This is a genomic window from Streptococcus sp. X13SY08 (assembly GCF_001182825.2).
Classification (GTDB): domain Bacteria; phylum Bacillota; class Bacilli; order Lactobacillales; family Streptococcaceae; genus Streptococcus.
This window is the reverse complement of record NZ_LFYO02000003.1, coordinates 230,686-288,356: the sequence shown is the minus strand read 5'-3', so window position 1 is coordinate 288,356 and position 57,671 is coordinate 230,686. Positions and strand designations below refer to the sequence as shown.

Sequence of the window (57,671 nt, the reverse complement as noted above, 5' to 3'; positions counted from 1 at the left end):
CGGTGGAATGATTCGTGATACCATGGTTGGAGATGTTCCCGCCGCTTTACGTGATCCGTCCTCTATCTATCTGTCTATCGCTGTAGCTTTTATCATGTATTTTGTGGTGCGTATAAAGAGAAATGAAACACCACGCGAAAAACAGATGCTCCACTTTTTAACAACTACTAATCTTATTTTTGATTCAATCGGTCTTGCTATCTTTGCCCTTATTGGCGCTAGTACGGGAGTTAGTCTCCATCTCAATTTTATGACGACTGGTATCCTAGCCGCTTTGACAGGAGCTGGCGGAGGTATTTTGCGCGACATACTTGTCAATGAAACACCCATCGTCTTAAAGGAAGATGTCTATGCTGTTCTAGCCTTCATCGCAGGAATTTCCTATCATTTTCTGGTGATTGATTTCGATTTCCCGCGTATTCGAGTCTATATTGCACTCTTCATGATTTTCCTCCTAATTCGCTTATTTGTCATCAAATATAAGATCAACCTTCCAAATATGGAAAAGAAAGAAAAACAAAAAAAGAAGGAAATTCTCTCATAGGATCTCCTTTTTTTCTTATCATTTTTTCTCCAAATTACGCAACATTTGGTCAATCTTATTCCCGTACTCAATCGACTCATCTTTCACAAAAATTAAGTCTGGGATTTTGTACATGGTCAGATTCTTACCCAATTCACGTTTAATAGTCCCTGTTGCTTTTTCAAGACCTGTTTGGGCTTTTTGATTGTCTGAAGCTAGGGTTGAATGGATGGTATAGTACACTTTTGCTGCTGATAAATCACCAAGCATTTGCACGTCCGTGATGGTCACGTCTTGCACGCGCGGATCACGCACTTTTTTCTGCAAAATCTCGTTAACTTCACGCTTGATTTCCATACCAACACGGTCCACACGATGGTTTGCCATAATTAAGTACCAAGAGCGAACAAGAGGCGAACTAAAAATAGGAGACCATCTGACATCCTGATGTCAACAATGGGCTGTCTTTTCCATGCCCCTCCCGTTCGGGTTCCTTTCCTTTCTTACTATTTAATAGAAAAGCTAGGCTGCAAGCCCAGCTTTTTAGTTGTTGTTCTCTCGGTAGATAAAACCAAGAGTTTTTAACTGAGAGTTCTACGACGCTACTTGAAAGAGTTCAATTTTAACTCTTGCTAGAAACTAGCGGACTTCACAATAGGCTATACGAAGAGTTGAATGTTTACGCCAAAGGCATAGTTCAAGCCAGACAAGGCGCAGTAACGATGAGTAAAGGAAGGTCTATTTTCTCACAATTTCTTCCATGATGTAAGCTTCGATGGTATCGTCCACTTTGAGATCGTTGTAATTTTCAATCATAAGACCACCCTCTTGGGCATTACCAACCTCTTTCACATCGTCTTTATAGTGTTTTAAACTTGCTAATTTGCCGTCAAAGACAACAACGCCTTCTCGGATGACACGAACGCTCGAATCGCGAGTAACTTTACCGTTGATAACCATGAAGCCACCGATCGTACCAACTTTAGAAACTTTGAAGGTTTCACGGATAATGGCTTCCCCAAGAATCTTTTCTTGATATTCAGGGTCCAATTTACCCTTCATGGCTTCTTCGACTTCCTCGATTACCTTGTAGATAATGCTATGGAGACGGATTTCAACCTCGTCACTGTCTGCTTGCTGACGAGCAATTGGAGTAGGGCGAACATTGAAACCGATGATAACAGCGTTCGAAGCTTCTGCAAGAGTCACATCAGACTCATTGATAGCACCGACAGCCGAATGGACAACATTGACGCGAACGCCTTCGACATCAATCTTGAGAAGTGAAGACGCAAGGGCTTCAACAGAACCTTGTACATCTGCCTTGATGATAACATTAACAGTCTTAACTTCACCAGCTTTAAGGGTATCAAAGAGATTTTCGAGGCTAACACGCTGAGTCGCTTGACGCTGCTTCATAAGAGCACGTTTAGCACGCTCTTCACCCGCTGCACGTGCAGCTTTCTCATCTTCATAGACCGCGAAGTGGTCACCTGCCATTGGTGCTTCATTCAAGCCAGTAATAGAAACTGGAGCTGATGGACCCGCAGTTTTCACACGACGGCCAAGATCATTAACCATGGCACGAACACGACCAAAAGTATTGCCGACAACGATACCAAGTGGGCTTCAATCACTGTACCGATTGCTCGAACCGTTGGGTCAGCCTTCAATTCTTGGATTTCAGCAACCAAGAGAACTGTCTCAAGAAGTTCATCAATGTTCTGTCCAAATTTCGCAGAGATTTCAACGAATTCTGAATCACCACCCCAAGCAGTTGAAATAACACCATGCTCTGCCAATTCACCGATTACGCGTTCTGGGTTAGCCCCTGGTTTATCAATTTTGTTGATGGCAACAATAATTGGAACTTCAGCTGCTTTTGAATGGTTAATCGCTTCGATAGTTTGAGGCATAACACCATCATCTGCTGCTACAATCAAAATCGTAATATCTGTAACAGAAGCACCACGCGCACGCATAGATGTAAAGGCCGCATGTCCTGGGGTATCCAAGAAGGTAATTTTCTTACCATCTGCATCAATTTGGTAGGCACCGATATGCTGAGTGATACCACCTGCTTCGCCTGTCGCAACACGAGAATTACGAAGGGTATCCAGAAGTGTTGTCTTACCGTGGTCAACGTGTCCCATGATGGTAACAACTGGTGGACGTTCTACCATTTTATCTTCATTGAGATAGCCTTCTTCGACAAAGAAGCGCTCGATATCCGCATTATCCACTTCCACTTTTTCATGTGCTTCAATACCATAATCTGCCATAAGCAGTTCAATGGTATCTCCATCTAAGGATTGGTTTTGCGTTGCCATTACACCCATCATAAAGAGTTTTTTAACAATTTCAGCAGGTTCACGTTTGATTCGTTTTGCAATTTCTGCAACGGTCATACCTGAAGTGTACTCAAACTCAGTTGGCAATTCATGGAATTTACGCTCTGTGACAGGCTTCGCCACAGGTGTATTTTTTCCTTTATCTGGTCTTGCTTTTTTGCGACGTGTATCTGGTGCAGCCGATGATGTTGCAGAAGCTGTAGCAGCAGGTTTTACAGTTGGTTTTGCTTCTACTTTTGTCTCTTCAAACTTGATTTCTTTTGGTTTTGTAACGGCTTGCTTCTTAGCTTCTTGAGCTTGACGGAAGCGCTCTTCGCTACTACGTGCATATTCTGCGTTTTGCTCTGCCTTTAGAGCTGCTGCGCGTGCCTTGAAATCAATCTTAGCTGCAGGTCTTGCTTGTTGTTGGGAAACTTGTCCGTTATTATCGCTACGACCTTGTTCCTTACGACCGCTGCGATTATCTTGCCGACGATCATTATTGCGATTTTGACCTTGTCCATTGTTTCCATTGCGACGGTCGAAAGAACGATTATCTCGACGATTATTCTGGTTACGGTTACGATCATTATTTCGGCGGTTATCATTGCCACCTTGGGCACGTTTAGCAGCTTGCTCTTTAGCACGCGCTTCACGTTCTGCCTTAAAGTTTCGACTTTGCGGACGAACCGGCTTAGTTGCGGCAGTTTTTGCTTCTGTTGATGCACTTGTCTGCGCAACTTCTACTTTATTTTCTTGCGGTTTTACTCCTACAGTTTTGTCAGCAACCACTTCTTTTTTAGGTGCAGGTGCAGCCTCAGCTTTTGGAGCAGCCTTTTTTGAAAAACTCGCCGCAATTTTTTTGCACTATCGTCATCTACGCTTGACGCATGGCTTTTTACATCAAAACCAAGCTCTTGCGCTTTAGCGACAACATCCTTACTAGCGACCCCCAATTCACGGGCAATCTCATTCAATCTCTTCCCAGCGTTGAAAACGCGGTAACAACTTCTACTTGATAGGTTTTGCTTTTATCACAAATCTTCTTATTGAGATTGGAAGCAGCATCACTGGCTAAAAATACCAATTTTGCTTGACCTTTTTGAATGGCTTCTACCACCAAATCTTCACCAGACACCAGACGTCCAGCTCGTTGTGCCAATCCTAATAAGTTACAGATTTTTTGTGTCTTATTCGAGTCCAAGTTCTCTCCTTTTGACTTTATGATCCACATAAGCAATCAACTCGTCATAAAAGCCTTGATCCACTTCCATACTAAAGGCACGATGAAATGCTTTTTTCTTCTTGGCATCCAAAGCTTCTTGGTTGTCCAACTTGATATAAGCACCACGACCGTTAGCTTTTCCTGTCGGATCAATAAAAACTTGTCCTTCTTTATTTTTTTTTTTCTTGTCTTTACCATGACGTCCTCCCAACTAATCTTGGTCGTTTTCTACTACTTCTTCTACTTGTTCTTCTTCGCTACCGTACAGTTCTGCTTCCATCGCTTCATACTCAGAAGCTGACTTGATATCGATTCGGAAACCTGTCAAATGTGCTGCTAAACGAACGTTTTGCCCACGACGACCAATTGCCAATGATAATTTATTATCAGGAACAACGACTGTCGCGTGGAATTTGCTGGTAATTTTTTTGATATTGCTACCACCACGACCAACGATTGTACCAATGGCATCCACATTTGGATTGTGACTGCGCACAGCAACCTTAGTACGGTCACCTGCTTCACGGGATACACTCATGATTTCAACTGTTCCATCGTAGACTTCAGGAATTTCTTGTTCCATGAGACGTTTGATCATTTCTGGATGGCTACGGCTAACAAAGACGTTGACACCGCGTCCGTTATCCTCTACTTTGTAGACATAAACTTCAATGCGGTCATGTGATTGGAATACCTCACCTGAAATTTGGTCTTGCTTAGACAACTGCGCTTCAATAGAACCGAGGTTCACATAGATAAAACGATTGTCAAAACGCTCTACTGTACCAGACATGATTTCATTTTCATGCTCTTTATAGGTGTTGAAAGTGATAGCACGGGTCTGCTTACGCATTTTTTCCATGATGGTTTGCTTAGCTGACTGAGCTGCCACGCGTCCAAATTCGCCTGGTGCTTCTTCAAATTTAATCTTATCGCCCAATTCATAGGCTGATGAAATTGAAAGAGCATCTTTCAAAGAAATCTCCAAGCGGCTATCGAATACCTCATCAACAACTTCACGTACAGTATAAACACGAAAATCCCCATTTTTCCCATCAAATTCAATGGCTGCTGATTCAGACTGTCCATAACGACGTTTGTATGCAGAACGAAGAGATTCAGTGACCGCTTCGATAATGTCTTCTTTTTTAATACCCTTGTCTTCCTCCAAAATACGGAAGGCTTCTAGCATTTCTTTACTCATTGTTGTTTCCTTTTGCTCTCAAAAGGTCCTTTCTTCTTAAATTTTTACTGCAAGGCGTGCTTTCGCAACTGTTGTATAAGGGATTACGACTTCTTTTTTACGCGTTTTATCCATATACTCAATGGTCAATTCATCATTTTCAAAAGAAAGGAGATTTCCTTCAAAAATCTTATTCTTATCAATCGCTTGATACAGTTTGACATGGATATATTTCCCAACAGCCGCGGCTACAGCTTCTTTGTTCTTCAAGGGACGCTCTAAACCAGAACTGGTCACCTCCAGCATATAAGCTTCTGGAAATGGATCTGGTTTGATGGTATCAAGTAAAGGACTGATCACCTCGGACAATTCAACCGTATCATTGAGGGAAATCCCTCCTTCCGCCTTTATCGCTCCTTGAATGGTTTCTGTGACCAATTCGACAATATTCGCCATTCAAACCTCCTGTCCTTGAAAAATAGGGAAAGGGCTGGACAACTCCAACCCCCTTTTCATTATTTTTTATTATTGTAACATAATTCGGTTAAACTGTAAAGAAAAATGTATAATTGACTATAAATGCAATTTTGTTGAATAAAAAAACAAAAGTCCGAACAAAAATATTATTTTTGTGCATCAATTCTCTTGCATTTTTCTCTTTATTGGTTTAAACTATTAGAAGATTGGTAGGTGATTTTTTGAAACGATCAGAAACCCGAATGAAAATTGTGAGAACTCTCGCAACTATGTTAAAGGAACAGCCATTAAAAGACATCAGCGTCTCTGACATTATAGAGTTAGCGAACATTAGCCGTGGAACTTTCTATTATCACTTCAACAGCAAAGAAGATCTAGTTATTAGCATTATCAACACAGCATTAAACAAAATAACTGATATTTTGAGCCAAGATTTAGATTTTGGTCAGCCGATTCTAACTGAAGTTTTAGAGTATATTTATGAGAATAAAGCTATAGCCGGCGTTCTTCTTGACCATCTTCCGAATGTGAATCAGATCACGGAAAAATACATTTCCGACACCATTAAAAAATCCAACATTGTTGATTTAGAAAAACAACTTGTGGAAGGTTATCAGATTCCTGTGCACTATGCTTTCAATCTCTATATCCTTACTATCAAAAGTATCATTTTTGAATGGATACGAAGCGACTTCCAAGAAGCGCCCGCTGAATTAGCGGATATCATTCATCGTGCAGTTCGCATATAAAAAATAAGTTTGGGATAAAAATGGTCCCAAACTTATTTTTTATATTTTTTTGAAAGTCTAGTGAGAAAAGGGGGCCAGAATAGACCTTTTTTAGTCGAATACCTAAAAAAGAAAGTGGAGACGAAATGTCATTCCTTTAAAATGACTGATTTTCGTTCCACTCTCGTTTTTTATCTAAAATTTTGCTTCAACGCGGTAGATTGGCTGTCCTTTTTTTGAAAACTTCTCTTCATATTCTGTCATCACATTGCCTTCAAAGTTGCTAGCATGAAGATCCAACCAAACTTGCTTCAGCGCCATTCCGTATTGGGAGAAGCTGGCCAAGCTATATTCAAACAAACCACGGTTATCCGTCTTGAAATGAATTTCTCCATGCTCGGGTAAAATTTCCTTGTAGGTATCTAAGAAAGTTTTGTAAGTCAAACGGCGTTTCTCATGTTTATTTTTTGGCCATGTATCTGAAAAATTCAGATACATCATGTCTACTTCGCCAGGGGCAAAATAGTTGGTCAAACTTGAACCATCTACCCGCAAGAGACGTACATTTGGCGCTTGACTTTCTACTACCTTATCCAAAGCATAACTCAAGACAGATAATTGGATATCAATCCCAATACAGTTGATATTTGGATTTTGCAAAGCCATGCCAGTAATAAAGGCACCCTTACCAGATCCCACTTCAATATGAATGGGGTGATCGTTACCAAATACTTGATGCCATTTTCCCTTGGCGTCTTCTGGATTTAAGATGACGAGATGAGCATGGTTTTCAATATGCTCTTCTGCACCTTTACGTTTTCTAACTCTCATAGTGATTTATAAAATGTCTCTCTAAATTGACGAAGGGCGTAAATTTCCTTATTAGCCGCTTCGAGATTATAACTTTCTGCATGTTTGAGGATTTGATTGAGATAGCCCAATTGACCATACCAATAGACCTTATCCAAGACTGTACGGTTGTATTTGTAGCCATATTCCTTGAGCCACTCTTGCCACGATACACGTGGAATATAATGAGTCAACAGATAGGCTACATCCATCATACGGTCTGTCAAACAAGCAGTTTCCCAGTCCGTCAAATAGACCAGACCACTTGTTGTCTCAATCCAGTTTGTATGATGCAAATCACCATGAACAAAAGTCGCAACTTCTTGACGGAATTCTGGTGTTGTTGCAAGCAAATCCTGACAAACGGACTGTAGATAGGAATTCTGACGCAAACGGTTAGGCGCTTCTTTCTGCCATTGTTGAATCAAATCTCGCGGTTCTTTGTAAGTGTAATTCAACTGTAAAGCTTGGTTGACCAAGATACGTGAAAAGTGCATACGGACCAAGATTTGGCGTACTTGCTTCCCTGCCATACCCTGGAGTTTCAACGTATGACCATTGAGCCATTCTTGTTCAACACGATTGCCAACACCCACCTCGCGATTGGTCGACAATACGGGTGGCGTAATTTGCTCACGCGCAAGCACAGATACAATAGGAGGCATTTCATACTTGACAAAAACAGCCGTCCCATCTGAACGGAGCCCTTTGAATGCTTTCCCACTGTTGCCTGAAATTGATTGTAATTGCAGGCCACTATTTTCAAATTGCATGCCCGTCCTCCTTCTAAAAATACCTTACCATTTTACTAGTTTTCAGTCACTTAGTCAATCAATTTTTTGGATTTCATGGGTAAATACAACTGATTGAGGAAAATGCCTAAACCAAGCAAGAACAAAAGATACGCTTTGTCCGTCACGAAGAAAATTCCTAACAAAATTTGCAGAGCAATTCCTGCATAGGAGATCATCCGAATCACTCGTTCAAAGCCAGATTTCTTAAGGCTCTCCTGAACGGGATACAATTGACTCAGATATTGATAGTCATACACGCTATAGAGAGATAGGAGTTGAAACAGCAAAAGGTAGTCAAATACTACTGCCATCCCAACAGATAACCAAGCCTCCTTGATGACTATCAAGAACACCATGCTAAGTCCTAATAAGCGCAAGGTCAAGTGGAAAAAATCACCCGACCGCAAGAATGCTCGAAAATACAGATAGGACCACGTATACTTGTAATCTTTTTTTACCAAACCAAGTAATCCATCTAGATATTTCCGGCGTTTTACACTAGTTGAAATTCCTTTGACATTGGTAAAGAGAGAAAAAAATTGCAAGATGACTTGTTGACGTTGAGTTTCCTGATTAATTGCCCAATCCCATCTGAGTCCCGCAGGGCCTTGGAATTGCTTGAATCGATGCTGAAAAAGCCAATATTTTATTCCTGAAAGAAGAAGGATAAATATTCCAAAAACAAGTGGGGACAGACCTAATTTGAGATAGAGCGGATAAACAAGCAATTGCCCCAATACTTGAAGACTTCCCCATAACAGGAAGGATTTTTGGTTGGCTGAATGAATTTCTGCTAAGACCTCTTGCTCTTTAGGTAAAAGAAATGTCTGATCAGCGGCTTCCAAATAAGTCGCTATCTTTCCTGCAAACAGCAAGAGCAAAGTCAAACCTGCAAGAGGTAGAACAACCAACCATGGATTGTCTGGAAAATTTACCAAGACAGCCCGATATTGCGACAAAAGAAATCCCAAAAACACCATCAAAATCAAGACAAAGTGGCCATTCAAGACATAGCGCAAGTATTTGATGCAGCGTCTATGAAACAAAGTCCGACGCTGTTGAAACAGTTCTTTCATGCACCGACTCCCTCTTGGGTCAAGCCCAAATAAATGTCGTTGAAACTCGCATCTTCTTTACCAAATTGTTGGCGCAGAGCTGTCAAATCTCCTGCAGCTAAAACTTGTCCGTGATGAAGAACAATAAAGCTATCACACATTTTTTCCGCTGAATCTAGGACGTGGGTTGACATAAGAATAGAGGTTCCCTTTTGCTTTTCCTCAGCAAGTAAATCAATCAAATCCTGAATGGCGACAGGATCTAAACCTAAGAAAGGCTCATCCACAATCAAGAGGCTTGGCTCCACCATAAAAGCACAGATAATCATGACTTTTTGCTTCATCCCTTTCGAAAATTGAACAGGAAACCAGTCCAATTTTTCATTCAATCGAAAAAGTTTGAGGAGTCGTTCAGCACCCGCAAAGGCTACTTTCCACTCTAAATCATAAGCCATAGCCACAACTTCCAAGTGTTCTTTCAAGGTTAGTTCCTCATATAGACTCGGTGTTTCTGGAATAAAGCCAATTTTTTTACGATAACTTTCTGAATTGGTCAAGAGACTATCTCCATCAATCAAAATTTGACCTTGATAAGGCGTCAAGAGACCAATAATTTCTTTAATGGTCGTGGATTTACCTGCACCGTTGAGACCGATCAAACCGACCAACTGACCATCCCCAACCTGAAAATTGACATCTTTGAGAACAGGGATATTGGCGTAGCCTCCTGTCACTCCATTTACTTCTAACATACATTTCTCCAACATTTTGGTATACTAGTATTATAACAAATTTTCCTTAAAGGAGGCCTCCCCAAGATGAGTGATTGTATTTTTTGTCAAATAATTCAAGGTCAAATTCCTGCTTCAAAAGTCTATGAAGACGAACAAGTTTTAGCTTTTCTTGACATTACACAAGTTACAAAAGGACACACCCTTGTTGTGCCCAAAAAACATGCGCGCAATATCCTCGACATGAACGAAGAAACCGCTAGCGCTTTATTTGCCAAAGTTCCTGCTATTGCTCGTCGACTCAAGGATCAATTAGGTGCAAAAGGAATTAACGTCATCAATAACAATGAAGAGGCGGCAGGTCAAACCGTTTTCCACACCCATATTCATCTTCTACCTCGTTACGACCAGAACGACGAACTACAGATTGGCTTTACCGCTCATGAACCTGATTTCCCAGCCTTAGCACAATTATCAGAACAACTCCATTTCACCAACTAAGCAAGGAGAAATAATATGAAATTAAAACACCTTATCCTAGCAGGCGGAGTTGCTGCTCTCTCCTACTGGGTAACCAAAAATCGAAAAGAAATCATTTCAGAAGCTAAAGAAACAGCTGCTTTAACGAAGCAGACCAAAAAGGATTATCAGGCTGTTCAAGAAAATATTGAACGACTAAAGGCCTATCAAGAGCCTGTCACTGAGCTCCTCAAAGATTTCCAATACAAACTCCGCACCTATAAACAAAGCATAGCCGGAAATCTTTCAGAAATCGAAAAATTTCAAGAAAGGTACAGCACCGATCAAGATGAAAAATAGTAAAAGAGAGGCCAAGCCTCTCTTTTTATTGTGTATAAGTGTTTTTTTCTGTCGTAGTTGGCTGATTTGCTTCATCAGCTGTTGATAGTGATACCTCTGCATCTGAAGTTTCAGGTGCTAAAGTTGCTTCTGTTCTCTGACCGGTATACACATCCGTTACTGAGATACTGCTTGGTTGATTAAATAAGAGCTCAAAAGTTTTCACATTGGTTGTCAACTCTGTACTAGTTGGCAAACCAAGAGAGGACTTAATCACATTTTGCATTTCCAAAAGATGGTCATTGGTTGGAATTTGGTAAGAAAGACCGTCCACCATTTCACCCTCACCATCCAATTGATAGGTTTCAATCGTATTTAAGGAATCGCGGTAGCCTAGTAAACTCGGAAAAGTGCCGGTTGAAATCTCAATATCTGTTTGCATATTATTTGCCATCGCATCTAAAATCTTCTGATACTGAGTAATTCCATCAAGATTTAATAACTTATGTAGCAAGGCTTGAATCACTTCACGCTGACGTTTTTGTCGCCCCAAATCTCCCTCTGGATCATCATAGCGCATGCGAGCATAAACCAAGGCTTGGTTCCCATTAACCAGATGCTCTCCCGGATCAACAGTAGCAGTATAGGCAGGCTCCTGAGCTCCGATAGAAATAGTAAAACCAAGCGTATTATTGACCTTGATTCCTCCAAGAGCATCTACCAGCTCCATCATCCCATCCATGTTGATTTGCACATAACGATCAATTTTAACATCCATCATTTTTTCAATGGTCGCAATCGCCATAGGGGCTTGTCCGTAAGCGTAGGAGTGATTGAGTTTTTCAGTCGTTCCAGCAGATGTGCCATCTGGATTCGCCAATTCAACCATAATATCACGCGTCAGACTCATCATGGTTGTTTTCTTGGTTTTGGGGTTGACTGTGACCAAAATCATGGAATCACTTCTACCACCTTCCCAGTCACCACCGCGTGTCGCCTGATCCATATCTACTCCCATCAACAAAATAGTCAATGGTTTTGTCGCTTCAATCACTTTGTCCTCTTCCCGACCAAGTGATTTAAACGTTTTAGAAGCTGCTTGATTTGAGTAATTGAGCAAGGTTCCACCATACAAAGCAACCGCTCCTAAAGTCAATACAACCAAGGCTGCCATCATCCAAGCAATTTTTTTACCAATTGTCATCTTCATCTATGAGCAGACCCATATCATAAAGGTCTAGCCACTCTCCTTTTATTGTTCGTGCACCACGTTTCTTTGTGCCCTCAATAGCAAAGTCAACTGAATGATAGAGATTAACCGCCCGTTCATTTTGAACCTGAACAGTTAACTCTAAACGTTTTAAAACTTGATTTCGTCTCGCCCACTCCACGGTCTCTTCCAGCAGTATACGACCAAGTCCATGCCCCCAGTAAGCTTTTTTAACGGCAATGAAAACATCTCCTATATGCGACAAAGTGTAGGTTCTCGCAGTTCGGACATTGATAAGGCCAATAATGTCTCCATTCATTTTTGCTACAAAGCAAAGCTGATCTAAACGACAAAGACTGTCGTCTAAAAAGACGGCCATTTGTTGATGATTCAGAGGAAAATCATCTTCTTCTAACACAATGGCATCCGTCTCATGGGCAACATCCTTCATAAATTCAATGATGGATTGCGCATCCTCTGGTTCCGCTTCTTCAAAGAAAATTTCATGTTCAACCACCGAGGATCGCCTCCTTTAAAGCATGGCTCCGTGGCCCATGGTCCTCGAATTCTAAAGCTCTGCCATCATCCACTTTTTCCAAACGAATGAGCAAGTAATCACCCAGAATAGAGGCATCTAGTAGTTCCCCCCATTCAATGATTGTCACGCCATTCCCATAAAGAAAGTCGTCTAAATCAATAGAATCGGGATCATTCCCTATACGATAGACATCTAAGTGATAAAGAGGCAAACGTCCTTCGTACTCACGGACGATGGTGTAGGTTGGACTTTTAATCATTTGACGGATATCCAGCCCTTTGGCAATTCCCTTGGTTAAAGTAGTTTTCCCTGCACCTAAATCTCCAGATAAGACCAGAACATGGCCAGCTTCAAGAAGTTGTCCAATGCGATTTCCGATGGAAATTAATTCGGCTTCATTTTGACTATACATGGTCAACATTATAGCACAGAAGGATACATTTGTCATTTTTTGACAGAAAAGAACCCCATCTGGAAAACGGATGGGGTCAAATAGTTACAAATTACCAGTTATATTGGGCTACATTTTCTTTGGTTACCAAGTAAATTGGAGAAACGGTTTCTTTTTCCACTTCTTTTCCTTGATAATGATCAATGGCTGCTTGGATAGCAATTTCACCCATTTTAGCTGGTTGTTGAGCGATTGTGGCAGTTATATCGCCCTTTTCAATTGCATCATGAGCATCTGGTTGCCCATCAATACCAACAATTAAAACATTTTGCAAGCCAGCAGATTTAACAGCTTGAGATGCCCCAAGTGCCATTTCATCATTTTGAGCAAAAATCACTTGCACATCTTTGTTAGCTTGAATCATATTTTGTGTCGTATTAAGGGCTTGGGCACGGTCAAAGTTTGCAGATTGGCTAGATAAAACATCTAGTTTTTCTTTTGCGACGCTGTTGAAACCTTCTCCGCGGTCGACAGTTGCTGAGGCACCAGGTACGCCTGACAACTCAACGGCTTTTGCTTTTTCACCCAATTGTTTTACAACAAAATCTGCAGCCATTTTACCTGCTTCCACGTTATCAGATGCTACAGTTGTCAATACTTCTCCACCGTTACTACCGCGGTCAATCAAAATAGCTGGAATATTGGCAGTATTGGCTGCTTTGATAGCCGGAACAATGGCATCTGAGTCAACTGGGTTAATCAAAATAGCATCAACATTTTGACTGATGAAATTTTGCACATCATTCGCTTGGCGTGCTGCATCATCTTGAGCGTCAGCAACTTTCAAACTAACTCCTGTTTCTTTTACATAGCCATCCAAACCATCTTTCATGGCCACAAAATAAGGATTATTGGTCGTTGAAATAGATACACCCAAGTTCAATTCTTTGGCTTCTTTTTTCGTTACTTCACCAGAAGATTTTCCAGCACCATTGCCCAGACCAGTTGCTCCACAAGCTGTTAGGACAAGAATAAATGAGACGATGAGGGCAAAAAAGCCGATTTTTTTGTAGATTTCATGTTAAAACTCCTTTATGATTTTGCTACTTTAAAACGATCAAGTAGAACTGCAATTAAAATGACAATCCCTTTGACAACTTGTTGCCAGAAGGCTGATACACCGATAATATTCAAACCATTATTCAGAACACCGACAATCAATGCCCCAATCAAGGTTCCTAGAATGCGACCTTTACCGCCTGATAAAGAGGTTCCACCTAAGACAACAGCCGCAATCGCATCCATCTCATAGCTTGCACCTGCTGTAGGTTGTGCCGAACTCAATCGAGAAGTGATAATCAATCCAGAGATGGCTGCCATCATTCCCGAAATGGTGTAAATAATGATTTTAACTTTGTTCAACTTGACACCTGAGATGTACGCTGCTTTTTCATTGCCTCCTAGCGCGTAGACAGATTTCCCAAAGGCTGTTTTATGAAGTAAGACGTATAAGATAACAAACACTAAGAACATTAAGATAACTGGGAAAGGAATCCCAACAATATAACCTTGTCCCAAGAATTGGAATAAGAAACTATCACTCAATCCATGTGTCATAGGGTTTCCATTTGTATAGACCAGTGTCGCCCCTCTAAAGATTGTCATGGTCGCCAAGGTAACAATGAAAGGCGCTAACTTGCCATAAGCCACCAGCAACCCATTCAACATTCCAAAAATGCCACCTAGTAGAACCGCGGCTAAAATCGCGATTGGAACTGGAAAACCACCTGCAATCAAACCTGCTGACAAGGCACTGGATAAAGCCAAGACAGAACCAACGGACAAGTCAATTCCACCAGTTAAGATAACAAAAGTCATCCCAAAGGCGATAAATCCATTTGCTGTCACTTGGAGCAAAAGATTGAGTGGGTTATTAGTGGTTAAAAAATTAGGATTCATGATGGTGATAATGATCATCAATCCAATCAAAGCCATCAGAGTCGTCAACTCCGACATATATTTCATCACTTGTTTCACTGTTATTTTCCTCCTGTTGCCAACTGCATGACTTTTTCTTGTGTCGCTTCTCTACGGCTTAATTCTCCGTTAATTTTTCCTTCGTGCATGACCAAAATCCGATCACTCACTCCCAAAACCTCAGGTAAGTCTGAAGACACCATGATAATCGGAACTCCACGTTCTGCCAATTCATTCATCAATTGATAGATTTCACGTTTGGCACCAACGTCAACACCGCGTGTCGGTTCATCAAGAATCAGCACTTTCGGAGCAATTCCAATCCATTTGGATAAGATAACTTCTTGCTGATTGCCTCCCGATAAATTGCCCACGGGCATAGTAGGTGTTCCCGATTTGATCCGCAAGCGTTCAATCAAACTTTGCACAAAATCTGTACTCGTTTTCTCGTCGAAGAAACCTTTTGGACTAAAATCCTTGATGCTAGGCAAGGTCATATTATCCTTGAGAGAAAAATCTAAAATGAGTCCCTCTTCTTTTCGGTCTTCTGTTAAGAATCCAATCCCCTTTGCGATAGCTTGCGTAGGTTCTTGAATCTGCAGAGTTTCTCCATTTAACTTCATTTCTCCTGCAAAAAGTGGATCAATACCAAAAATCGCCCGCATGACTTCTGTTCGACCTGCTCCCATCAATCCTGAAAAACCAAGAATTTCTCCGCTTCGAACCTGGAATGAAACATCTTGAAATGCCTTGCCTGTCAGATTGCTTGCTTCAAATACAACTTCCCCAAGAGTCGCTGTTTTTTCTGGATAATAGTCGTCAATCTCACGCCCAACCATTTTCTTAACCAATTCATCAGGATTGGTTTGAGCAGTTTCTTTGGTATCCACTACAATTCCATCACGCATGACTGTCACAAGATCTGTAATCTGGAAAATTTCCTCCATGCGGTGAGAAATATAAACTATCCCGACACCCTCAGCCTTCAAACTACGAATAATAGCAAATAAGCTTTCCGTTTCACGATCTGTCAGGGCAGCCGTCGGTTCATCCATGATAAGAAGGGAAACATCTGACAGTAAACTTTTGGCAATTTCAATCATTTGCTGTTGCCCAACAGATAAGTCTCCAATAATGGTGTTGAGTGGAATGGTGACTCCCAGACGTTGGAAAGCCTCTTTTGCTTTTGTTCGCATGGCAGTCTGGTCCAGAAGCCCCAATTTTGTTTTGATTTCTCGTCCCAAAAATAAATTTTCCAGAACGGTCATATCTGGCCAAGTATTCATTTCTTGGTGAATAAAGCTAATCCCAAAGCGCTCTGCTTCTTGCGGATTTGAAAAGGTAGTTTCCTTACCATCAATAAATATGGTCCCTGAAGTCGCTGGGAACAAACCTGTCAAAATGTTCATCAGGGTCGATTTCCCTGCACCATTTTCCCCCATAAGAGCATGAATTTCACTAGAACGAAGTACTAGATCAATACTCTCCAAGACTCGGTTATTTCCAAATGATTTAGAAATGCCCGTCATTTCAATTTTCATTGACTACTTCCTTTCTAGATGGTCACACCAGATTGTAGAATAATGTTGGAATAAGGCGTATTTTCACCTGTACGAATGACCGCCTTGACCTCATGATTCGCTCTTTTCAAGTCCTCATGAGAGACATAGATCACTTCCACTTGATTTCCCAATTTATCTAAAATTGCTTGCCATTGATCTGGATTAACTGTCTTAATTTCTTCTGCTAAAATGACTTTTTCTACCACGATATGTTCCAGATACATGTCCAGAACATCTTGAAAAGTTGGTTGACCAGAGACTACGGCTAAATCAATTTTTTCTACTCCCGATGGAACGGGTAAGCCCAAATCCCCTATACAGACTCTGTCAGTATGTCCCAAATCTGCTGCTAATTTTGCAATGTTACTATTCAAAATGCAAGTTTTTTTCATATTTTGGATGCTCCTTCATTTCCTTAAGATATGGCATGCCACCTTGGGCACCAAATTTTTGAACCGATAGTTGGGACGCAATTGTTGCAAAAGCTAACGCCTCTTTAATCTTCAATCCTTTTGAAATAGCGTAGGCCAAACCTGCATTAAAGGTATCTCCAGCACCTGTCGTATCTACCGCTTGAGCTGGAATAGCCGGAATTTCCTGCAATTCTTCTTCATCGTGGAAAATAGAACCTTTGGTTCCAAGTGTCACAATCAATTTATTCGAGTAAGATGCCACCACATCTTTCAAGCTTTTATCAGGGAATAATTCTTGACACTCATGCTCATTAGGAGTGATGAAATCAACAAAGTCAAGCATCTCCAAATCAGTAGAACGAGCAGGGGCAGGATTATAGAGAACCTTCACTCCCTTTTCTTTGCAAAAACGAGCAATGGAAAGATTGACTTCGTGTGGAACTTCATTTTGCAAGACAACCATATCTGCGTACCGTTCCCACATGGTCCGCAATCACTTGATTTTTCTTCAAATTTTCTAATAAAATCGGACCAAAAGAGTCATTCCCGACCGCTCCCAGCATGGAAACTTGATCTTCTTCTGTCTGCAGACGCCCTAGAGCTACTGCCTGATTGGCTCCTTTACCACCAGGAACCATGGAAAAACGCTCTCCAAAAACCGTCTCCCCTTGCTCTGCAACTCGGTTTGTCTCCATGACCAAATCCATGGAGACACTTCCTACTACAACAATCTTATTGATAGGAAGATTGGTGAATGGTTGACAAAGATGGATAAATAAATTGACTCATCAAGATATCATCATAGCCAATCACCTGAACATCCTCAGGAATTCGCTTTCCTCGTGACAATAATTCATGAATATAAGCGATGGCATGAATATCCGAAGGTGCAATAATACTGTCAACCTCAGGAAACTCTTCTAAGTAGACACGCGCTTCTTTTTGAATCCGTTCAAAATCAAAACTATCGCTATCACAAATAGAAAAGTTCCTGTCTTGTTTCATCAGATAAGAGCGACTGGCTTCAAAACGCTGGTTGATATTTTCAGCTCCATCAAGAGGACCTCGAATCAATAAAATATTTTTGGCACCTGCCTGACAAATCGCTTCCGCAGCCAAACGGCCACCAGCTTTATTATCAGAAAAGACGCCATATTGCGTTTCTTGACCAACACGGTCAACAACGACCACAGGAATTGTAATTTCAGGGTGTTGCAGAGTAAAATCATGCGTTGTGATAATGCCCGCTGCATTACTCTGTAGTAAAACATGCAGATACTCTTCTTCCAGCACAGCACTATCGGAGAGACTCCCCAACATCACTCGGTAGCCCTGTTCTTTTAAAAATTCTTGCGCACCTCGCGCCAATCGTGGAAAAAGGGATTGGAAATATCTGGAAGTAAGAGACCTACTAATTGATTTTTCTTTGTTTTCAAGGATTGAGCCAGCACATTTGGATTATAATGCAGTTTTTCAATGGCTGATTTGATTTTTTGCCGTGCTTCGTCACCCACATAGCCTTTTTGAGAAATATATCTTGAAACAGTGGACTTTGATACGCCAGCTTCTTGGGCTACTTGCTTAATGGTTGCCATTTCAATCTCCTTCTCAATTTTTTTGGAACCGTTCTCACATTTTAAATTGTAACCGTTTTCCTTTTTCTTGTCAAGGATTTTTTTCAAAAAAATTCACCAGATCAACTGATGAATTTCGATAGCACGATAGTTTGATTATAAGATTGCCAAAATGACAAAGTTTAAGATAAAGAGTGCTGTTGCTCCCCAGAGAATAGGATGAAGGTCTTTTGCTTGACCTTTTACTACTTTTACCAAACAGTAGAAGATAAAGGCCGCTGCAATACCGTATGAGATGGAATAGCAAAGAGCCATGAAGAAGGCTGCAAAGAAAGCTGGAAGCGCATCTTCGAAGTTGCTCCAATCCACATCAAGGAAAGAAGAAACCATCATCACACCGACGATAATCAAAGCAGGTGCTGTTGCTGCTGCAGGGACAATTCCGATAATAGGCAAAAGAATAATGGAAAGTAAGAAGGTAACTGCCGTTGACACTGCTGTCAAACCAGTACGTCCGCCTTCAGCAATACCTGCTGCAGACTCTACATAAGTGGTTGTATTGGATGTACCAAAGAGGGCACCGATTGAGGTACCGATAGCATCCGCAAAGAGGGCACGGTCCATTTTTGAAGAGAATCCAGAAGAATTTTCAAGAGCTTTTTCATCTTCAGCAGAGAAGATACCTGTCTTACGACCAGTTCCAATGAAGGTACCAAGTGTGTCAAATGTATCTGACAATGAGAATGCAAAAATCGTCATGGGAACAAGTGGCAAGCGGCTTGAATCACTAAAGAGTGAGCCCATTCCACCAAAAGCAGCGAAGAAAGTTGTACCAAGTTCGCCAAAGGCTGAACCGATATTATTTGAAAAACTAATTGTTGAAAGATCTACAACCCCCATTGGAATACCAAGAAGAGTCGTTGCAACGATCCCAATCAAGATAGCACCACGGACATTTTTAATAACCAAAATAGCTGTGAGAAATAGTCCGATGATGGCCAAAAGTACTGCTGGATCAGTAAAGGTAGAAATAGCAGCTACCACACCACCATTTGCAGCAATAGATTGAACACCTTGCGATAAATCAGCCACATCTGGACTAGCACCATTAATGGCTACGATATTGCCAGCTGATAATGAAAAATCAATGATATTGGCATTTTTAAAACCGAGATAGGCAACAAAAACTCCGATACCACCACCAATAGCATGTTGAAGGCTAATGGGAATGGCTTTGATAATGCTCTTGCGAACTTTTGTGACAGTGATAAAAATATTGAACAAACCACAGATAAAGACCATGGCTAGCGCTTCTTGCCAAGTAAAACCAAGCCCAAAGACCACTGTGTAGGTAAAGAAGGCATTCAAGCCCATCCCCGGTGCCAAAGCATAAGGTACATTTGCGAACAAGCCCATGATAAGGGTTGAAATAACTGCAGAAATGATGGTCGCCAAGAAAACAGCTTGTGTCGGCATGCCTGCTGCACCCAAGATGGCAGGGTTAACAAATAAAATATAACTCATGGCGAAGAAAGTCGTCAAACCTGCCATGATTTCAGTTGACACGGTTGTTCCGTGTTCTTTTAGCTTGAAAAATTGTTCCATTTTTCTAAAAATCTCCTTATTTTACGAACTATATTAAAATCATAAACCAAAATTATTCTTTTTTCAATGATTTCATTTAAGAAAATGCTTCATTTTATAAAAAATAAAAGTAAATTCCGAATTTTATGATTAAAAACCGAATATTGTCGTGAAAAATACACAAACATGCCTATTTCTCCTTCATTTTTGATTATCATCCTAGATTTTGGTATACTTTTTGAATATATTCAAAGTGAAAATAAAAAAAGAAAGATATTTGTACGTATATATAATATGAAGAAAAAAATTATTTCTTTAGATTTGGACGGTACCCTGCTAAACTCAGATAGCCAATTAAGTCACTATACCATCCAAACGATTAAACGAGTAAGAGAAGCCGGTCACATCGTTCTTATTGCAACTGGAAGACCATATCGAATGGCAGACAGCTATTATAAGGAATTGCAATTGGATACTCCTATGATTAATTTTAATGGTTCTTTAGTCCATATCCCTCATAAAAAATGGCAATGGGAGCAATCCAGTCTCATTGATAAGCAGTATCTAATTGAATTTTTGAAACAAGAACGTCGATTTCAGGCAGATTTTATTGCAGGTGAATACAAGAAAAAATTCTTTGTGACCCAGCAACATTTGGATAAAATTGACCCGAAACTATTCGGAGTAGAGGAAATTCTCCCAGAAACCCTCATTCAACCCAATCTCATCACAGAAAATCCCCATTCAATCCTCATGCAGACACATGCCCAAGATAAGTACGCATTAGCTGCTGAAATGACGGACTACTTCAACGACGAAATCGAGATCAACACCTGGGGTGGGCCACTCAACATTCTCGAAACATGCGCCAAAGGAGTGACCAAAGCTGCCGGATTGACTTACCTTCTAGATCAACTGCAGGCAGATCCGCAAGATTTAATTGCCTTCGGAGACGAGCATAACGATATTGAAATGCTACAATTGGCAGGAATTGGCTATGCTATGAAAAACGCTAGTAACACCCTCATTCCGTATGCTGACCGCATGACCGAGTTTAATAACGACGAGGACGGTGTCGCTCGTGAACTGGAAAAACTTCTTCTATAGATGACAAAAGCTCGAGCAACCGAGCTTTTTTACTTAGACTCCATTCATTATTGCCCATTACCAATTCTGTTTATCCACTTGTTAAATACCTATCTATTTACAAAAACAAATCAATCACAACTATGGGGGCAAGAGCTCTCTAACAGGCGAAGCGCTCTCCACTACCATTTGCTATACAATAGAATATAGGTCAAGCTAAATCCAGACAAGGCCATGTTCGAAGCAATCATTCCTAAATAGGGAGTAATTGTCACCTTATCACTTCTTCAATCACAAACTGTGAATAATAAACCTAGAAACACAAGTATTCTAACACAACTTTACTCAGCTTTCTTATGCTTTCTCCGTTTCGTTATTTGCCTTTCGAATGTTGCTATAATAATTTTAGAAATTTAAAGGCAACTTGAGAGTTTCATGAAAATTTTTGAAAGACTGAACGCCTTGTTCTCCTCCTTTCATGGTTTTTATCTGATGCAACAAAAAAGGACTTGACAGAAGATGTGAAAGCGGTTATAATAGCATTAGTCATTAAACTGCCTATAATATCGTGGGTTGGCCGACAAAAAAATTTAGGAGGATCAATAATGAGTATTGGAATCATTATTGCAAGCCATGGCGAATTTGCAGCTGGTATTCATCAATCTGGCTCTATGATTTTTGGCGAACAAGAAAAAGTACAAGTTGTTACTTTTATGCCAAGCGAAGGTCCAGATGATTTACATGCCAAGTTCATATCTGCCATTGACGCATTTGATGCAGATGACGAAATCTTGGTCTTGGCCGATCTTTGGAGTGGATCACCATTTAACCAAGCAAGTCGCGTTGCTGGAGAAAATCCAGATCGTAAATTCGTTATCTTGACAGGTCTTAACTTGCCAATGTTGATCCAGGCTTATACAGAACGCATGATGGATGCTTCTGCTGGCGTGGAACAAGTTGCGGCAAATATTTTGAAAGAAGCACGTGACGGTGTCAAGGTTCTTCCAGAAGAATTAGAACCTCAAGTTGAAGCACCTGCTGCTGTTGCGAGCGAAGCACCAAAAAGTGCTATTCCAGAAGGAACAGTCATTGGCGATGGCAAGTTGAAAATCAATCTTGCTCGTATCGATACTCGTCTCTTACATGGTCAGGTTGCTACTGGTTGGACACCTGCTTCTAAGGCAGATCGTATCATCGTTGTTTCAGACAAAGTTTCTCAAGACGAGCTTCGTAAAAGCTTGATTAAACAAGCTGCATCAGGTAACGTTAAAGCGAATGTTATTCCAATCAAGAAATTGATTGAAATTTCAAAAGACCCACGTTTTGGTGGTACACACGCGCTCATTCTTTTCGAAACACCTCAAGAAGCTCTTGAAGCTATCGAAGGTGGCATAAAAATTCCAGAATTGAACGTTGGTTCAATGGCGCATTCAACTGGTAAAACAATGGTTAACAATGTATTGTCAATGGACAAAGAAGACGTTGCAACCTTTGAAAAATTGCGTGACTTGGGTGTTAAATTCGATGTCCGCAAAGTACCAAACGACTCTAAAAAAGACTTGTTTGAATTGATTAAAAAAGCAAACGTTAAATAAATCTGTTAATCTATTAAACATTTTATTTAAAAGCTTTACAATTCTACTGTCTCCATTCATTCAAGTCACAACTTGAAAACTTTAACAAACGAAAGGAATGTTGATTTATCATGGATATTTCACTTATTTCAGCGATTTTGGTTGTTGTTGTTGCCTTCCTCGCAGGTATGGAAGGAATCCTCGACCAATTCCAATTCCACCAACCATTGATTGCATGTACATTAATCGGTCTTGTAACTGGTAACTTGGCTGCAGGTGTAGCTCTTGGTGGTACTCTTCAACTCGTTGCCCTTGGTTGGGCAAATATCGGTGCCGCTGTTGCTCCGGATACTGCCCTTGCTTCTGTAGCAGCTGCGATCATCTTGATCAAAGGTGGCGACTTCTCACTTCAAGCCATCTCTGTTGCCCAAGGTCTTGCTATCCCTCTTGCAGTTGCTGGTCTTTTCTTGACTATGATTGTTCGTACAATTTCCGTTGGTTTGGTTCACGGTGCGGATGCTGCTGCTGAACGTGGCGACTTTGGTTTCCTGCTGCAGCCTTTCTTGCTATCCCAGCAGATGCAGTGCGTTCAGCCCTTGAACTCATGCCAGACTGGCTCCAAGGTGGTATGCAAGTCGGCGGTGGTATGGTTGTTGCCGTAGGTTTCGCTATGGTTATCAACATGATGGCAACTCGCGAAGTATGGCCATTCTTTGCCCTTGGTTTCGCACTTGCTGCTGTTACACAATTGACACTTATCGCTATGGGTACAATCGGTGTTGCAATGGCTCTTATCTACCTTAACCTTTCTAAAAAAGGTGGCAATGGTGGAGCTGTGAGCGCATCAAATGACCCAATCGGCGACATCTTAGATGATTACTAAGAAGAAGGGAGAAATTAACGTGTCAGAAAAAATTCAACTTTCATTAGCAGAACGCCGCAAAGTTTGGTTGCGTTCAACCCTTCTTCAAGCATCTTGGAACTATGAGCGTATGCAAAACTTGGGGTGGGCATACACACTTGTTCCAGCTTTGAAACGCCTTTACACTACTAAAGAAGACCGTGCAGCAGCTCTTACTCGTCACATGGAATTCTTCAACACTCACCCATACGTAGCTGCTCCTATCGTCGGTGTAACACTTGCCCTCGAAGAAGAGCGTGCAAATGGTACTGACATTGACGATGCTGCTATCCAAGGGGTAAAAATCGGTATGATGGGGCCTCTTGCTGGTATTGGTGACCCAGTCTTCTGGTTTACTGTTCGTCCTATCCTCGGTGCCCTTGGTGCTTCACTTGCACTTGGTGGTAGCGTCATTGGACCAATCCTCTTCTTTGTAGCATGGAATGCAATTCGTATGGCCTTCTTATGGTATACACAAGAGCTTGGTTATAAATCAGGTAAAGAAATCACTAAAGACATGTCTGGTGGTATCCTCCAAGATATCACTAAAGGTGCTTCTATCCTTGGTATGTTCATCTTGGCTGTCTTAGCTGAACGTTGGGTTTCTATCAAGTTTGCCTTCAACGTATCTGAAGTGCCACTTGATGAGAAAGCTTACATCCACTGGGATAAATTAGCTGATGGCAGCGAAGGTATTCGTCAAGCCTTTGAACAAGTTGGACAAGGTTTGTCACAAACACCAACTAAAGTTACAACCTTCCAACAAAACTTGGATGGATTGATTCCAGGCTTCATGAACTTACTTCTTGTATTCATCTGTATGTGGTTATTGAAGAAAAAAGTTTCTCCAATCACAATCATCATCGGATTGTTTGCAGTTGGTATCCTTGCTCGCGTATTTGGTATCATGTAATCCAAAATATTACACATATGGGTTTCCTTCGGGAAGCCCTTTATGGTATACTGAAACAGATTAGAAAAGGAGAACTCATGGCGCAATCACTCAATAGTACAGTTGAATTACATACTACCGGCGTTTCTTACATGGATTTGGGCGGAAAAGTTGGTAAATTTTTGATTGGGGAAAAGGCTCTCGAATTTTATCCGGATGCCAACGTAGAGCGCTTCGTTCAAATTCCATGGGCGGATGTAGAGAAGATTGGAGCCAATGTTTCGGGTAAGAAAATTAGCCGTCACTTTGAAGTCTATACAGCTCAAGGAAAATTTCTATTTGCATCAAAAGATTCAGGCAGTATTTTAAAAATCGCTCGTCATTATATTGGCAATGAAAAAGTAGTGCAACTACCAACTTTACTGCAAACCATTGGTCGTGGCATCCAAAATCTATTTGCCAAAAAAAAATAAATAGGGTATAATATTTCCAACGGATAAGTAGGATTGTTTCCTTTTTCAGAAAGTCTGCGGTGGCTGCGAGCAGATATTGGGACAATGTGAAATTCTACCGTTAGAAAAAATTACATAAACAATCAAGCACTTTTTGTGGAAGCTGGATGGAACCGCGGTAACTCGCTCCAGCATGACAAAAAGTGTTTTTATTTTCAGGAGGTAAACGTCTATGATTCAAATCATTGTCCATGCTTTTGCGAATCGTTCAGAAGGAGTCGTTGAAGTTCTCTACGCCTCGACAGATTCTGAGTCTATAGCTGAAAAAATGACTGATTTCAAAAAGGAATTCCCCGGAGATTATTTAGCAATCTACGACCTACCACTTGATACTAATCTTGCTCAATTATCGTACTATCCATCGGTTGCTATTTCGCTTGACGACTTTACCGACTGACCCACACTTTTTTGGAGGGCATACAACATGTTAGATTTAAAACGTATCCGTACAGATTTTGACACCGTTGCTGAGAAATTAGCGACTCGTGGCGTTGCTGCTGAAACCTTGACAGAAATTAAAGAACTAGACCAAAAGCGTCGTGAACTTTTGGTCAAGTCAGAAGAATTAAAGGCAGAGCGCAACCTCTCTTCTGCTGCCATTGCACAAGCTAAGCGAAATAAGGAAGATGCCAGCCAGCAAATCGCTGCTATGCAGGAAGTTTCCGCTGCTATTAAAGCTATCGATGCTGACTTGACTCAAATCGACGAACAATTGCAAGCTATTATTCAAATCTTGCCAAATACGCCTCACGATAGTGTACCAGTAGGTGCTGATGAGGAAGAAAATGTGGAAGTTCGTCGTTGGGGAACTCCTCGCGAATTTGACTTTGATATCAAGGCTCATTGGGATCTTGGTGAAGACTTGGACATCCTAGACTGGGAACGTGGTGCTAAGGTCACTGGCGCTCTGAGCATGCTAGCGAGGGCTACCAAGAAGTCATTCCTCCTTACATGGTCAATCATGACTCTATGTTTGGTACAGGGCAATATCCAAAATTCAAGGAAGATACTTTTGAATTAGCTGACAGCCCTTACGTCCTCATCCCAACAGCTGAGGTACCTTTGACCAACTACTACCGAAATGAAATCCTTGATGGTAAGGATTTGCCAATCTACTTCACAGCCATGAGCCCATCTTTCCGTTCTGAAGCTGGTTCTGCTGGTCGCGATACACGCGGACTCATTCGTCTTCACCAATTCCATAAGGTTGAAATGGTTAAATTTGCCAAACCAGAAGAATCTTATGATGAACTGGAAAAAATGACAACCAATGCGGAAAACATCTTGCAAAAATTAGGTTTGCCATATCGTGTTCTTGCCCTCTGTACAGGCGACATGGGCTTCTCAGCTGCTAAAACCTATGACTTGGAAGTGTGGATTCCAGCGCAAAATGCCTACCGTGAAATCTCAAGCTGTTCCAATACGGAAGATTTCCAAGCTCGCCGCGCACAAATTCGCTACCGCGATGAAGCAGATGGTAAGGTCAAATTGCTTCACACCCTCAATGGTTCAGGACTTGCAGTGGGGCGTACAGTCGCTGCTATTCTTGAAAACCACCAAAACGAAGATGGTTCTGTTACCATTCCAGAAGTTCTTCGTCCATACATGGGTGGTGCAGAAGTCATTGCCCCTAAATAAGACAAAAAATCGTCAGGAGATCAACTCGTGACGATTTCTTTTTGCATATATATCAAACCCATTCCAGGTTGAATGGTCTCCAATTCTCCTGTTTTTACATAGCCTAAGCTGCTATAGAATGCAACCAAGGATTCTTCTTGGAAAATAGTAGCTAATGTCCATTTTGTAACAGATGGGTAAGATTTTTCAAACATCCTAATAGCTGCTTTGGCATAGCCATTCCCTTGATAATTCGGTAAAACAGCAATGACTCCAAGCCAAGCCTCTTCTGCTTTCTCATTTGTTTGCACACGGAGATAGCCTATTTTTTCTTGTTCTAGCTCAATCCACCAATAGTGACTAAGCGGTCGCTCCAGCTTTTCATTGATACGCTCTACACTTTCCAAATAAGGTGAACCCTCATCTCTATATTTTTCATAGAGCGAATGAAAAGCTAGTTTCTGCATCTCCAGTAGCTGCTCCACATCTGTCCGCTCTGCTATTTTCAAAATAAGCATACACACCTCCTAGGCTAAATTACTCTTGATAATCACCGCCCGCTACACCATAATATTCCTCTAAGGTTTGTCCCGAAGCATAAATATCTGCCGCCTCTTGGCCGATATAGCGAACATGCCAACTTTCTGCTATGTAGCCCGTGCTACTCTCTTTCCCAGCCAAATAGCGGACCACAAAGCCATATTCATGTGCATGCTGCGCTAACCAGTTGGCTGCTTGTGGCTCTGTTAACAATTGTCCATTGCTATCTAAGAGATCAAATGCCAACCCCGTCTGGTGCTCACTGTAACTAGGTCGAGCAGAATAGGTATCCACGTTCGCTTGAGAGTCGGACGCCACATAGCCATTATAAGTCGCTGCCTGAGTCTCGTAGGAACGGAATCCGCTATAGGAATTACTAACTGCAAATCCCTGTGCCTGCATCGTTGCTATCAAAGATTGAAAAGCTACCAAAGCAGTTGGGTCTTCGCCGGGAGCATAGAAGGCCGCAACCGGATGCTTTTTATTGACGATGATCACAGGACCATATTTCCCCTGAACACTATAGTAGGTGCCATTGTCGGTAATCTCTGCATTTTTATTCTCAACCGTCGGTTCTGAGGAAGAAACAACTTCCTCGGAAATCACCTCATCCTGACTATCTTCACTTGCTGGAGACTCTTTTACAGTGGACTGACTAGAAGTAACTAACTGACTCGTAACTTTTTTCCGACCCACTGAGCTTTCTTTGGAAAAGATCATCGTAGCAATTATCCAAAAACTGCTAAAACTAGTACAAACACTAGCACATGCATGTCCGTTTTCTTTTTTACGTCTCATCCCCTTCCTATTCCTTTCCTCATTGTAGCGTGATTTATTTTTCCTGTCAAAATAAAACAAGAGTTGGAACAAATAGTCCCTCCTCTTGTTTTATTTGAAGGAGATAAGAATTTGACACAGGAGTTAAGAGGACAAATCGGCGTTTATAACAAAAGTGGTGAGTGATCTCCCTTCATTGCCAAGCTCAAAAGTTCTGTGCAGAGGTGGAATAAACCTTTTTAGGTTGAACATCTAGTAATAAAAAAAGTGGTGACAAAATCGCATTTCTTCGAAACGAACGATTTTTGTCCCACTCTCTTAATATTTACGAAAGCGCTGATAGCGATTTTCTAAGAGTTGGTCTAATGGCAAAGCTTGTAAGTTTGCTAACTCTGCTATAAGCATCTCTTTGATTTCCATGGCTACTTCTTTTGCCAATTTTCCTCGCTCAGGAATCACTTGGTCGACCACATCCATCTTGAGCAGTTCATAAGAAGTAGTTTTCATCAGTTCTGCTGCTTCCATAGCGCGCGAGCTATCTTTCCAAAGAATAGAGGCAAAACCTTCCGGACTAAGGACAGCGTAAATGGAATGTTCCAACATCCAGACCTTGTCCGCTACCGCCAGAGCCAAGGCTCCACCTGAACCCCCTTCACCGATAATAATAGCAATGATTGGCACTTTCAGGTCACTCATTTCCATAAGATTTCGAGCGATAGCTTCTCCCTGACCACGCTCCTCAGCTCCTACACCAGGATAGGCCCCTGCTGTGTTGATAAAAGTGATAACTGGACGGTTAAATTTTTCTGCTTGTTTCATGAGGCGTAGAGCCTTACGATATCCCTCTGGACTGGGCTGACCAAAATTACGACTGAGATTATCCTGTAAATTTTTACCCTTTTGAATCCCAATCAAGGTAACAGGCATGTCATTTAAAAAACCAACACCACCCACAATCGCGCCATCATCTCGGAAATTGCGATCTCCATGAAATTCTATAAAATCATCCAAGATAGTATCGGCATAATCCAAACTAGTCCAACGAGCTTGATCACGCGCCTGACGAATAGTTGCTGCTACATCTGTCATTTGATACCTCCGTGTAAGCGCACCAAGTTTCCGATGACGTCACGCAAATCTGTGCGTTTGACAATGGCATCTACGAAACCATGTTCTAAAAGAAACTCAGCTTTTTGAAAATCATCTGGCAAGGTTTCTCGCACAGTTGATTCAATAACGCGTCGTCCTGCAAAGCCTACCAAAGACTGGGGCTCAGCCAAAATGACATCCCCTTCCATGGCAAAGGAAGCCGTCACGCCACCTGTGGTTGGATCCGTTAAAATCGTCAAGTAAAAGAGTCCCGCCTCTGAATAACGCTTGACGCTAGCAGAAATTTTAGCCATCTGCATCAGACTCATAATCCCTTCTTGCATACGGGCTCCCCCAGATGCGGTAAAAAGGATGACCGGCAACTTGTGCTGCGTCGCTTTTTCAAATAATCGTGTGATTTTCTCACCAACCACTGTCCCCATGGAAGCCATGATAAAATTCGCATCCATGATTCCCAGAGCGACTTTTTGTCCATGAATGGTCGCAATACCTGTCAAAACAGCTTCGTCTAAGCCAGTCTTTTGGCGTGTCTGCGCTAGCTTTTCTCCATATCCCGGGAAATTCAAAGGATTTTTCGTCTCAATTCCAGCGAAATATTCTTCAAAAGAGCCTGCGTCTACAATCAAATTCAAGCGCTCAAGAGCTGAAATCCGAAAAGTGTAGGCGCAAAATGGGCAGGTCTTGTCTACTCCCAAATCCTTTTGATAGATGGTCTTCTTACAAGCTGGACACTTGGCAAAGAGTTCATCAGGAACCTCAGGCTTCGTTTGAGGCGCGTCTTGAACCTGTGAACGGTTTGGATTGATGCGGATATACTTATCCTTTCTCGAAAACAAAGCCATTTCCTTCTCCTTTTTCTATTGTTACTTCAATTTTTCTTGATAATGAGGCAGAAATTCTTCCATCAGATAAGCGGTGTCATAATCCCCAGCTACCACACGGGCATCTGAAATCAATTCCCACTGGAAATCACTATTGGTCAGAACCCCTTCAATTTCTAGTTCGTAAAGAGCACGTTGCATTTTCATGAGCGCCTCAAAGCGATTTTCCCCATGAACAATGACTTTGGCAATCATGGAATCGTAATAAGGTGGGATGGTATAGCCCTCGTACATGGCTGAATCTACCCGTACACCGACACCACCGCTTGGCAAACGAAGACTGTTAATCTTACCCGGACTTGGCGCAAAGTTAAAGTTTGGATTTTCTGCATTGATACGGCACTCGATAGCATGACCTGTGATGGTAATTTGATCTTGATTAACCATTAACTTTTCACCAGATGCAATCCGAATCTGCTCTTTGACAATGTCGATTCCAGTCACAAACTCCGTCACGGGATGCTCCACTTGGACACGGGTATTCATTTCCATGAAATAGAATTCGCCTTTAGCTTCATCTAGTAGGAACTCAATGGTCCCTGCATTTTCATAAGAAACAGCTTCTGCTGCCCGCACTGCCGCTTGACCAATTTGCTGGCGCAAGGTTTGACCAATAGCGATAGAGGGTGCTTCTTCCAGTACTTTTTGATTATTTCTCTGAAGCGAGCAATCCCGTTCACCCAGATGGATCACATGTCCAAATTGATCTGCCAAGATCTGTACTTCAATATGACGTGCAGGATAGACAACACGCTCCATATACATGGCACCATTACCAAAAGCAGCCTTGGCTTCTTGAGAAGCCGATTCAAATGCTGCAACCAAATCTTCAGCCTTTTCGACCTTACGAATCCCTTTACCGCCACCGCCAGCCGAAGCTTTAAGCATAACCGGATAACCAATTTTTTCCGCAATTTCAAGCGCCTCATCCGCAGTGTATACTTCACCATCAGAACCCGGAATAACAGGAACTTGTGCCTTTATCATCTCAGCCCGAGCGTTGATTTTGTCCCCCATGGTATCCATCACTATCCCAGAAGGTCCTATAAATTTGATTCCTACTTCTTCACATAAGGTCGCAAATTTGGAGTTTTCACTCAAAAATCCAAAGCCTGGGTGAATGGCTTCTGCTCCTGTCAAAACAGCCGCCGAAATAATATTATTCATATTAAGGTAGGAATCACTCGAGCGAGCAGGACCAACACAAACAGCTTCGTCAACCAACATAGTATGAAGCGCTTCCTTGTCCGCCTCTGAATAGATGGCGACCGTCGCAATCCCCAATTCTCGCGCTGCTCGAACAATCCGCACCGCAATTTCGCCACGATTAGCGATTAAAATTTTTGAAAACACAGTCGTCCTCCCTCTTGCACTGCTTAGTTGCCAATGGCAAAGGTCAAGGTCCCACTGGCAGCCAACTTGCCATCCACTTCTGCTTTAGCTTCTACCACCGCAATAGTCCCACGGCGTTTGACAAAAGTCGCTGTCATAACGAGCTGATCCCCTGGTAGCACTTGCTTTTTAAATTTGACCTTATCCATACCTGCATAAAAGACCAACTTGCCCTGATTTTCTTCTTTGGATAATTCCAAAACACCTGCGGTTTGCGCAAGTGCCTCCATGATGAGGACACCCGGCATAACAGGATAATCAGGAAAATGACCGTTGAAAAAGGGCTCGTTAATGGTCACATTTTTAAGAGCAACTATGGTATCTTCACTAACTTCCAAGACCCGATCCACCAATAGCATGGGATAGCGATGCGGTAAAACCTCTTTAATTTTTACAATATCAATCATTGAATACGCACCAATCCTTGTCCAAATTCAACCACCGCTTCATTTGACACCAAAATTTCAGTGATGACACCGTCCTGTGGTGCAGGAACTTCATTCATAACTTTCATGGCTTCGATAATGAGTAAGGTTTGTCCTTTTTTGACGCTATCTCCGACAGCTACAAAAGCTGGTTTATCAGGAGATGGTGACAAGTAAGCCACACCCACAAGAGGGCTGTCCACAATATTTCCTTGAGCAGGTGCCTCTGTATTCACAACTTCTTCTACTTCTGGTACAGAGCTTTCTGTCACAACTGGACTTACTTGCGCCGTTGCAGCAAGAGGAGCTGCCGCCTCTGTTGAAGTATTAGATACTACTGGAGTTAGTCCTGCTCCATTTTTACTAAAGGCCAACTCATCATTACCATTTTTATAAGAAAATTCACGCAGACTCGACCCATCAAACTGGCTCATCAAGTCCTTAATCTCTGAGATATTCATGTATCTTACCCTTCCCAACGCTTGAAGGCAATGACCGAATTATGCCCACCAAAACCAAACGTATTTGAAATGGCATAGTTAATTTCCAGTGGACGACCTTGTCCATAGATAACATCTGCTTCAATATCCTCAGACAATTCTGTCGTGCCAGCTGTCATTGGTGCATAGGAATGTTTCATAGATTCCACCACCGCTACAGCTTCAATCGCTCCTGCTGCACCTAGCAAATGGCCTGTAAATGATTTTGTAGATGAAACTGGTGTTTTCGTACCAAAGACAGAGACGATGGCTTGGCTTTCACCCTTTTCATTGGCAGGAGTAGAAGTTCCATGAGCATTGATATAATCCACATCTGTCGGCTGAATACCTGCTTCTGAGAGAGCTAATTGCATAGCTTTAATCGCTCCTAACCCTTCTGGATGTGGAGAGGTCATGTGGTGAGCATCGCAAGTATTTCCATATCCTACAACCTCCGCTAAGATGGTCGCCCCACGCTTTTTAGCATGCTCTAAACTTTCTAAAACGATAACCGCAGAGCCTTCCCCCATGACAAAACCGTTACGATCTTTATCAAATGGAATAGAAGCACGTGCAGGGTCTTGCGTTGTTGACATAGCTGTCAAAGCTTGGAAACCACCGATAGCAAATGGTGTGATCGCTGCTTCTGCACCACCTGCCAACATCACATCTTGGAAGCCAAACTTAATCTCACGGAAAGCTTCTCCCAAAGCATCATTCGATGATGCACAGGCTGTGATGACACATTTACAAACACCATGAGCTCCTACTTGCATAGCAATATTTCCAGCTGCCATATTTGGCAAAGCCTTAGGCAAAGCCATAGGACGAATACGCTTCGCTCCTTTTTCGTTCATGCGCTCTACTTGTTGCTCGATTTCTGAAATACCACCGATACCAGTTGACAAGATAACACCGAAACGGTCACAGTCCAGTGATTCTGTATCTAGATTGGCATTAGCCACCGCTTCTTGTGCCGCGTAGAGAGCATACAATGAATAATCATCATAGCGATTTTTATCTTTTTTAACGAAATATTTGTCAAAAGGAAATCCCTTGATTTCCGCAGCATTCCGTACATTATAGTCGCTAGCATCAAATTTCGTAATTGGGCCAATCCCGATTTGCCCATTTTCCAAACTTGACCAAAATTCTTCCGGTGTATTGCCTATTGGAGATGTTACTCCATAACCTGTAATTACAACTCGTTTTGTAGACATCCTATCCTCTTTTCTTTCAACTATGTGGATCACTAAATCATGGTCAAACCGCCATCAAGAGTGATGACTTGACCAGTTAGGTATTCTTGGCTAGCTAGAAATGCTGCCACATCTGCTACCTCATGAGCTTGTCCAAAGCGTTTCATAGGGATTTGTCCTGTCATGGCATCCTTGATTTTATCTGCCAAGCCAGCTGTCATATCTGACTCAATAAAACCTGGTGCAATTACATTGACACGAACATTACGCGCTGCCACTTCCCGGGCGATTGATTTGCTAAAGCCAATGACACCAGCTTTTGAGGCTGCATAGTTTGCCTGACCCGCATTTCCAATCAAACCAACAACGCTAGAAACATTGATAATCGCACCTGCACGTGCCTTGGTCATAGGTTTTAAGACAGCTTGTGTCATGTTAAACGTTCCTGTCAAATTGATTTTCAGAATAGACTCAAAGTCTTCCTCGGTCATTCGCAGTGCCATGCCATCTTTAGTGACACCTGCATTGTTGACTAAAATATCAATTGATCCCAACTCATCAATAGCTTGGTCTACCATACGCTTAGCATCTTGACTACTAGAAATATCTCCGGAAATGGCCAAAACTTTCACATCGTAATCTGCAAATTGATCCAAGAGCTCTTGAGAAATAGCAGAGCGACCATTCAAAACGACATTAGCCCCCATGCTCGCAAATTTATGAGCAATAGCCAGGCCGATTCCTCGTGTTGAACCAGTTACAAATACATTTTTTGCTGAAATTTCCATTTTTCCTCCTACTGAACTGTCTTTAACAAGGTTTCCAAACTTGCCACATTTTCTACTGTGATGACAGGTATATTTTTATCAATTTTTTTCATAAAGCCGCTAAGAATCTTCCCTGGGCCGATTTCAATGACGCGTGTCATTCCCAACTCTTTCATCGTTTCGATTGATTCATAAAAACGGACAGGTTCCATGACTTGACGGGCTAAGAGCTCTTTGACACGACAACTTTCCATGAGCTGAGCCTCTGTGTTACCAATAACTGGTAGAGAAAAATTGTTAAAATCAAGCGTCTCAAGTTCTTTAGCTAATTGTTCACTTGCTGGCTTTAAGAGCGCTGTGTGGAAAGGTCCTGATACATTGAGTGGAACCAGACGTTTAGCGCCTGCCGCCCTTAGCTTTTCGATTGCCATGTCCACCGCAGCGACATCCCCACCGATGACAATCTGAGTTGGTGTGTTGTAATTAGCTGGCGCCACGTAGCCGTGGACAGAAGCTGCTTGACAGGCTTCTTCAATGAGAGCAACGTCTGTATTGAGAACAGCTACCATTTTTCCTGAACCAGCAGGGGCTGCTGTCTCCATGAATTGTCCTCGTTTAGCAACCAGATCAAGCGCTTCTTCGAATGTTAGCGCTCCTGCTGCAACAAGAGCTGAGTATTCCCCTAATGAAAGACCAGCTACCATATCAGGTGTAAAGCCATGCTGCTGCAACAAACGACGTCATGGTCAATCAGCTGTCGAATATCGTAGCCCAAGACCTCCTTAGCACGGTCAAATGTTTCTCGCACAACTGGGTACATATCGTACAAATCATGTGCCATGCCTAGAGTTTGAGCTCCCTGACCTGCAAATAAAAAGGCTGTTTTCATAGTCTCTCCTTATTTCGTCAGGTTTGCCCATCGCGCAGCTTCTTCATTGATGACACGAGCTGCCCCATAATAGATATCTTTCAAGATCTCTTCACAGGTTTCTTCTTTGGAAACCAATCCAGCAATTTGCCCTGCCATGACAGATCCGTTGACCACATCTCCATCTACTACAGCATTGCGTAGAGCTCCTGCACCCAATTCTTCGATAGATTCAGCAGAAATCTTTCCTGCCAAGAAATCCTTCTCTGCTTGAGCATAGGTCGTGGCTAATTTATTTTTAATGGCACGAACTGGATGACCGACTACAGAGGCGGAAACCGTTGTATCAATGTCTTTAGCTTTGAGAATTTTTTCTTTGAAGGCAGGATGTGCATTGGACTCTTTGGCAACTACAAAACGGGTTCCCACTTGCACGGCTTCTGCTCCAAGCATGAAGCTCGCTGCAGCACCATGCCCATCTGCAACCCCCCCTGCCGCAATGACAGGAATATTGACGGCTTCAACTACCTGACGTACTAAGGTCATAGTGGTCAATTTTCCAATGTGACCTCCCGCTTCCATACCTTCTGCAACAATTGCATCTGCGCCCAATTTTTCCATGCGCTTAGCCAGTGCTACACTTGGGATAACAGGGATAACAGTAATTCCTGCTTCGTGGAAACGGTCCATGTATTTCCCAGGATTTCCCGCACCAGTCGTTACGACCTTAACTCCTTCTTCGATGACTAAATCCACAATATCATCTGCAAAGGGTGATAGAAGCATGATATTGACCCCAAAAGGTTTATCCGTAATGGATCGAACTTTATCAATATTGGCTTTAACTACTTCTTTAGGAGCATTTCCGCCACCAATAATGCCCAGACCACCCGCATTTGAAACCGCACCTGCTAAATCACCATCCGCAACCCACGCCATACCACCTTGAAAAATTGGATATTGGATATTGAGCAATTCTGTAATCTTTGTTTTCATCTTAACCTCTTCATTTATTGCTTAAGTAAGCATTTGAACTTCAAACAATTACCTAAACAAGAGGGAGGGGACTCCCTCCACAAACATCTTTTGGTTTGATAGTTCAATCTTTTGAATATCAAAGTATCATTCTCAATAAAAACCCGAGTCCAAGCCTCAGGCTCTTACATACTTATTTTGTTTGTTCTTCAACGTAGGCAACTAAGTCATCAACTGTTTGCAAACCGTCTTCTGGTTCAATTTGAATGTCGAAGGCATCCTCGATTTCTGAAATCACTTGGAAAAGATCCAATGAGTCTGCATCCAAATCTTCAAAAGTTGTTGTCAATTGTACTTCTTCAGCTTCCTTACCGAGTTCTTCTACGATGATAGATTGTACTTTTTCAAATACTGCCATGTTGTTGTCTCCTTTTTAAAAGTAAATATTTTTAATAACCACGCGAGCGTAGCCTATTAACTAAAGTTGAATAATGAGTGTTCCCCAAGTAAGACCTCCGCCAAACCCACTCAAGAGAATAGTTTGACCACCATCTAACTGAATGAGTCCATCTTCTACGCACTCAGAGAGCAAGATAGGAATGGTCGCCGCACTCGTATTGCCATAGTTAGCAACATTTGTCGGAAATTTCTGGTTTGAAACACCCAATTTTTTTGCCATTTTCTCCAAAATACGGACATTTGCTTGATGCAATAAGAAATAATCTACATCCTCTACTTCCATGGCTTCTTTTTCGAGAAGTCCTATTATAGACTTGGTTACATCCCGAATGGCAAAGTCAAAGATTGCTCTTCCGTCCATCCGTAAATAGAGGTTATGATCCGATGTTTCCGAATAAGGAGATTGTAGTCCCGTTTTCCCCGATTGCAAACCATGTCCACGCGCACCATCTGTTCCTAAACTTTCCGCCAGAAAATGGGGTTGGTCATCTGCCTCAAGCAAAACACCGCCTGCGCCATCGCCAAAGAGGACTGCTGTTGAGCGATTTTCCCAATCAATAATTTTTGAAAGAACCTCCGCACCGATGACCATCCCTTTTCGATAGGCACCCGATGCAATCAATTTTTCTGCCATTGACAAGGCAAACACAAAACCTGAGCAAGCAGCAGATAAATCGTAAGCAAATGCATGCTTCGCACCAATCGCTGCTTGCACTCGCGCTGCTGTCGACGGCATAGTCGAGTCTGGCGTGATAGTAGCCACGATAATGAAATCAATTTGATCAGCAGATAAGGCTGCTTTTTCAAGCAAATTCTCAGCTACTCGACTGGCTAAATCACTAGTCTGCTGGTCCTTTGCAATACGTCGTCTCCGGATACCCGTTCGTGAAGCGATCCAGTCATCACTCGTATCCATAATTTTGCTCAAGTCATCGTTTGTGACAACCTGTGGTGGAAGATAGTGTGCGACCTGACTAATTTTAGCGTAGGTAGTCATTTGAGTCCCTCCAAGAAATGATAAAGATTTTCCAAACCTTTTTTCATGACTTGGTACTCTGTCTCATCCATCCCCTCTGTGATTTCTTTGACCATAGTCTGGTGGAAACGTTGGTGTAATCGATAGACCAAGCGACCTTTTCTCGTCAAATAAAGGTGAACTACTCGACGATCCTTGGTAGAACGTACGCGTTCAATATAACCTTTCCGTTCCAAGTTATTTAAACTTGTGGTTACAGTTCCCAAGGTCACCATCAGTACTCGTGAAATATCACTAGGAGTTGCATCCTTGATATCCCCGATGACATCAATAGTATGCATTTCCTTTATCGAAATATCACTAAAGCGACTCCCCCGAAGACTAATCTCCTCGATGATCAAGACATTATTGAAAATCGCTGTTAAATATTCATTTATTTTTTGTCTTCCAAGACAACCACCTCCTTTTTAATTTGACCATCAAAGTATACATCAATGCAATTTGATTGTCAAATATTTTTCAACTAAAAACTATTTTATTTTCCAATGAATTGTGGGCGACGACGCTCCGCATGAGCGCGTACCCCTTCTTTGAAATCCTCTTTGAAAGCTAATTCTTCCTGCAACGTCAATTCTAGACTAGTATATTCCTGCCAACCTTCAAACTGACTTTTCCAAATTTCCTGCTTGATTGCTGCGTATGAATTGCTGGAGCCGCGCAAGAGCTTTTTCACTACTTGCGCCACTGTTCTTTCTAATTTTTCTGTGTTAACTACTTTGTAAACAATTCCGTAATCAAGCGCCTTTTCCGCTAAAAGTGCTTCACCTGTCAGAGCTAAATGTGCTGCGCGGTTGCTACCAATAGCGCGGGACAAAAGGAAAATCCCACCTGCATCTGGTGCTAAGCCAACACCAATAAAAGCTTGAATGAATTTGGTTTTGTCAGAGGCTATGACAAAATCTGCTGCAACCGCAATATTAGCTGCCGCTCCTGCAACAGCGCCATCCGTTACCATAATGACAGGCTTAGGCAACTGCTTAATAGAAAATGAAATGGTATTGACTAGCTCTGCGATACGCACCAATGAAGGAATATCATCCTCATCAACCGCCCGCTTCATCTCTACCAAATCGCCTCCCACAGAAAAAATCGTCCCCGCCGCTTGAATTTGTAAGATGCGAACAGCCGTGTCTTTCTTCGCAAGAGCAATTGCTTCTAATATTTCTTCACACATGGGAATATTAAAGCCGTTGGCAACATCTGGACGATTGAGGGTCAAAATTGCTACCTCATCCACTACTTGATAGAGTATGGTTGAAAAGGTCATAACTATCTCCTTTTGTTTGATCTTTTAATCATTTGCATATCAAATTACTGTTGATTATTGTAGCATAGATTTCTTTGTCGATACCTTTTTCTTTATGCTTTTTTGTGACATCTGAAAAAATGAACTATTGACAACAGACTGGAATGATTATTTTTTAGACTAAATGTGTCAAACCATCTACTGGTAAATCAGTCCACCGTGGTCCAGACTACAAATCTTATTGCGAATTCCTCACGCTATCTAACTGATAACTTCCGCTTAGAACTCCTTTTTTAGGATAGCTCCGACAGACCGGATTGCCTCTTTGGTACTTCCAGTGCTTTCCCAATTTTTTATAAACTTCTAAATTTGCCTCAGGATGTACGCCCTTCGTCGCTACTAAGACCGTTTCAAAACGAGAGGTCTTTTCTCTATTTTCACTGTGAATATTTTTAACTAATTAAAGTAGTAGATTAGAACAATTTATATCCTAAAACTAGCAGACATTTTTATGCAATTTTGCTATAATATTAAAAACTCTAAAGGAGCAGATATGAAAGTAACAAAATTTGGGGGAAGCTCACTGGCTTCAGCAACTCTGCGCATGGCTTCGCTAGCCCCTGCTCGTTCGGTAGGGATTGATCATATTTGTGGTCAAAACATCTGAACGAGATGCTGCCTTGAAAGCTCTCTATGATGCCTTTTTCAACTAAACTACAAAACAGTCCGAAATATCGGACTGTTTTCTCATTTTATTAGTAATGGATTTTAACTTTTTTGGTCCATGGAACAGCTCTTGCTTGTAGCATTCGACTCTGTTCATCTATATAGTTACTATATTAGCTATGCAACTATAAGGCACGACGTTTTCTCTCTGGTTACTTCCTTGACACCGCTATTTTTCTTCAGCTTCAAAACGTTTGACACCATCCAAATAGGTGGCTTTTAGTTTACCCGCATCATCTATGATGATGAAATCTGCTGCGTGTCCAGAGACGAGGATGAACATGGTGTCCATCACAAATGACCTCAGCAAAGACATTCTCTAAAGAAAGAGCTGCGCCTACCAAGCCAGGATTGCGGTGATGGAGCCCACTCATGCCGTTATAGACATGAACGAAGATATTTGCACCGGCATCCACCGCAACCTTTGCTTCTTCGTAAGTGGCATCACTATGAGCCAAAGCCGTATAAATCTCTTTTTCATTAGCAAAATCAATAAATTCTTTAACACCATCACGCTCAGGGGCAATGGCAATTTTATTGACCAAGCCATTTGACAATTTGTACCACTTATCCAATTTTTCAATGGATGGGGCACTCATGTATTTTGGATTTTGCGCTCCCTTATATTTCTCCGTGAAGAAGGGACCTTCTAGGAAAATACCCTGAATTTTAGCACCTTTTTCTTCACCAGCATGGAGCCCGATGGTTTCACAAACGGCATCCAAATTTTCAGTCGAATCTGTCAAGGTTGTTGGTAGCCATGATGTTACCCCACAGGATAAAAGGCCTTCAGACATAACCTTAATCCCTTCAAAATCATTGTCCATGACGTCATGCGAGGCATACCCATGAATATGGGTATCTACTAAACCAGATGCCAGATGGTAAGCACTGTAGTCCTCAATTTCTCCCTCTGGTCGCTCGGTTAAAATCTCTCCGAAACAACCATCTTCCGTAATTTTTAAATAAGCGTCTGCTATTTCCTTATCGGCTAAAATGATTGATTTAGCATGAATATAGTGTGCCATTTTTTCCTCTTCTTTTTCAATATATTAATTTGAAAACTGGTTATGACCATACAATCTCATTGTAGTCTTCTCTACTGAAATTGTCAAGTTTTCTACAAGCAAAAAGTCAGTAGTGAACTACTGACTAGTGTTAATTAGTTAATTGCTTAATAAATACGAGGAATGCGATCCGACAGAAGGCAAACGACTTCATAGTTGATGGTTTCAAGATGATCCGCCCACTCTTGAACGGTAATCTGCTCCCCATCATTTTGACCGATTAGCGTCACCCTAGTTCCTAAAGGTAGCTCTTGAGGCAGACGAATAGTAATTTGGTCCATAGACACACGTCCAATGACTGGACAAAACTGTCCATCAACAAGGACAGAAAAACCTTGCATTCGACGAATAAAACCATCAGCATAGCCAATTGGTACAGTACCGACAAACTCCCTTTCGTGACTGTGATAAGTCGCCCCATAACCGATAGCTGTTCCAGCCGGCACTTCCTTGACGTGAACCAATTCTGAGACTAAAGATAAAGCTGGCTTAATCTCATAAGGCATAGAAAGTTCACGACCACTTGGATTCAGTCCGTAGAGCACATCTCCTAAACGGACCATATTAAAAACGGTATCTGCATGCCAAATACTGGTTGCGGAATTGCTAGCATGTACTAGAGCAGGACAATCTTCCATCTCCGCTATGATTCCTTTGAAAAAAGCGAGCTGTTCATCAAATAGCTTCTGGTCTGCTTGATCCGCTGTAGCAAAGTGCGTAAAAATTCCTTCAACCAAGGCATCTGCCTCGCGTAAACAAGCAGCAGCATGATCAATACTAGCCAAATCACGAAAACCGAGACGCCCCATCCCGCTGTCCACCTTGATGTGAACCTTTAGTCCCGCCAACTCACTGTCGCGCAGAGCACAATCAATCCATTCTTGACTTGCTACTGTAATGGTTAAATTGAGTTTTTGCGCCAATTCAAGAGCAGTCCAGGGGACGACACCTAAAACGAGAATTTCCTGTTCTAAACCAGCCTGTCGTAGTTCCAAGGCTTCGTCTAAATTGGATACACAAAATCCATCTACTTGATGACTAAGACGCTTAGCCACTTCAATGGCACCATGCCCATATGCATTGGCTTTAACCACTGCATAACCTTGCGTTTTTGGCGGCAAATGATCCATGACCTGCTGAAAATTATAAGAGATCGCCTCTAAATCAATCGTCGCTTGAGTCGGTCTATGATGACTTGCTTTCATTGTCTTCCTCCAAAATAACACTAGCTTGCACGAAATTCCCCGAATGACTAATAGACAGCCAAATTTTAGCAGGAACTGGGGATTTTGAAACGTAGGGAGCCCCTCTTTTGTCTCGTAAAATTTCCATATCCTGAAAAGTTACTGGTCCAATTCCTGTTCCGAGCGCTTTTGAAAAAGCTTCTTTAGCTGACCATCTTCCTGCTAAAAATTCAATTTGTTTTTTCCCTTTAAGACTAGAAAAAAGCTCCAATTCCTTAGCAGTCAACACTTTGGCAGCAAATCGTGGATTCTTCTGATAAGTTGCTTTGATGGGGGCTATTTCCTGCAAATCAATGCCATGTCCAATAATCATATTTTCTACCAAAAATGGTTGGCAGAATCATTTTCCAAGAAAATCACTCCACCAACCCACTCATTTTTTATTCTTATAATGTTGAACTTCCATGACAGTTCTTGAATTTTTTACCAGAACCACATGGGCATGGATCATTACGATCCACTCCCTCAAAAGATGGAGCTTCTGCCGCATGCGCTTGACCTGGAATAATATTCTTGACAGCTGTCGTATGTGCTTCTTGCGTTGCGCGTTCACGTTCGATCTTGTCGTGAATTTGTGCTTTCATCATGAGACGAGTAACATCAAATTCAATGGCACCAATCATATCATTAAACATGGTAAAGGCTTCTGATTGGTATTCCACAACTGGATTGTTTTGAGCATATCCACGAAGGCTCACTGCATTACGCAATTGATCCATAGCATCGATATGATCTGTCCATTTGCTGTCCACCACGCGTAAAATCAACACTTTTTGGAATTCGCGAATACGATCCTCATCACGTAATTTTTCAACTTGACGATCATAGATCGCTACTGCTCGTTGATACAAATCTTCTTTGATTTGTACGTCAGTTTTACCTTCCAAATCAACACGTGTGATAGAATCTTCATCCACCAAGTTCACTTGTGCAAATTTCAAGATTGCATCAATCGCTTCATCACGTTTGCTCACTTTATGACCATCAACTTGACGATCAATGGTGCGTTTAATCATACTCTTAATTTCAGGAGCAAGATCACGATCGGCTGTAATGATATCACGACGTTGGCTGTAAATGATTTCACGTTGTTCACGCATGACATCATCATATTGGAGAACTTGCTTACGAGAATCGTAGTTATTCCCTTCAACACGTTTTTGAGCGCCTTCTACTTGGCGCGTCAACATGCCTGATTTAATCACAGATTCTTCTTCTGACAAGTTCATGCGTTCCATGAAGGCTTTGATGCGTTCAGAACCAAAGCGTTTCATCAAATCGTCTTCCAAAGAAAGGTAGAATTGTGATTCACCTGAATCTCCTTGACGGCCAGAACGACCGCGGAGCTGATTATCAATACGACGGCTTTCATGACGCTCGGTACCGATGACACAAAGTCCACCAAGCTCACGAACACCAGGGCCCAACTTGATGTCGGTACCACGACCAGCCATGTTGGTAGCAATCGTAACAGCACCGCGTTGACCAGCATTCATAATGATTTGTGCTTCGCGGTAGTGATTTTTGGCATTCAAGACTTCATGAGGAACACCAGCCGCAACTAGACGTTTAGATAAGTAGTCAGATGTTTCAACGGCAACCGTCCCCACCAAGACAGGCTGGCCTTTTTCATAACGCGCTTTAACGTCGTTGACAACTGCGTTGAACTTGTATTCTAAATTTGGATATAAGAGGTCTTCGTTGTCAATACGAGCAATTGGACGATTGGTTGGGATTTCTATCACACGGATGTTGTAGATTTCGCGGAATTCTTCTTCCTCCGTCTTACCTGTACCCGTCATACCTGCCAATTTCTTGTACATACGGAAAAGGTTTTGGTAAGTGATAGAAGCACTTGTCTTCGATTCGTTTTGGATTGGTACACCTTCTTTAGCTTCAATAGCTTGGTGTAATCCATCAGAATAACGACGACCTTCCATGGTACGACCTGTAAACGGATCGATAATCATGACTTCTTGGTCTTCATTAACCAAATAATCAATATCGTAAATCATGATATAGTTGGCACGAAGGGCGTTGTCGATAAAATGTGTAAGAGCAACGTTTTCGATATCATAGAGATTTTCCAAACGGAAGAATTTCTCAGCCTTGTCAATCCCTGAATCAGATAAACCGATGGTTTTTGAAGACACATCAATAATGTAATCATCACTTTCCAAAGATTTAACCAATTTGTCTGCCATAAAGTAGAGTTGGTTAGTTTCTGAATTAGTCGCAGCAGATACAATCAAAGGTGTACGAGCTTCGTCAATCAGAACAGAGTCAACCTCATCAACCAAGGCATAGTTGAGGGGGCGTTGTACCATATCTTCTTGACGAACCACCATGTTATCACGAAGGTAGTCAAAACCAACTTCTGAGTTAGTGGAGTAGGTGATATCACAGTTATAAGCTTCGCGTTTTTCAAAAGATGATTTAGCAGCCAAGTTAATCCCAACTGACAAGCCAAGCCATGAATACAGCTCACCCATTTCAGTCGCATCACGAGTTGCCAAATATTCATTGACAGTAACAACGTGCACCCCTTCGCCAGCAAGGGCGTTGAGGTAAACAGGCATGGTCGCAGTCAAGGTCTTACCTTCACCTGTACGCATCTCAGGTACGTCACCATTGTGAAGAACTATACCACCCATAATCTGTACAGGATATGGATAGAGACCCAAAACACGCTTTGAAGCTTCGCGAAGAACCGCATAGGCTTCATATAAAAGATCGTCTAACGTTTCCCCTTGTTGATAACGTTTTTTGAATTCTGCCGTCTTGGCTTGCAAAGCCTCGTCTGACAGCGCAGCCATGTCATCTGCATAGGCGATAACCTTGTCTGCCATTTTTTCTAATTTTTTCAGTTCTCCTTTATCATTTTCAATAAGAAAACGAAGAATATTTCTTGCCATTTCATACTTCCTATTTCTATTTCAGTCAATGAATAATTGTACCATAATACTAGCGATTATTCAAGACTGCCCCCTGTTGGCAGGATAAAATGGTCTCCTTTTGTCAATGGATATACTTCTCCATCTACTTGAATATTTCCTTGACCAGCCAGTACACTAACCAAATAATAAGGAGCTGTTCGTGTCATGGTAGTTGCGCCAGCTATTTCCCATTTATAAACCGTGAAAAACTCATTGCTGACAAAAGTTGTCACAGTCACATCTCCTGTAACGACTGTATCAGGATGACTATTAGCCACAGGACCGATGGTCATAACATCAATAGACTGCTGAATATGGAGATTGCGGAGCTTCCCTGCATCATCTTTTCGGTCAAAATCATAAACGCGATAAGTAGTGTCACTAGATTGCTGGGTTTCCAAAATCATGATGCCTTTTCCAATAGCATGCATAGTTCCACTTGGCACATAGAAAAAATCCCCTGCTTTAACAGGAACGCGCTTAAGCAAGTGGTCCCAATCCTTGTCTTCAATCATCTGCGCTAATTCTTCTCGTGACTGAGCATGATGACCATAAACAATCTCTGCACCTGGCTCGGCTGAGATGATATACCAGCACTCTGTTTTACCCAGCTCCCCCTCGTGCTCCAGACCATAAGCATCATCAGGATGTACCTGAACACTGAGCCAATCTTCAGCATAGCTTACGCTCTTCGGCATACAAGCAATCCAAAGATTTACCTGCATGTTCCCCGTTTTTAATGACAGATACCCCATTTGGATGAGCAGAAATCGCCCAATATTCACCAACGGTCTCACTAGTTAATTCGTAACCAAACTCTGTTTTGAGGCGAGTTCCACCCCAAATTTTTTCTTGCAATACAGATTCTAAAACTAACGGTTGTCCCATTTTTCATCCTCTTTTCTCTTAAACATATGTTCTTGCGCCAGTACACCCCCACCAAAGACAATCACTTGTGGACGATACATGAGTGTCGCTTGTACCGCAGCTTGTGCAATATAGTATGCCTGCACATCCCAAACCTCTGAATGTCGATCAATCAATTCACCACGAATTCCAGTACGAGCTTTAAGGGACGAACCCGCAGCTAAGCCTTCTAAGCAACCACTATGAAATGGGTAAACACCCTTAAACTCATTGGCAATATCCTGCGGATGATTGGCTACGTAAACATGACCAGCCTCTGTATGACCTACACCACCGATAAATTCCCCATTTTGAATAGCACCTGCACCGATACCAGTTCCAACGGTATAATAGACCAAACTTTTAACGCCTTTACGCGCCAAGACTTCCCCGTAAGTTGATGAATTCACATCCGCAGTGAAATAAAAAGGAATATTGAACTCTTTAGCGATCAATCCTAGCAGATCGACATTGGCCCAGTTTGGTTTTGGTGTCGTAGTAATGTAACCATAAGTTGGGGAATTTTTGTCAATATCAATCGGCCCAAACGAACCAATGGCAATACCAGCCAAGCGATCTTCATAGCGTTTGAAAAACTCTACTGTACGCTCAATGGTTTCGTAAGGTGTCGTTGTTGGGAATTGTGTTTTTTCCACAACTTGAAACTCTTCATCACCAACTGCGCAGACGAACTTGGTTCCGCTCGATTCCAAGCTGCCGTATAATTTTGTCATGGTAACCCTCACATTATTTTCTCTCACTCTATTGTAGCATAGAAAAAAGAGCTATTCCCCCCTTTCTTTACTTTGTTTAAGTTTACCTTCAATTTGAAGAATAGAAACACCTTTGGCGTCTGGATTTGCATGCAAAATCAGACTTGTCCAGTCTACAACATGAACCGCAGCGACCCACAAAAATGATATAGAGCCTAGCATCCGCAGTGAAACATTAAACTGTCTCTTTCTTTGTAAAAACTATTCTTCTACCACGAAATGCGTCAAGACACCGTTAATAAACTTGACGGACGCTTCATCCGTGAAAGTTTTTGCCAATTCAATCGCTTCGTTCAATGCGACGCGAGCTGGCGTTTCCTCAAAATAGACCATTTCATAGAGTCCTAAACGAAGAATATTCTTATCAATAGAAGTCAAGCGGTCTAAGGTCCAACCAGCTTTCAAATACTGGCTAAATTTTTGATCCAATTCCTCACGATGTGAGTCCACACCTGTTACCAAGTTAAGAAGAAAGAGGGGGATTTCAACGCCTTGAGAACTTTCTTCTTGATCATAGAGATAAGAAAATTGAGCAGCCTGCAAGGGATCTTGTCCAAATTCCAGAGAAACGATAGCTTGCAAGGCACATTGGCGGAGATTTCGTCTCGAATCTTTATTCTTCATCGAGGAAATCCTCACCAAATAAATCTTCTAAGGTTGGTTTTGGTGTCTTATCAGGTACAATACCCACTGCGTGAATATTGACTACGTCTACTTCAACATCTGCATAGTTGAAAACTGCTGCTTTAACAGCGCGTTGAACATCCATAGAAACTGCAGGAACATTGACACCATACTCAAGATAAACATAAAGATCCGCTGTCACTTGTCCATCTTCAGTTGTCTGCAAATACACTCCACGATTGAGGGCTTTTTTAGACCAGTAATCACTTCCAAAACATGTGGCGCAATCACAATGTCGCCAAAATTTTCTTTTGTCATGGGAATTCCTCCTGGGAATAAGATGGGCTGACAGAAGATATCCCTCTGTCATAGGAAACTAGGCGCGTGATACGTAAGTACCTTCAGCTGTATTGATAACCAATTTTTGACCAGCTTCAATAAAATCTGGAACGTTGACCACAAGACCTGTTTCCATAGTTGCTGGTTTACCAGAACCTGTTACAGTTGCACCTTTGATAGATGGTTGTGTTTCAGCAACTGTCAATTCAACAGTTGTTGGTACAGTCACACCAATCACTTCTGTTCCGTAGAATTGGATCTTCACATCTGAATTTTCAAGGACGTAAAGCAACTCTTCTTCAACGTTTTCAACTGGAATTTCGTATTGATCATACGTTTCTGTATTCATGAAGTAAGCAGTGTCGTCCATTTTGTAAAGGTATTGTGCTGGCATTGTTTCGATGATCGCTTGTTCAAATTTTTCATCTGGACGGTAAGTTGTGTCAAATGTTGAACCGCTACGAACATCACGCAATTTCATACGCATAATGGTATTTCCTTTACCAGGTTTGTGATGGCTAGCTTCCAATACTTTAATCAATTTACCTTCAGATTCAAAGGTCATCCCTGCTTTAAGCTTACTTGCTTCAATCATTTTTATTTTTACCTCTTAAAAATTATTATTACGCTTTATTCTACCACAAAGACCTGTATTTCTCAAATCTTTTGTAAATGAAAAGGCAGCGCTGATGTGCCTGCCTCTCACTTGTTCGAAATCAGTTATTTCAACACGATCAATTCTTTTGGTGCATGTGTCAAGACTTCGCAGCCTGTTTCCGTGATGAGAAGATCATCTTCGATACGCACACAGTATTTGTCTGGTAAGTAAATTCCTGGCTCATCTGTCAAGACCATGCCAGCTTCTATCTGACCTGTTGCAGCCGCTCCAAAAAACGGGAATTCGTGAACATCCAAGCCCATGCCATGACCAATTCCATGCGTGAAATAGTCCCCGTAACCTGCTTCTTCAATCACACTACGAGGGATCCCATCAAATTCACTGCGCATCATTCCAGCCTTAGCTTCAGCAATTAAGGATTGATTGGCAGCCAAAACCGTCTCATAAAACTCCTGCTCTTGGTCGCTGATTGATCCGATATAGATGGTCCGTGTCATATCGCTGACATAATGATTGTAAAGACAACCAAAATCCAGTGTCAAGGCATCGCCCGATTGGATAACTTTTTCCGACGCACGTCCGTGCGGCATAGCAGAGCGGTAGCCAGATGCTGCGATGGTATCGCTGTTTTTCCTGGCTTCACAAACTCTAAAACATCCAAGAAAGCCTGGTCTGAAATCTGACAAGCCCGACGAATAATTTCAATCTCGCTTGCATCCTTCACCGTCCGCAAATCTTCGACAAAGTTCGTCTGTGGCACCATTTCAATCCCAGCAAAAATCTCTGTCAAACTTTGGTAAAATGAAAAACTCACTTCACGATCAAAACCAAGACGTCTGACTCCATCAGCTTGAATGAGCTTTGCAATTTCTTCCAGAGGCTGACGCGTTTCCACCATGTCAAAACCACTGACAACTTCACGCGCCATCTGTGTATAGCGAGCATCTGTCAAGAAAATCCGACGTTTAGCAGAAATATAAACAGTCCCCGCAGAACCCCAAAATCCAGTCAAATAATAAATATTTTTTGACCTGTTACCAAGATACCATCTAGATCTGTTTGAGCCATTTTTGCTTGAAATTTCGCCAAGCGCGCTTCTAAGTAATGTACCATCACATTCTCCTCTTCCACAAATTTCTTTTATTCTAGCAAAAAATAAGCAAAAAGACGAGAATTTCTCGTCTTCATCACTATAATTTTGTTTTCAGATATTTTCCTGTGAAACTAGCAGGATTTGCAGCAACCTCTTCAGGTGTGCCTGTCGCGACAATCATGCCACCTCCAACACCACCTTCAGGTCCTAAATCAATGATATGGTCCGCTGTTTTAATAACGTCTAGATTGTGTTCAATGACCAAAACAGTATTGCCATCATCCACAAAGCGCGTTAAGACTTTAATCAACTGGGCAATATCTTCTGTATGGAGACCTGTCGTTGGCTCATCCAAAATATAAAGACTCTTGCCTGTGGAGCGTTTATGAAGCTCAGATGCCAATTTCATCCGCTGGGCTTCCCCTCCAGAAAGTGTCGTTGCAGGCTGACCAAGGGTCACATATCCCAAGCCTACATCTTGAATCGTGCGCAATTTGCGCTCAATTTTCGGAATATGCTTGAAGAATTCGACCGCATCATTGACCGTCATATCCAAGATTTGCGCAATATTTTTTTCCTTGTAGTGCACCTCTAGAGTCTCACTATTGTAGCGTGTGCCGTGGCAGCCCTCACAAGGAACGTACACGTCTGGCAAGAAATGCATTTCAATCTTGATAATCCCATCACCACTACAAGCTTCACAACGTCCCCCTTTGACGTTAAAGGAGAACCGCCCTTTTTTATAGCCACGAATCTTGGCTTCATTGGTCTGTGCAAAAAGGTCACGAATATCATCAAAGACGCCTGTGTAAGTCGCTGGGTTAGAACGCGGAGTTCTTCCAATCGGACTCTGATCAATATCAATCAAGCGGTCCAAATGTGCAATACCACTGATAGACTTGAATTTACCTGGCTTGTCGGAATTACGATTTAGCTTTTGCGCAATGGCTTTCTTCAAAATGGAATTTACCAGAGTGGATTTCCCTGATCCAGACACGCCTGTTACTGCCACAAATTTTCCAAGCGGGAAACGCACCGTGATGTCCTGCAAATTATGTTCTGTTGCGCCTACCACTTCAATAAATCGTCCGTTACCAACACGACGTTCCAAAGGAACTGGAATCTCACGTTTCCCAGACAAATATTGACCTGTGATCGATTTCTTATTTTTTGCCACTTTAGCAGGAGTACCTGCCGCAACAACTTCTCCACCAAAGACGCCCGCACCAGGCCCCATGTCAATGAGGTAATCGGCTTCGCGCATGGTATCTTCATCGTGTTCCACGACAATCAAGGTATTGCCTAAATCACGCATTTTCTTGAGACTGTCAATCAAGCGATCGTTATCGCGTTGATGAAGACCAATGGACGGCTCATCCAAAATGTAAAGAACCCCCGACAAATTGGATCCAATCTGTGTCGCTAAGCGAATTCGTTGACTTTCTCCACCAGATAAAGTTCCCGCCGCGCGTGACAGTGTCAGGTAATTGAGACCAACATTATTAAGGAAAGTCAATCGATCCCGAATTTCTTTCAAAATAGGTGTCGCAATGACTTCTTCATTGGCAGAAAGCTCCAAGCTCCCTAAGTGCTTCAAATGATCCGCGATGGACAAATCAGAAATCTGTCCAATATGAAGACCTTTTTCGCCACCAACTTTAACCGCTAGCGCCTGATCATTGAGGCGATAACCATGACAAGTGTGGCAGGTCAACTCATTCATGTAACCACGCATGACATTGCGTGTGTAGTCGCTGTTGGTATCATGGAAACGACGGTTGATATTGGTTACGACACCTTCAAAAGGAACATCAATATCGCGGACGCCACCAAATTCATTTTCATAGTGGAAATGGAACTCTTTACCGCCAGATCCAAAGAGAACTAGGTTGCGTTCCTCCTCTGTCAATTGATCCCAAGGCGTATTCAGGTCCACACCAAACTGACTCATGGCTTGCTCTAACATTTGTGGATAATAGTTGGATGAAATAGGATTCCATGGAGCGATCGCTCCATCGCGCAGCGTTTTACTACCATCTGGAACTACCAAATCCAAGTCCACTTCCAACTTAATTCCTAGACCATCACAATCTGGACAGGAACCAAAGGGTGCATTGAAAGAAAAGAGGCGAGGCTCCAACTCGGGCACTGTAAAACCACAGACTGGGCAGGCATAGTGCTCTGAGTAAAGCAATTCTTTGTCATCCATGGTGTCAATCACCCCTTGAGTACAATCCGGTCAACGACCACCTCAATATTGTGCTGCTTGCTCTTGGATAATTCCGGCACCTCCGTTACATCAAATACTTCCCCATCCACGCGCACACGCACGTAGCCATCCTTTTGGATTTTCTCAAAAAGTGACTTGAATTGCCCCTTTTTCTTGCGAACAACTGGCGCCAGAATTTGCAGACGTTGCCGCTCCGGTAACTCCAAAATCTCATCTACAATTTGTTCCACAGATGAAGCTGAAATCGCTCCATGCCCATTGATGCAGTAGGGCGTTCCCACACGCGCATACAAAAGCCGCAGATAATCATTGATTTCTGTCGCCGTTCCCACGGTCGAACGAGGATTTTTAGAGGTCGTTTTTTGGTCAACGGAAATAGCAGGGCTGAGTCCCTCAATGGAATCTACATCAGGCTTGTCCATATTGCCCAAAAACTGCCGCGCATAGGCAGACAAAGACTCTACGTAACGTCGCTGACCTTCCGCGTAGAGCGTATCAAAAGCTAGCGAAGACTTCCCCGAACCAGACAAACCCGTCACCACTACTAACTTGTCTCGCGGAATCGTCACATCAATATTTTTCAAATTATGGGCCCGCGCCCCATGAATAATAATTTTATCTTGCAATTATAAGATACCTAGAACGATTAGAAAACGACTGAAACTTAGGAGTTTGCCTAAAATCCTGATTTCAGGAGCAAGCTATCTAATTTCCGAGTTTTCCGTCCGAATTCTATTCCTTTCTAATTTACTCCTTCAAAATAAGAGACATCCCATCCTTGTAACATGATCTATATGTCTCTATCCACCTTCTCTGTTCCGAGAGATTCTCGAAACGTTGCTACTGCTCCATGAAATTTCTTTCTCAATGTTACAAGTGTCAGACAATCCATTGATCCAAATTCCGACACGAAATAAACGAATCAATACTAGTAGATTCTATATTTTAAATTTATTTTTCCTACTATTTTATCCTTTTTCAAATATCCCTTATTATATCACAAATCTCCAAAAAACCTTTTCCTTTACTACCATTTATGATAGAATAAAGGGTAAGCCTTCTAGGCGAAATCTGACTCAAGGAGGGTTCTGTATGAAACAAATTTTTCTATCTAGTATCACAGACTTAGAAGAAATCCAAACATTTGAACCAGGTGCTTGGATTAACTTGGTTAACCCCTCCCAGAGCGAGTCGATGGAAGTTGCTGCAGCCTACAATATTGATATTACCGACCTTCGGGCGCCCCTTGACGCGGAAGAATCTTCTCGTATCGTGGTCGAAGATGACTATAAGCTAATCATTGTTGACGTCCCTATCTTAGAAGACCGTAACAACAAGACCTACTATGTCACTATCCCACTTGGTATTATCTTAACCGAAGACACCATTATCACAACTTGTTTGGAAAAATTGCCTCTCTTTGAGCAATTCATTCATAATCGGTTGCGAAATTTCTATACCTTTATGAAATCTCGCTTTGTCTTCCAAATTCTTTATCGCAACGCGCAGCTTTATCTTTCTGCCCTTCGAACCATTGACCGTAAAAGTGAAGAAATCGAAAGTCAACTCCACGAAGCAACACGAAATGAAGAGCTAATTGACCTCATGGAGCTGGAAAAGACCATCGTCTACTTTAAAGCCTCTCTCAAAATGAACGAACGAATCGTGAAAAAATTGGCCGGTTCATCGAGTCTCTTGCGCAAGTACGAAGAAGATGAAGATTTGCTGGAAGATACCATGGTCGAAACCCAGCAGGCGATTGAAATGGCAGATATCTATGGAAATATCTTGAATTCCATGACCCAAGCCTACGCTTCTATCATTTCCAATAACCAGAATACCATCATGAAAACTTTGGCCTTAGCAACCATCGTTTTGTCCATTCCAACCATGATTTTCTCGGCTTACGGTATGAACTTCAAAGGAAATGCTATCCCATTCAACGATGTTCCAAACGCCTTTATGTGGGTTATTCTCTTTGCCTTTGCGCTTAGTTTATCACTGACTTTCTATTTTATTCGCAAAAAATGGTTTTAATCGGTTATGCCTGATTACAGCTATTGTTACTCATTAGTCAATGTAGTTTTTATCTTGAAACTATCATTGCATCCCACTAGTTAATAATGCTATCGAAGAGCGAGCCAACTCACTTTTCAAAGATTTGAATTTTCCCATTCTGAATCACCACATTATCTTTCCAACTCCAGAAAGGAATCCCATGGATTTACAAAATCTGACTAAAAAAAATCAAGAATTTATTCATATCGCTACTAGCCAACTCATCAAAGATGGTAAGACCGATGCTGAGATCAAGGCTATCTTAGAAGAAGCTCTGCCATCTATCCTAGAAAATCAAAAGAAGGGTATCACTGCACGAGCTACCTACGGTGCACCCAGTGACTGGGCAAAATCATTTGCAACATCTACTGAAAAAGACCATCAGACTTCAGAAACAAATGACAACCCTTGGCTCATGTGGCTAGACTCCAGCTTGCTTATCTTAGCTGTCTTGGGGCTTATCAATGGAGTGATGAATCTCTTTAAGACAGGCACTTTATACGGAATCTTAACCTTCTTGGTGATCGGATTCGGTGTTGGAGCAGGGATCTACATGATGTACCACTTTATCTACCGTAATATGGGGAAAACTGGCGCAGATCGTCCAAAATTCTGGAAAGCTATTCTTTTCTTAATCTTGACAACTATTGCTTGGTCTGTTGTTTTCTTCTTGGCGGCCCTCATCCCAAGTACTGTCAATCCAACTCTTACCCCAATCACGACCATTCTTTTGGGAGCTGCAGCATTTGGTTTGCGTTATTATTTAAAGAAAAAATTCAACATCCGCAATGCTATGCAACCGGTTCAACCATCGTAATACAATTAAAAACAGACATTCATGTCTGTTTTTTTGTTATAATGAGAGTTGATAGATTGGAGGTTTTTATGAAAAAATCTTATACTTGGCAACTGCTCTGGATCATTTTCGCAGTATATCTTATCCTACTAGCTTTTATCCCTGAGCTCAATCTCATATTTGATTATTTTCGGTTCACATTGCTCATCGCACTTGGACTACTGTGGCTAGGCGCTGAAAACCGCAATGCTATTCTTTTCTTTTTAGGACTAGGCTTCTCTGCACTTTATATTCGCGAAATCACACCAGAATGGTATCTTCCATTTAATGGAGGTCCACTTTTCTTCGGACTCCTTGTACTGGGAATCGCTATCCACAGCCTAAATAAAAACAAGAAGCAGAACCACTTGATGCAATTTCAAACAGACGGCGCAAAACCAATGACTAATGATAGCTCTTATTTGACCGTTGTCAGTCACTTCAAAGAAAACTACGAATTTTCAAATACCAATGATTTGCAAGCGGTAACAATTAAATCCTTCTGTGGTAGTAGCAAAATCGACCTATCACAAGCCAAATTCACAAATAACGTAACCTATATTACAATCGAAAACACCTGCTCTTCTTGCCAAATTCGACTGCCAAAACACGTCGGTGTCCTCAATGCTCTTAAATCCAACTTGAGCGATGTTGCAATCCCTACACAAACCCAATCAACAAGTAAACAAGTCTATTTGACAGGTTCCAACCTTCTTTCTCAGCTCAGCATGATTTATGTTGACTAAAAAAGGCCATTCGGCCTTTTCTTTGTTATTCAGGAATTGATCCTTGATAGATGACTCTGCGTCATGGTTCTGAATTATATTCGTCATCATTCTAATATTACTTTCATACAAAGAAACCAAAAAGGTCCATAACGGACCTTTTTATTAATCTTCGTTTACAAATGGTAGCAAAGCCATTACGCGAGCACGTTTGATAGCTGTCGTTACTTTACGTTGGTTTTTAGCTGAAGTTCCAGTTACACGACGTGGAAGAATTTTTCCACGTTCTGAGATGAAACGGCTAAGAAGCTCAGTATCTTTGTAATCAACATATTCAATTTTGTTAGCTGCGATAAAGTCAACTTTTTTACGGCGTTTGAATCCGCCACGACGTTGTTGAGCCATGTGTGTTCTCCTTATATTATGATGTAAAGGGCTCTAAAAAACGACTGAAAAATAGGAAACTTGACGAAGTACATCAGGTACTAGGAGAGTTTATCTTTTTTCCGAATTTTTAGCCCGTACTCAAATCAAATTTGAGTTGTCCAGTCCATTCTTAGAATGGAAGATCGTCATCCGAAATATCCATTGGATTGGTTGCACCAAATGGACTTGATTCTTCACGAGCGAAGTTTGGTGTAGATTGCGCAGGCGCTTGATAAGATGAACTGTAGTCATTTCCACCGCCAAATGAATTACCAGTAGAATAACCGCCACCTTGACCTTCACGTGCAGTACGACTTTCCAACATTTGGAAAGAATCTGCAATAACTTCCGTTACGTAAACGCGTTGGCCCTGTTGATTTTCGTAGTTACGAGTCTGAATACGACCAGTAACACCAATCAAAGCACCTTTTTTAGCCCAATTTGCCAAATTTTCAGCTTGCTGACGCCAAATCACCACGTTGATAAAATCCGCTTCACGTTCACCATTTTGATTTTTAAACGTACGGTTAACTGCAAGTGTAAAAGTCGCAACAGCTTGGTTAGACGGTGTATAACGAAGTTCTGCATCTTTAGTCATACGACCAACAAGTACTACATTATTAATCATAAAGCACCTTCTTACGCGTCAGTTTTAACGATCATGTGACGAAGAATATCGCCGTTGATTTTTGACAAACGGTCAAACTCGTTAAGAGCTACATCGTCGTTTGCTTCAACGTTCACGATATGGTAAAGTCCTTCACGGAAATCTTTGATTTCGTATGCAAGACGACGTTTTTCCCAGTCTTTTGATTCAACGATTGTAGCACCGTTGTCTGTCAAGATAGAGTCAAAACGTTCTACCAAAGCAGTTTTTGCTTCTTCTTCAATGTTTGGACGAATAATATAAAGAATTTCGTATTTAGCCATTGATAGTTCCTCCTTTTGGTCTAATGACCCCAAGTCTTTGCAAGGGGTAAGTGAGGGTTGCTCACAAGATACTATTATACCATAAAGTTGTAGATTTGCAAGAGAAATAGTATGTGAAAGCAAGTTTCTAAACTAAGGAAGAAATGACATCCCATGAAGCTATTTTCTATTTTTTGTATTTAGTTGAAATATTTTTCTGAACCATATACAATATATATTGTAAACGTTTACTGAAAAAGGAGTCTATGAAACAACAAAAACAGCTCAGACCATTGATTGATGCATCGCTAGTTTCTATGACACACATCGAAAAAAGTATCGCTCATCAATTTCTAACTCATTACCCAACAAATTTTTCTGCAGAATACTTCACCAAAGAAATCCATGTTTCCCAAGCCAGCTTAAACCGTTTTGCTAAAATATGTTAAAGTTGAAAATTTTAATCGCACTATCATTCACAATTCATAAGGAGGTTCACTTTGGATAGACAAGATTTTATAGAGCAGGTAAAAAATGGTATTATTGTGTCTTGTCAGGCCTTACCCGGAGAGCCACTCTATACAGAAAAAGGGGGAATAATGCCACTGTTAGCCATTGCAGCACAAGAAGCTGGAGCTGTAGGTATCCGCGCTAATTCTGTTAGAGATATACAAGAGATTCAGGCTGTAATTGACTTACCTATTATCGGCATCATAAAAAAGGAATATCCTCCTCAGGAGGCTTTTATCACTGCAACTATGGCAGAAATTGATGAATTAGTGGCTCTAAATATAGAGGTAATAGCCTTAGATTGTACAAAAAGAGAACGTTTTGATGGCAAAAAGATCAATCAGTTCATCAAGGAAATAAAAGAAAAATATCCTCATCAACTGTTTATGGCAGACATTTCAACATTCGAGGAGGGAGTCAATGCCTACCAAGCAGAAATTGACTTTGTAGGCACAACTCTTTCTGGCTACACCTCATATAGTCACCAAACTGAAGGACCTGACATAGAGTTAATTGCTCAATTATGTCAAGCTGGAATTCCAGTGATTGCAGAAGGAAAAATACACACTCCCGAGCAAGCAAAGGAAATCCAACAATTAGGCGTTGTGAGCATCGTGGTCGGTGGAGCCATTACCCGTCCAAAAGAGATTGCTCAACGGTTTATCGAGGGTTTAAAATAAAAGGAGATACTAATGAAAATTCCTCTGCTAGGCTAAGCCTTCATGCTTCCTACTATCCCATTTCATAAAAAACTAGTCCTTTGATGGGACTAGTTTTTGAGTTTATTCTACACTAAAGAGATATGGATAGACCGGCTGATCCCCTTGATGGATTTCAGCTTCTACATCTTCAAATTTTTCTTCTAATTGATCTGCGATTTGGGCTGCCAATTCTTGGTTCCCTTCTTCGCCAACATAAATTGTCACAATCTCACTATCTTCATCCAACATTTTTTCAAATGTTGCTTCAAGAG

The 57,671-nt window shown here is 41.7% G+C and carries 54 protein-coding genes and 13 pseudogenes (2 of these 67 only partly in view); 16 read left to right on the top strand and 51 right to left on the bottom strand.

Annotated elements, in window-relative coordinates; translation table 11 throughout:
- Positions 1-544, top strand: the 3' portion of a protein-coding gene (locus tag AEX56_RS07140) for a trimeric intracellular cation channel family protein (protein WP_049618506.1). 137 nt of this gene lie to the left of the window's left edge; 544 of the gene's 681 nt are visible here — the last part of the coding sequence; its start codon lies beyond the left edge, outside the window; it ends in the stop codon at positions 542-544.
- 18 nt (positions 545-562) lie between these two features.
- Here AEX56_RS07140 and rbfA read toward each other — a convergent pair whose 3' ends face one another.
- From rbfA to rimP, 6 genes and pseudogenes are all read right to left on the bottom strand, one after another.
- Positions 563-910 carry a 30S ribosome-binding factor RbfA gene (gene rbfA, locus AEX56_RS07135; protein WP_049618505.1) on the bottom strand — a complete coding sequence of 116 codons (348 nt, stop codon included), beginning with the start codon at positions 908-910 and terminating at the stop codon, positions 563-565.
- A 351-nt stretch (positions 911-1,261) separates the two neighbouring features.
- Positions 1,262-3,830: pseudogene (infB, locus tag AEX56_RS07130) on the bottom strand (translation initiation factor IF-2).
- Between the two features lie 8 nt (positions 3,831-3,838).
- Positions 3,839-4,087 (bottom strand): annotated as a pseudogene (locus tag AEX56_RS07125) (YlxQ-related RNA-binding protein); the annotation flags it as partial.
- Positions 4,044-4,256, bottom strand: a pseudogene (locus tag AEX56_RS07120) (YlxR family protein); the annotation flags it as partial. The pseudogenes AEX56_RS07125 and AEX56_RS07120, both read right to left, overlap by 44 nt.
- A 33-nt stretch (positions 4,257-4,289) precedes the next feature.
- Positions 4,290-5,282: a transcription termination factor NusA gene (gene nusA, locus AEX56_RS07115; RefSeq protein WP_049618503.1), complete on the bottom strand. Its 993-nt coding sequence runs from the start codon at positions 5,280-5,282 to the stop codon at positions 4,290-4,292.
- A 36-nt stretch (positions 5,283-5,318) separates the two neighbouring features.
- Positions 5,319-5,717: a ribosome maturation factor RimP gene (gene rimP / locus AEX56_RS07110; protein WP_049618502.1), complete on the bottom strand. Its 399-nt coding sequence runs from the start codon at positions 5,715-5,717 to the stop codon at positions 5,319-5,321.
- Positions 5,718-5,959: 242 nt separating this feature from the next.
- On the opposite strand from rimP, the gene AEX56_RS07105 reads away from it, so the two are divergent.
- Positions 5,960-6,487, top strand: coding sequence for a TetR/AcrR family transcriptional regulator (locus AEX56_RS07105; protein WP_131542182.1), 528 nt, complete (start codon positions 5,960-5,962; stop codon positions 6,485-6,487).
- A gap of 174 nt (positions 6,488-6,661) precedes the next feature.
- Here the strand turns inward: AEX56_RS07105 and trmB are convergent, their stop codons facing one another.
- From trmB to AEX56_RS07085, 4 genes are read right to left on the bottom strand one after another with little or no spacing between them, the layout of a single operon-like run.
- Positions 6,662-7,297 (bottom strand): tRNA (guanosine(46)-N7)-methyltransferase TrmB, encoded by a 636-nt coding sequence (trmB, locus tag AEX56_RS07100; RefSeq protein WP_049618500.1) that lies wholly within the window; start codon positions 7,295-7,297, stop codon positions 6,662-6,664.
- Positions 7,294-8,088 (bottom strand): cell cycle regulator CcrZ, encoded by a 795-nt coding sequence (gene ccrZ / locus AEX56_RS07095; RefSeq protein ID WP_049618499.1) that lies wholly within the window; start codon positions 8,086-8,088, stop codon positions 7,294-7,296. Before ccrZ ends, trmB begins: the two co-directional genes overlap by 4 nt.
- Before the next feature lie 50 nt (positions 8,089-8,138).
- On the bottom strand, positions 8,139-9,185 hold the full coding sequence (locus tag AEX56_RS07090; protein WP_049618498.1) for an ABC transporter permease: 1,047 nt from the start codon (positions 9,183-9,185) through the stop codon (positions 8,139-8,141).
- A complete protein-coding gene (locus AEX56_RS07085; protein ID WP_049618497.1) occupies positions 9,182-9,916 on the bottom strand; it encodes an ABC transporter ATP-binding protein in 735 nt (244 codons plus the stop codon). Before AEX56_RS07085 ends, AEX56_RS07090 begins: the two co-directional genes overlap by 4 nt.
- A gap of 66 nt (positions 9,917-9,982) precedes the next feature.
- Here AEX56_RS07085 and AEX56_RS07080 point away from each other — a divergent pair, with 66 nt between their 5' ends.
- Together AEX56_RS07080 and AEX56_RS07075 are read left to right on the top strand one after the other, a co-directional pair.
- Positions 9,983-10,396, top strand: coding sequence for an HIT family protein (locus AEX56_RS07080; protein ID WP_049618496.1), 414 nt, complete (start codon positions 9,983-9,985; stop codon positions 10,394-10,396).
- Between the two features lie 15 nt (positions 10,397-10,411).
- Positions 10,412-10,714: a hypothetical protein gene (locus AEX56_RS07075; protein ID WP_049618495.1), complete on the top strand. Its 303-nt coding sequence runs from the start codon at positions 10,412-10,414 to the stop codon at positions 10,712-10,714.
- Positions 10,715-10,739: 25 nt separating this feature from the next.
- On the opposite strand, the gene lytR is transcribed toward AEX56_RS07075, so the two are convergent.
- The 10 genes and pseudogenes from lytR to AEX56_RS07025 form a co-directional block, all read right to left on the bottom strand.
- On the bottom strand, positions 10,740-11,897 hold the full coding sequence (gene lytR, locus AEX56_RS07070; RefSeq protein ID WP_049618494.1) for a glycopolymer--peptidoglycan transferase LytR: 1,158 nt from the start codon (positions 11,895-11,897) through the stop codon (positions 10,740-10,742).
- Positions 11,884-12,420: a GNAT family N-acetyltransferase gene (locus AEX56_RS07065; RefSeq protein WP_049618493.1), complete on the bottom strand. Its 537-nt coding sequence runs from the start codon at positions 12,418-12,420 to the stop codon at positions 11,884-11,886. Before AEX56_RS07065 ends, lytR begins: the two co-directional genes overlap by 14 nt.
- On the bottom strand, positions 12,413-12,853 hold the full coding sequence (tsaE, locus tag AEX56_RS07060) for a tRNA (adenosine(37)-N6)-threonylcarbamoyltransferase complex ATPase subunit type 1 TsaE (protein ID WP_049618561.1): 441 nt from the start codon (positions 12,851-12,853) through the stop codon (positions 12,413-12,415). The genes AEX56_RS07065 and tsaE overlap by 8 nt, the downstream gene beginning before the upstream one ends.
- 91 nt (positions 12,854-12,944) lie before the next feature.
- Positions 12,945-13,907 carry a substrate-binding domain-containing protein gene (locus AEX56_RS07055; protein ID WP_049618492.1) on the bottom strand — a complete coding sequence of 321 codons (963 nt, stop codon included), beginning with the start codon at positions 13,905-13,907 and terminating at the stop codon, positions 12,945-12,947.
- A gap of 17 nt (positions 13,908-13,924) precedes the next feature.
- Positions 13,925-14,869: an ABC transporter permease subunit gene (locus tag AEX56_RS07050; protein WP_049618491.1), complete on the bottom strand. Its 945-nt coding sequence runs from the start codon at positions 14,867-14,869 to the stop codon at positions 13,925-13,927.
- A gap of 2 nt (positions 14,870-14,871) precedes the next feature.
- Positions 14,872-16,350, bottom strand: a complete 1,479-nt coding sequence (locus AEX56_RS07045) for a sugar ABC transporter ATP-binding protein (protein WP_049618490.1) — start codon at positions 16,348-16,350, stop codon at positions 14,872-14,874.
- 14 nt (positions 16,351-16,364) lie between these two features.
- The gene (gene rbsD / locus AEX56_RS07040; RefSeq protein WP_049618489.1) at positions 16,365-16,763 is read right to left on the bottom strand and encodes a D-ribose pyranase; all 399 of its coding nucleotides are present in this window, start codon (positions 16,761-16,763) and stop codon (positions 16,365-16,367) included.
- Positions 16,738-17,524: pseudogene (locus AEX56_RS07035) on the bottom strand (ribokinase). Before AEX56_RS07035 ends, rbsD begins: the two are co-directional and overlap by 26 nt.
- Positions 17,523-18,379: pseudogene (locus AEX56_RS07030) on the bottom strand (LacI family DNA-binding transcriptional regulator); the annotation flags it as partial. The pseudogenes AEX56_RS07030 and AEX56_RS07035, both read right to left, overlap by 2 nt.
- A 135-nt stretch (positions 18,380-18,514) precedes the next feature.
- Positions 18,515-19,963 (bottom strand): NCS2 family permease, encoded by a 1,449-nt coding sequence (locus AEX56_RS07025; RefSeq protein WP_049618488.1) that lies wholly within the window; start codon positions 19,961-19,963, stop codon positions 18,515-18,517.
- Between the two features lie 273 nt (positions 19,964-20,236).
- Here AEX56_RS07025 and AEX56_RS07020 point away from each other — a divergent pair, with 273 nt between their 5' ends.
- The 7 genes and pseudogenes from AEX56_RS07020 (at position 20,237) to serS (ending at position 26,545) form a co-directional block, all read left to right on the top strand.
- Positions 20,237-21,049 carry a Cof-type HAD-IIB family hydrolase gene (locus tag AEX56_RS07020; RefSeq protein ID WP_049618560.1) on the top strand — a complete coding sequence of 271 codons (813 nt, stop codon included), beginning with the start codon at positions 20,237-20,239 and terminating at the stop codon, positions 21,047-21,049.
- A 584-nt stretch (positions 21,050-21,633) separates the two neighbouring features.
- Positions 21,634-22,623, top strand: coding sequence for a PTS sugar transporter subunit IIB (locus AEX56_RS07015; RefSeq protein WP_049618487.1), 990 nt, complete (start codon positions 21,634-21,636; stop codon positions 22,621-22,623).
- Positions 22,624-22,733: 110 nt separating this feature from the next.
- A pseudogene (locus AEX56_RS07010) lies at positions 22,734-23,485 on the top strand (PTS mannose/fructose/sorbose transporter subunit IIC).
- Positions 23,486-23,504: 19 nt separating this feature from the next.
- Positions 23,505-24,416: a PTS system mannose/fructose/sorbose family transporter subunit IID gene (locus AEX56_RS07005; protein WP_049618486.1), complete on the top strand. Its 912-nt coding sequence runs from the start codon at positions 23,505-23,507 to the stop codon at positions 24,414-24,416.
- 77 nt (positions 24,417-24,493) lie between these two features.
- Entirely contained in the window at positions 24,494-24,868 is a 375-nt protein-coding gene (locus AEX56_RS07000; protein WP_049618485.1) for a DUF956 family protein, read from the top strand.
- 211 nt (positions 24,869-25,079) lie between these two features.
- Positions 25,080-25,304, top strand: coding sequence for a hypothetical protein (locus AEX56_RS06995; RefSeq protein WP_049618484.1), 225 nt, complete (start codon positions 25,080-25,082; stop codon positions 25,302-25,304).
- Positions 25,305-25,331: 27 nt separating this feature from the next.
- Positions 25,332-26,545 (top strand): annotated as a pseudogene (gene serS, locus AEX56_RS06990) (serine--tRNA ligase).
- Between the two features lie 20 nt (positions 26,546-26,565).
- Here serS and AEX56_RS06985 read toward each other — a convergent pair.
- The 27 genes and pseudogenes from AEX56_RS06985 to uvrA form a co-directional block, all read right to left on the bottom strand.
- Positions 26,566-27,042 (bottom strand): GNAT family N-acetyltransferase, encoded by a 477-nt coding sequence (locus tag AEX56_RS06985; protein ID WP_049618483.1) that lies wholly within the window; start codon positions 27,040-27,042, stop codon positions 26,566-26,568.
- 19 nt (positions 27,043-27,061) lie between these two features.
- Positions 27,062-27,760, bottom strand: coding sequence for an LD-carboxypeptidase LdcB/DacB (gene ldcB / locus AEX56_RS06980; protein ID WP_443031020.1), 699 nt, complete (start codon positions 27,758-27,760; stop codon positions 27,062-27,064).
- A 399-nt stretch (positions 27,761-28,159) separates the two neighbouring features.
- Positions 28,160-28,930, bottom strand: a complete 771-nt coding sequence (locus AEX56_RS06975; RefSeq protein ID WP_049618482.1) for an acetyl-CoA carboxylase carboxyl transferase subunit alpha — start codon at positions 28,928-28,930, stop codon at positions 28,160-28,162.
- A complete protein-coding gene (gene accD / locus AEX56_RS06970; protein ID WP_049618481.1) occupies positions 28,927-29,793 on the bottom strand; it encodes an acetyl-CoA carboxylase, carboxyltransferase subunit beta in 867 nt (288 codons plus the stop codon). Before accD ends, AEX56_RS06975 begins: the two co-directional genes overlap by 4 nt.
- A gap of 21 nt (positions 29,794-29,814) precedes the next feature.
- Complete coding sequence (gene accC / locus AEX56_RS06965; RefSeq protein WP_049618480.1) at positions 29,815-31,185, bottom strand: acetyl-CoA carboxylase biotin carboxylase subunit; 1,371 nt, start codon at positions 31,183-31,185, stop codon at positions 29,815-29,817.
- A 23-nt stretch (positions 31,186-31,208) separates the two neighbouring features.
- Entirely contained in the window at positions 31,209-31,631 is a 423-nt protein-coding gene (gene fabZ / locus AEX56_RS06960; protein ID WP_049618479.1) for a 3-hydroxyacyl-ACP dehydratase FabZ, read from the bottom strand.
- Entirely contained in the window at positions 31,628-32,110 is a 483-nt protein-coding gene (accB, locus tag AEX56_RS06955; protein ID WP_049618478.1) for an acetyl-CoA carboxylase biotin carboxyl carrier protein, read from the bottom strand. Before accB ends, fabZ begins: the two co-directional genes overlap by 4 nt.
- 5 nt (positions 32,111-32,115) lie before the next feature.
- Entirely contained in the window at positions 32,116-33,348 is a 1,233-nt protein-coding gene (gene fabF / locus AEX56_RS06950) for a beta-ketoacyl-ACP synthase II (protein WP_049618477.1), read from the bottom strand.
- A gap of 32 nt (positions 33,349-33,380) precedes the next feature.
- Positions 33,381-34,115 carry a 3-oxoacyl-[acyl-carrier-protein] reductase gene (gene fabG / locus AEX56_RS06945; protein ID WP_049618476.1) on the bottom strand — a complete coding sequence of 245 codons (735 nt, stop codon included), beginning with the start codon at positions 34,113-34,115 and terminating at the stop codon, positions 33,381-33,383.
- A gap of 8 nt (positions 34,116-34,123) precedes the next feature.
- A pseudogene (locus AEX56_RS06940) lies at positions 34,124-34,983 on the bottom strand (ACP S-malonyltransferase).
- 9 nt (positions 34,984-34,992) lie between these two features.
- On the bottom strand, positions 34,993-35,976 hold the full coding sequence (gene fabK, locus AEX56_RS06935; RefSeq protein ID WP_330218260.1) for an enoyl-[acyl-carrier-protein] reductase FabK: 984 nt from the start codon (positions 35,974-35,976) through the stop codon (positions 34,993-34,995).
- A 154-nt stretch (positions 35,977-36,130) separates the two neighbouring features.
- Positions 36,131-36,355, bottom strand: coding sequence for an acyl carrier protein (locus AEX56_RS06930; RefSeq protein WP_049618474.1), 225 nt, complete (start codon positions 36,353-36,355; stop codon positions 36,131-36,133).
- A 60-nt stretch (positions 36,356-36,415) separates the two neighbouring features.
- On the bottom strand, positions 36,416-37,393 hold the full coding sequence (locus tag AEX56_RS06925; RefSeq protein WP_049618473.1) for a beta-ketoacyl-ACP synthase III: 978 nt from the start codon (positions 37,391-37,393) through the stop codon (positions 36,416-36,418).
- Positions 37,390-37,809, bottom strand: a complete 420-nt coding sequence (fabT, locus tag AEX56_RS06920) for a fatty acid biosynthesis transcriptional regulator FabT (RefSeq protein ID WP_049618472.1) — start codon at positions 37,807-37,809, stop codon at positions 37,390-37,392. The genes AEX56_RS06925 and fabT overlap by 4 nt, the downstream gene beginning before the upstream one ends.
- Before the next feature lie 98 nt (positions 37,810-37,907).
- Positions 37,908-38,699, bottom strand: coding sequence for an enoyl-CoA hydratase (locus AEX56_RS06915; RefSeq protein ID WP_049618471.1), 792 nt, complete (start codon positions 38,697-38,699; stop codon positions 37,908-37,910).
- A gap of 977 nt (positions 38,700-39,676) precedes the next feature.
- Positions 39,677-40,432 (bottom strand): annotated as a pseudogene (locus tag AEX56_RS06910) (N-acetylglucosamine-6-phosphate deacetylase); the annotation flags it as partial.
- A 146-nt stretch (positions 40,433-40,578) separates the two neighbouring features.
- Positions 40,579-41,676: an alanine racemase gene (gene alr / locus AEX56_RS06905; RefSeq protein WP_049618470.1), complete on the bottom strand. Its 1,098-nt coding sequence runs from the start codon at positions 41,674-41,676 to the stop codon at positions 40,579-40,581.
- Positions 41,657-42,028, bottom strand: a complete 372-nt coding sequence (gene acpS, locus AEX56_RS06900) for a holo-ACP synthase (protein WP_049618558.1) — start codon at positions 42,026-42,028, stop codon at positions 41,657-41,659. The genes alr and acpS overlap by 20 nt, the downstream gene beginning before the upstream one ends.
- Before the next feature lie 73 nt (positions 42,029-42,101).
- Positions 42,102-44,630: a preprotein translocase subunit SecA gene (gene secA, locus AEX56_RS06895; RefSeq protein WP_049618469.1), complete on the bottom strand. Its 2,529-nt coding sequence runs from the start codon at positions 44,628-44,630 to the stop codon at positions 42,102-42,104.
- Between the two features lie 56 nt (positions 44,631-44,686).
- Positions 44,687-45,539: pseudogene (gene manA / locus AEX56_RS06890) on the bottom strand (mannose-6-phosphate isomerase, class I).
- A gap of 2 nt (positions 45,540-45,541) precedes the next feature.
- Positions 45,542-46,291: pseudogene (scrK, locus tag AEX56_RS06885) on the bottom strand (fructokinase ScrK); the annotation flags it as partial.
- Between the two features lie 240 nt (positions 46,292-46,531).
- A complete protein-coding gene (nusB, locus tag AEX56_RS06880) occupies positions 46,532-46,954 on the bottom strand; it encodes a transcription antitermination factor NusB (protein WP_049618468.1) in 423 nt (140 codons plus the stop codon).
- Positions 46,944-47,272 (bottom strand): annotated as a pseudogene (locus tag AEX56_RS06875) (Asp23/Gls24 family envelope stress response protein). The gene nusB and the pseudogene AEX56_RS06875 overlap by 11 nt, the downstream one beginning before the upstream one ends.
- A 58-nt stretch (positions 47,273-47,330) precedes the next feature.
- Positions 47,331-47,888 (bottom strand): elongation factor P, encoded by a 558-nt coding sequence (efp, locus tag AEX56_RS06870; RefSeq protein ID WP_049618467.1) that lies wholly within the window; start codon positions 47,886-47,888, stop codon positions 47,331-47,333.
- A gap of 125 nt (positions 47,889-48,013) precedes the next feature.
- Positions 48,014-48,502, bottom strand: coding sequence for a M24 family metallopeptidase (locus AEX56_RS09550; protein WP_443031019.1), 489 nt, complete (start codon positions 48,500-48,502; stop codon positions 48,014-48,016).
- Positions 48,451-48,993 (bottom strand): aminopeptidase P family protein, encoded by a 543-nt coding sequence (locus AEX56_RS09545; protein WP_443031022.1) that lies wholly within the window; start codon positions 48,991-48,993, stop codon positions 48,451-48,453. Before AEX56_RS09545 ends, AEX56_RS09550 begins: the two co-directional genes overlap by 52 nt.
- A 109-nt stretch (positions 48,994-49,102) precedes the next feature.
- Positions 49,103-51,861: pseudogene (uvrA, locus tag AEX56_RS06860) on the bottom strand (excinuclease ABC subunit UvrA).
- A 466-nt stretch (positions 51,862-52,327) separates the two neighbouring features.
- On the opposite strand from uvrA, the gene AEX56_RS06855 reads away from it, so the two are divergent.
- From AEX56_RS06855 to AEX56_RS06845, 3 genes are all read left to right on the top strand, one after another.
- Positions 52,328-53,272 carry a magnesium transporter CorA family protein gene (locus AEX56_RS06855; protein WP_049618466.1) on the top strand — a complete coding sequence of 315 codons (945 nt, stop codon included), beginning with the start codon at positions 52,328-52,330 and terminating at the stop codon, positions 53,270-53,272.
- Between the two features lie 181 nt (positions 53,273-53,453).
- Complete coding sequence (locus AEX56_RS06850) at positions 53,454-54,110, top strand: DUF1129 domain-containing protein (protein WP_049618465.1); 657 nt, start codon at positions 53,454-53,456, stop codon at positions 54,108-54,110.
- A gap of 68 nt (positions 54,111-54,178) precedes the next feature.
- The gene (locus tag AEX56_RS06845) at positions 54,179-54,874 is read left to right on the top strand and encodes a LiaF domain-containing protein (protein WP_049618464.1); all 696 of its coding nucleotides are present in this window, start codon (positions 54,179-54,181) and stop codon (positions 54,872-54,874) included.
- Between the two features lie 144 nt (positions 54,875-55,018).
- Here AEX56_RS06845 and rpsR read toward each other — a convergent pair whose 3' ends face one another.
- From rpsR to rpsF, 3 genes are all read right to left on the bottom strand, one after another.
- Positions 55,019-55,258 (bottom strand): 30S ribosomal protein S18, encoded by a 240-nt coding sequence (rpsR, locus tag AEX56_RS06840; RefSeq protein ID WP_049618463.1) that lies wholly within the window; start codon positions 55,256-55,258, stop codon positions 55,019-55,021.
- A 151-nt stretch (positions 55,259-55,409) separates the two neighbouring features.
- Positions 55,410-55,907 (bottom strand): single-stranded DNA-binding protein, encoded by a 498-nt coding sequence (locus AEX56_RS06835; RefSeq protein ID WP_049618462.1) that lies wholly within the window; start codon positions 55,905-55,907, stop codon positions 55,410-55,412.
- Positions 55,908-55,918: 11 nt separating this feature from the next.
- Complete coding sequence (rpsF, locus tag AEX56_RS06830; RefSeq protein ID WP_049618461.1) at positions 55,919-56,209, bottom strand: 30S ribosomal protein S6; 291 nt, start codon at positions 56,207-56,209, stop codon at positions 55,919-55,921.
- A 245-nt stretch (positions 56,210-56,454) separates the two neighbouring features.
- Here rpsF and AEX56_RS06825 point away from each other — a divergent pair, with 245 nt between their 5' ends.
- Together AEX56_RS06825 and AEX56_RS06820 are read left to right on the top strand one after the other, a co-directional pair.
- Complete coding sequence (locus AEX56_RS06825; RefSeq protein WP_049618460.1) at positions 56,455-56,637, top strand: hypothetical protein; 183 nt, start codon at positions 56,455-56,457, stop codon at positions 56,635-56,637.
- 51 nt (positions 56,638-56,688) lie between these two features.
- Positions 56,689-57,378, top strand: coding sequence for an N-acetylmannosamine-6-phosphate 2-epimerase (locus tag AEX56_RS06820; protein WP_049618459.1), 690 nt, complete (start codon positions 56,689-56,691; stop codon positions 57,376-57,378).
- 102 nt (positions 57,379-57,480) lie between these two features.
- On the opposite strand, the gene AEX56_RS06815 is transcribed toward AEX56_RS06820, so the two are convergent.
- Positions 57,481-57,671 carry the 3' portion of a DAK2 domain-containing protein gene (locus AEX56_RS06815; protein WP_049618458.1) on the bottom strand. Its footprint extends 1,477 nt past the window's final position, so only the last 191 of its 1,668 coding nucleotides appear in the window; its start codon lies off the right edge, out of view; the stop codon is at positions 57,481-57,483.

Coding starts and splice junctions, on each gene's coding strand:
- rbfA (WP_049618505.1), bottom strand. CDS start 910: ATGGCAAACCATCGTGTGGACCGTGTTGGTATGGAAATCAAGCGTGAA.
- nusA (WP_049618503.1), bottom strand. CDS start 5,282: ATGAGTAAAGAAATGCTAGAAGCCTTCCGTATTTTGGAGGAAGACAAG.
- rimP (WP_049618502.1), bottom strand. CDS start 5,717: ATGGCGAATATTGTCGAATTGGTCACAGAAACCATTCAAGGAGCGATA.
- trmB (WP_049618500.1), bottom strand. CDS start 7,297: ATGAGAGTTAGAAAACGTAAAGGTGCAGAAGAGCATATTGAAAACCAT.
- ccrZ (WP_049618499.1), bottom strand. CDS start 8,088: ATGCAATTTGAAAATAGTGGCCTGCAATTACAATCAATTTCAGGCAAC.
- AEX56_RS07090 (WP_049618498.1), bottom strand. CDS start 9,185: ATGAAAGAACTGTTTCAACAGCGTCGGACTTTGTTTCATAGACGCTGC.
- AEX56_RS07085 (WP_049618497.1), bottom strand. CDS start 9,916: ATGTTAGAAGTAAATGGAGTGACAGGAGGCTACGCCAATATCCCTGTT.
- AEX56_RS07080 (WP_049618496.1), top strand. CDS start 9,983: ATGAGTGATTGTATTTTTTGTCAAATAATTCAAGGTCAAATTCCTGCT.
- AEX56_RS07075 (WP_049618495.1), top strand. CDS start 10,412: ATGAAATTAAAACACCTTATCCTAGCAGGCGGAGTTGCTGCTCTCTCC.
- lytR (WP_049618494.1), bottom strand. CDS start 11,897: ATGACAATTGGTAAAAAAATTGCTTGGATGATGGCAGCCTTGGTTGTA.
- tsaE (WP_049618561.1), bottom strand. CDS start 12,853: ATGTATAGTCAAAATGAAGCCGAATTAATTTCCATCGGAAATCGCATT.
- AEX56_RS07045 (WP_049618490.1), bottom strand. CDS start 16,350: ATGAAAATTGAAATGACGGGCATTTCTAAATCATTTGGAAATAACCGA.
- rbsD (WP_049618489.1), bottom strand. CDS start 16,763: ATGAAAAAAACTTGCATTTTGAATAGTAACATTGCAAAATTAGCAGCA.
- AEX56_RS07025 (WP_049618488.1), bottom strand. CDS start 19,963: ATGGAACAATTTTTCAAGCTAAAAGAACACGGAACAACCGTGTCAACT.
- AEX56_RS07020 (WP_049618560.1), top strand. CDS start 20,237: ATGAAGAAAAAAATTATTTCTTTAGATTTGGACGGTACCCTGCTAAAC.
- AEX56_RS07015 (WP_049618487.1), top strand. CDS start 21,634: ATGAGTATTGGAATCATTATTGCAAGCCATGGCGAATTTGCAGCTGGT.
- AEX56_RS07000 (WP_049618485.1), top strand. CDS start 24,494: ATGGCGCAATCACTCAATAGTACAGTTGAATTACATACTACCGGCGTT.
- AEX56_RS06995 (WP_049618484.1), top strand. CDS start 25,080: ATGATTCAAATCATTGTCCATGCTTTTGCGAATCGTTCAGAAGGAGTC.
- AEX56_RS06985 (WP_049618483.1), bottom strand. CDS start 27,042: ATGCTTATTTTGAAAATAGCAGAGCGGACAGATGTGGAGCAGCTACTG.
- AEX56_RS06975 (WP_049618482.1), bottom strand. CDS start 28,930: ATGACAGATGTAGCAGCAACTATTCGTCAGGCGCGTGATCAAGCTCGT.
- accD (WP_049618481.1), bottom strand. CDS start 29,793: ATGGCTTTGTTTTCGAGAAAGGATAAGTATATCCGCATCAATCCAAAC.
- fabZ (WP_049618479.1), bottom strand. CDS start 31,631: ATGATTGATATTGTAAAAATTAAAGAGGTTTTACCGCATCGCTATCCC.
- accB (WP_049618478.1), bottom strand. CDS start 32,110: ATGAATATCTCAGAGATTAAGGACTTGATGAGCCAGTTTGATGGGTCG.
- fabF (WP_049618477.1), bottom strand. CDS start 33,348: ATGTCTACAAAACGAGTTGTAATTACAGGTTATGGAGTAACATCTCCA.
- fabG (WP_049618476.1), bottom strand. CDS start 34,115: ATGGAAATTTCAGCAAAAAATGTATTTGTAACTGGTTCAACACGAGGA.
- AEX56_RS06930 (WP_049618474.1), bottom strand. CDS start 36,355: ATGGCAGTATTTGAAAAAGTACAATCTATCATCGTAGAAGAACTCGGT.
- AEX56_RS06925 (WP_049618473.1), bottom strand. CDS start 37,393: ATGACTACCTACGCTAAAATTAGTCAGGTCGCACACTATCTTCCACCA.
- AEX56_RS06915 (WP_049618471.1), bottom strand. CDS start 38,699: ATGACCTTTTCAACCATACTCTATCAAGTAGTGGATGAGGTAGCAATT.
- alr (WP_049618470.1), bottom strand. CDS start 41,676: ATGAAAGCAAGTCATCATAGACCGACTCAAGCGACGATTGATTTAGAG.
- acpS (WP_049618558.1), bottom strand. CDS start 42,028: ATGATTATTGGACATGGCATTGATTTGCAGGAAATAGCCCCCATCAAA.
- secA (WP_049618469.1), bottom strand. CDS start 44,630: ATGGCAAGAAATATTCTTCGTTTTCTTATTGAAAATGATAAAGGAGAA.
- nusB (WP_049618468.1), bottom strand. CDS start 46,954: ATGAAGAATAAAGATTCGAGACGAAATCTCCGCCAATGTGCCTTGCAA.
- efp (WP_049618467.1), bottom strand. CDS start 47,888: ATGATTGAAGCAAGTAAGCTTAAAGCAGGGATGACCTTTGAATCTGAA.
- AEX56_RS09550 (WP_443031019.1), bottom strand. CDS start 48,502: ATGCCGCACGGACGTGCGTCGGAAAAAGTTATCCAATCGGGCGATGCC.
- AEX56_RS06855 (WP_049618466.1), top strand. CDS start 52,328: ATGAAACAAATTTTTCTATCTAGTATCACAGACTTAGAAGAAATCCAA.
- AEX56_RS06850 (WP_049618465.1), top strand. CDS start 53,454: ATGGATTTACAAAATCTGACTAAAAAAAATCAAGAATTTATTCATATC.
- AEX56_RS06845 (WP_049618464.1), top strand. CDS start 54,179: ATGAAAAAATCTTATACTTGGCAACTGCTCTGGATCATTTTCGCAGTA.
- rpsR (WP_049618463.1), bottom strand. CDS start 55,258: ATGGCTCAACAACGTCGTGGCGGATTCAAACGCCGTAAAAAAGTTGAC.
- AEX56_RS06835 (WP_049618462.1), bottom strand. CDS start 55,907: ATGATTAATAATGTAGTACTTGTTGGTCGTATGACTAAAGATGCAGAA.
- rpsF (WP_049618461.1), bottom strand. CDS start 56,209: ATGGCTAAATACGAAATTCTTTATATTATTCGTCCAAACATTGAAGAA.
- AEX56_RS06825 (WP_049618460.1), top strand. CDS start 56,455: ATGAAACAACAAAAACAGCTCAGACCATTGATTGATGCATCGCTAGTT.